This is a genomic window from Ensifer adhaerens (assembly GCF_013283195.1).
Lineage (GTDB): Bacteria > Pseudomonadota > Alphaproteobacteria > Rhizobiales > Rhizobiaceae > Ensifer > Ensifer adhaerens_G.
On sequence record NZ_JABEKT010000001.1, the window covers coordinates 1366875 to 1421778 of the forward strand.

55 protein-coding genes (1 of these 55 running past the window's edge) are annotated in these 54904 nt (G+C 62.2%); 35 read left to right on the top strand and 20 right to left on the bottom strand.

Translation table 11 applies throughout. The features are described from left to right. The first annotated feature begins 179 nt into the window (after positions 1 to 179). From LPJGGPFB_RS06320 to LPJGGPFB_RS06330, 3 genes are all read left to right on the top strand, one after another. Positions 180 to 1238 carry a DnaJ C-terminal domain-containing protein gene (locus LPJGGPFB_RS06320; protein WP_173419216.1) on the top strand — a complete coding sequence of 353 codons (1059 nt, stop codon included), beginning with the start codon at positions 180 to 182 and terminating at the stop codon, positions 1236 to 1238. A 205-nt stretch (positions 1239 to 1443) separates the two neighbouring features. Beyond that, a complete protein-coding gene (gene fabI, locus LPJGGPFB_RS06325; RefSeq protein WP_077498066.1) occupies positions 1444 to 2262 on the top strand; it encodes an enoyl-ACP reductase FabI in 819 nt (272 codons plus the stop codon). Positions 2263 to 2311: 49 nt separating this feature from the next. Beyond that, the gene (locus LPJGGPFB_RS06330) at positions 2312 to 2896 is read left to right on the top strand and encodes a histidine phosphatase family protein (protein WP_173419217.1); all 585 of its coding nucleotides are present in this window, start codon (positions 2312 to 2314) and stop codon (positions 2894 to 2896) included. Positions 2897 to 3032: 136 nt separating this feature from the next. On the opposite strand, the gene LPJGGPFB_RS06335 is transcribed toward LPJGGPFB_RS06330, so the two are convergent. Next, positions 3033 to 3293: a DUF1344 domain-containing protein gene (locus LPJGGPFB_RS06335; RefSeq protein WP_053250645.1), complete on the bottom strand. Its 261-nt coding sequence runs from the start codon at positions 3291 to 3293 to the stop codon at positions 3033 to 3035. Between the two features lie 298 nt (positions 3294 to 3591). On the opposite strand from LPJGGPFB_RS06335, the gene LPJGGPFB_RS06340 reads away from it, so the two are divergent. The 3 genes from LPJGGPFB_RS06340 (at position 3592) to ribB (ending at position 9106) form a co-directional block, all read left to right on the top strand. Beyond that, entirely contained in the window at positions 3592 to 6771 is a 3180-nt protein-coding gene (locus tag LPJGGPFB_RS06340) for a bifunctional diguanylate cyclase/phosphodiesterase (protein ID WP_345790979.1), read from the top strand. A gap of 121 nt (positions 6772 to 6892) precedes the next feature. After that, on the top strand, positions 6893 to 7990 hold the full coding sequence (gene aroC / locus LPJGGPFB_RS06345; protein WP_173419219.1) for a chorismate synthase: 1098 nt from the start codon (positions 6893 to 6895) through the stop codon (positions 7988 to 7990). Positions 7991 to 8005: 15 nt separating this feature from the next. Further along, positions 8006 to 9106 carry a 3,4-dihydroxy-2-butanone-4-phosphate synthase gene (gene ribB / locus LPJGGPFB_RS06350; protein WP_173419220.1) on the top strand — a complete coding sequence of 367 codons (1101 nt, stop codon included), beginning with the start codon at positions 8006 to 8008 and terminating at the stop codon, positions 9104 to 9106. A gap of 138 nt (positions 9107 to 9244) precedes the next feature. Here ribB and LPJGGPFB_RS06355 read toward each other — a convergent pair whose 3' ends face one another. Next, positions 9245 to 9775 carry an invasion associated locus B family protein gene (locus LPJGGPFB_RS06355; protein ID WP_173420964.1) on the bottom strand — a complete coding sequence of 177 codons (531 nt, stop codon included), beginning with the start codon at positions 9773 to 9775 and terminating at the stop codon, positions 9245 to 9247. Between the two features lie 355 nt (positions 9776 to 10130). Here LPJGGPFB_RS06355 and coxB point away from each other — a divergent pair, with 355 nt between their 5' ends. From coxB to rnhA, 13 genes are all read left to right on the top strand, one after another. Next, positions 10131 to 11015: a cytochrome c oxidase subunit II gene (coxB, locus tag LPJGGPFB_RS06360; protein WP_173419221.1), complete on the top strand. Its 885-nt coding sequence runs from the start codon at positions 10131 to 10133 to the stop codon at positions 11013 to 11015. A gap of 21 nt (positions 11016 to 11036) precedes the next feature. Further along, the gene (ctaD, locus tag LPJGGPFB_RS06365; RefSeq protein WP_173419222.1) at positions 11037 to 12725 is read left to right on the top strand and encodes a cytochrome c oxidase subunit I; all 1689 of its coding nucleotides are present in this window, start codon (positions 11037 to 11039) and stop codon (positions 12723 to 12725) included. Positions 12726 to 12823: 98 nt separating this feature from the next. Beyond that, on the top strand, positions 12824 to 13780 hold the full coding sequence (locus tag LPJGGPFB_RS06370) for a heme o synthase (RefSeq protein ID WP_173419223.1): 957 nt from the start codon (positions 12824 to 12826) through the stop codon (positions 13778 to 13780). Then, positions 13780 to 13920, top strand: a complete 141-nt coding sequence (locus tag LPJGGPFB_RS06375) for a hypothetical protein (protein ID WP_053250651.1) — start codon at positions 13780 to 13782, stop codon at positions 13918 to 13920. Before LPJGGPFB_RS06370 ends, LPJGGPFB_RS06375 begins: the two co-directional genes overlap by 1 nt. 11 nt (positions 13921 to 13931) lie before the next feature. Continuing rightward, a complete protein-coding gene (locus LPJGGPFB_RS06380; protein WP_173419224.1) occupies positions 13932 to 14531 on the top strand; it encodes a cytochrome c oxidase assembly protein in 600 nt (199 codons plus the stop codon). Between the two features lie 64 nt (positions 14532 to 14595). Then, positions 14596 to 15474 carry a cytochrome c oxidase subunit 3 gene (locus LPJGGPFB_RS06385; RefSeq protein ID WP_173419225.1) on the top strand — a complete coding sequence of 293 codons (879 nt, stop codon included), beginning with the start codon at positions 14596 to 14598 and terminating at the stop codon, positions 15472 to 15474. A 105-nt stretch (positions 15475 to 15579) separates the two neighbouring features. Then, entirely contained in the window at positions 15580 to 16068 is a 489-nt protein-coding gene (locus LPJGGPFB_RS06390; protein WP_173419226.1) for a L,D-transpeptidase family protein, read from the top strand. After that, positions 16065 to 16448 (top strand): DUF983 domain-containing protein, encoded by a 384-nt coding sequence (locus LPJGGPFB_RS06395; RefSeq protein WP_173419227.1) that lies wholly within the window; start codon positions 16065 to 16067, stop codon positions 16446 to 16448. Before LPJGGPFB_RS06390 ends, LPJGGPFB_RS06395 begins: the two co-directional genes overlap by 4 nt. Before the next feature lie 13 nt (positions 16449 to 16461). Beyond that, a complete protein-coding gene (locus LPJGGPFB_RS06400) occupies positions 16462 to 17184 on the top strand; it encodes an SURF1 family protein (protein WP_173420965.1) in 723 nt (240 codons plus the stop codon). A gap of 54 nt (positions 17185 to 17238) precedes the next feature. After that, on the top strand, positions 17239 to 17604 hold the full coding sequence (locus tag LPJGGPFB_RS06405; RefSeq protein ID WP_173419228.1) for a DUF1304 domain-containing protein: 366 nt from the start codon (positions 17239 to 17241) through the stop codon (positions 17602 to 17604). A 3-nt stretch (positions 17605 to 17607) separates the two neighbouring features. After that, positions 17608 to 18615: a 4-hydroxy-3-methylbut-2-enyl diphosphate reductase gene (ispH, locus tag LPJGGPFB_RS06410; RefSeq protein WP_173419229.1), complete on the top strand. Its 1008-nt coding sequence runs from the start codon at positions 17608 to 17610 to the stop codon at positions 18613 to 18615. A gap of 53 nt (positions 18616 to 18668) precedes the next feature. Further along, complete coding sequence (locus LPJGGPFB_RS06415) at positions 18669 to 19649, top strand: homoserine kinase (protein ID WP_173419230.1); 981 nt, start codon at positions 18669 to 18671, stop codon at positions 19647 to 19649. Continuing rightward, positions 19646 to 20113: a ribonuclease HI gene (rnhA, locus tag LPJGGPFB_RS06420; protein WP_173419231.1), complete on the top strand. Its 468-nt coding sequence runs from the start codon at positions 19646 to 19648 to the stop codon at positions 20111 to 20113. Before LPJGGPFB_RS06415 ends, rnhA begins: the two co-directional genes overlap by 4 nt. A 46-nt stretch (positions 20114 to 20159) precedes the next feature. On the opposite strand, the gene LPJGGPFB_RS06425 is transcribed toward rnhA, so the two are convergent. Both LPJGGPFB_RS06425 and LPJGGPFB_RS06430 read right to left on the bottom strand, forming a co-directional pair. Continuing rightward, positions 20160 to 20645: a peroxiredoxin gene (locus LPJGGPFB_RS06425; RefSeq protein ID WP_112808529.1), complete on the bottom strand. Its 486-nt coding sequence runs from the start codon at positions 20643 to 20645 to the stop codon at positions 20160 to 20162. Between the two features lie 142 nt (positions 20646 to 20787). After that, complete coding sequence (locus tag LPJGGPFB_RS06430) at positions 20788 to 21636, bottom strand: protein-disulfide reductase DsbD domain-containing protein (protein WP_173419232.1); 849 nt, start codon at positions 21634 to 21636, stop codon at positions 20788 to 20790. A gap of 181 nt (positions 21637 to 21817) precedes the next feature. Between LPJGGPFB_RS06430 and LPJGGPFB_RS06435 the strand changes: the two genes are divergently transcribed. After that, positions 21818 to 22411: a YqgE/AlgH family protein gene (locus LPJGGPFB_RS06435; protein WP_412728311.1), complete on the top strand. Its 594-nt coding sequence runs from the start codon at positions 21818 to 21820 to the stop codon at positions 22409 to 22411. A 117-nt stretch (positions 22412 to 22528) separates the two neighbouring features. On the opposite strand, the gene LPJGGPFB_RS06440 is transcribed toward LPJGGPFB_RS06435, so the two are convergent. The 4 genes from LPJGGPFB_RS06440 to thrC form a co-directional block, all read right to left on the bottom strand. Beyond that, a complete protein-coding gene (locus LPJGGPFB_RS06440) occupies positions 22529 to 25438 on the bottom strand; it encodes an EAL domain-containing protein (protein WP_173419233.1) in 2910 nt (969 codons plus the stop codon). Beyond that, positions 25438 to 26049: a GNAT family N-acetyltransferase gene (locus LPJGGPFB_RS06445; RefSeq protein ID WP_173420966.1), complete on the bottom strand. Its 612-nt coding sequence runs from the start codon at positions 26047 to 26049 to the stop codon at positions 25438 to 25440. The genes LPJGGPFB_RS06440 and LPJGGPFB_RS06445 overlap by 1 nt, the downstream gene beginning before the upstream one ends. Before the next feature lie 190 nt (positions 26050 to 26239). Then, entirely contained in the window at positions 26240 to 27541 is a 1302-nt protein-coding gene (locus LPJGGPFB_RS06450) for a M16 family metallopeptidase (RefSeq protein ID WP_173419234.1), read from the bottom strand. Between the two features lie 16 nt (positions 27542 to 27557). Beyond that, the gene (gene thrC, locus LPJGGPFB_RS06455) at positions 27558 to 28958 is read right to left on the bottom strand and encodes a threonine synthase (RefSeq protein WP_173419235.1); all 1401 of its coding nucleotides are present in this window, start codon (positions 28956 to 28958) and stop codon (positions 27558 to 27560) included. A gap of 280 nt (positions 28959 to 29238) precedes the next feature. Between thrC and LPJGGPFB_RS06460 the strand changes: the two genes are divergently transcribed. Further along, a complete protein-coding gene (locus LPJGGPFB_RS06460) occupies positions 29239 to 29787 on the top strand; it encodes a hypothetical protein (protein WP_173419236.1) in 549 nt (182 codons plus the stop codon). Between the two features lie 74 nt (positions 29788 to 29861). Here the strand turns inward: LPJGGPFB_RS06460 and LPJGGPFB_RS06465 are convergent, their stop codons facing one another. Both LPJGGPFB_RS06465 and LPJGGPFB_RS06470 read right to left on the bottom strand, forming a co-directional pair. Next, a complete protein-coding gene (locus tag LPJGGPFB_RS06465) occupies positions 29862 to 30968 on the bottom strand; it encodes an ABC transporter substrate-binding protein (protein WP_173419237.1) in 1107 nt (368 codons plus the stop codon). A 231-nt stretch (positions 30969 to 31199) separates the two neighbouring features. Then, on the bottom strand, positions 31200 to 31895 hold the full coding sequence (locus LPJGGPFB_RS06470; RefSeq protein ID WP_173419238.1) for an HAD family hydrolase: 696 nt from the start codon (positions 31893 to 31895) through the stop codon (positions 31200 to 31202). A gap of 179 nt (positions 31896 to 32074) precedes the next feature. Between LPJGGPFB_RS06470 and LPJGGPFB_RS06475 the strand changes: the two genes are divergently transcribed. The 3 genes from LPJGGPFB_RS06475 to LPJGGPFB_RS06485 all read left to right on the top strand — a co-directional run bounded on the left by LPJGGPFB_RS06475 (position 32075) and on the right by LPJGGPFB_RS06485 (position 34015). Beyond that, positions 32075 to 32743 carry a GntR family transcriptional regulator gene (locus LPJGGPFB_RS06475; protein WP_173419239.1) on the top strand — a complete coding sequence of 223 codons (669 nt, stop codon included), beginning with the start codon at positions 32075 to 32077 and terminating at the stop codon, positions 32741 to 32743. A 226-nt stretch (positions 32744 to 32969) separates the two neighbouring features. Next, positions 32970 to 33563 (top strand): biotin transporter BioY, encoded by a 594-nt coding sequence (locus LPJGGPFB_RS06480; protein WP_173419240.1) that lies wholly within the window; start codon positions 32970 to 32972, stop codon positions 33561 to 33563. Next, positions 33560 to 34015, top strand: a complete 456-nt coding sequence (locus tag LPJGGPFB_RS06485; protein WP_173419241.1) for a DUF1284 domain-containing protein — start codon at positions 33560 to 33562, stop codon at positions 34013 to 34015. The genes LPJGGPFB_RS06480 and LPJGGPFB_RS06485 overlap by 4 nt, the downstream gene beginning before the upstream one ends. Here LPJGGPFB_RS06485 and LPJGGPFB_RS06490 read toward each other — a convergent pair. After that, positions 33995 to 34675: an ArsR/SmtB family transcription factor gene (locus LPJGGPFB_RS06490; protein ID WP_173419242.1), complete on the bottom strand. Its 681-nt coding sequence runs from the start codon at positions 34673 to 34675 to the stop codon at positions 33995 to 33997. The genes LPJGGPFB_RS06485 and LPJGGPFB_RS06490 overlap by 21 nt on opposite strands. Positions 34676 to 34754: 79 nt before the next feature. On the opposite strand from LPJGGPFB_RS06490, the gene LPJGGPFB_RS06495 reads away from it, so the two are divergent. The 3 genes from LPJGGPFB_RS06495 (at position 34755) to LPJGGPFB_RS06505 (ending at position 36695) form a co-directional block, all read left to right on the top strand. Further along, complete coding sequence (locus LPJGGPFB_RS06495) at positions 34755 to 35075, top strand: NIPSNAP family protein (RefSeq protein ID WP_173419243.1); 321 nt, start codon at positions 34755 to 34757, stop codon at positions 35073 to 35075. A gap of 4 nt (positions 35076 to 35079) precedes the next feature. Further along, complete coding sequence (locus LPJGGPFB_RS06500) at positions 35080 to 35427, top strand: antibiotic biosynthesis monooxygenase family protein (RefSeq protein ID WP_173419244.1); 348 nt, start codon at positions 35080 to 35082, stop codon at positions 35425 to 35427. Between the two features lie 137 nt (positions 35428 to 35564). Continuing rightward, a complete protein-coding gene (locus LPJGGPFB_RS06505; RefSeq protein ID WP_173419245.1) occupies positions 35565 to 36695 on the top strand; it encodes a site-specific DNA-methyltransferase in 1131 nt (376 codons plus the stop codon). A gap of 124 nt (positions 36696 to 36819) precedes the next feature. Here the strand turns inward: LPJGGPFB_RS06505 and LPJGGPFB_RS06510 are convergent, their stop codons facing one another. Genes LPJGGPFB_RS06510 through mutY form a run of 3 tightly spaced genes read right to left on the bottom strand, consistent with a single transcriptional unit; the run spans position 36820 to position 38923 of the window. Beyond that, positions 36820 to 37179: a nuclear transport factor 2 family protein gene (locus tag LPJGGPFB_RS06510; protein ID WP_173419246.1), complete on the bottom strand. Its 360-nt coding sequence runs from the start codon at positions 37177 to 37179 to the stop codon at positions 36820 to 36822. Between the two features lie 15 nt (positions 37180 to 37194). After that, on the bottom strand, positions 37195 to 37812 hold the full coding sequence (locus LPJGGPFB_RS06515; RefSeq protein WP_173419247.1) for an HAD family hydrolase: 618 nt from the start codon (positions 37810 to 37812) through the stop codon (positions 37195 to 37197). Between the two features lie 22 nt (positions 37813 to 37834). After that, complete coding sequence (gene mutY / locus LPJGGPFB_RS06520; RefSeq protein WP_173419248.1) at positions 37835 to 38923, bottom strand: A/G-specific adenine glycosylase; 1089 nt, start codon at positions 38921 to 38923, stop codon at positions 37835 to 37837. Positions 38924 to 39016: 93 nt separating this feature from the next. Between mutY and LPJGGPFB_RS06525 the strand changes: the two genes are divergently transcribed. From LPJGGPFB_RS06525 to smc, 3 genes are all read left to right on the top strand, one after another. Continuing rightward, complete coding sequence (locus LPJGGPFB_RS06525) at positions 39017 to 39523, top strand: DUF721 domain-containing protein (protein WP_112808504.1); 507 nt, start codon at positions 39017 to 39019, stop codon at positions 39521 to 39523. Positions 39524 to 39747: 224 nt separating this feature from the next. Next, entirely contained in the window at positions 39748 to 40581 is an 834-nt protein-coding gene (locus tag LPJGGPFB_RS06530) for a DsbA family protein (RefSeq protein ID WP_173419249.1), read from the top strand. A 102-nt stretch (positions 40582 to 40683) separates the two neighbouring features. Further along, entirely contained in the window at positions 40684 to 44145 is a 3462-nt protein-coding gene (gene smc, locus LPJGGPFB_RS06535; protein WP_173419250.1) for a chromosome segregation protein SMC, read from the top strand. Positions 44146 to 44291: 146 nt separating this feature from the next. Here the strand turns inward: smc and LPJGGPFB_RS06540 are convergent, their stop codons facing one another. Then, on the bottom strand, positions 44292 to 45341 hold the full coding sequence (locus LPJGGPFB_RS06540) for a helix-turn-helix domain-containing protein (RefSeq protein WP_173419251.1): 1050 nt from the start codon (positions 45339 to 45341) through the stop codon (positions 44292 to 44294). Positions 45342 to 45500: 159 nt separating this feature from the next. Here LPJGGPFB_RS06540 and LPJGGPFB_RS06545 point away from each other — a divergent pair, with 159 nt between their 5' ends. From LPJGGPFB_RS06545 to prfH, 4 genes are all read left to right on the top strand, one after another. Next, positions 45501 to 46211, top strand: coding sequence for a hypothetical protein (locus LPJGGPFB_RS06545; protein ID WP_173419252.1), 711 nt, complete (start codon positions 45501 to 45503; stop codon positions 46209 to 46211). A 137-nt stretch (positions 46212 to 46348) separates the two neighbouring features. After that, positions 46349 to 49015, top strand: a complete 2667-nt coding sequence (gene ppdK / locus LPJGGPFB_RS06550; RefSeq protein ID WP_173419253.1) for a pyruvate, phosphate dikinase — start codon at positions 46349 to 46351, stop codon at positions 49013 to 49015. 309 nt (positions 49016 to 49324) lie between these two features. After that, on the top strand, positions 49325 to 50533 hold the full coding sequence (locus LPJGGPFB_RS06555; RefSeq protein ID WP_173419254.1) for an RNA ligase RtcB family protein: 1209 nt from the start codon (positions 49325 to 49327) through the stop codon (positions 50531 to 50533). Beyond that, positions 50526 to 51143 carry a peptide chain release factor H gene (prfH, locus tag LPJGGPFB_RS06560; protein WP_173419255.1) on the top strand — a complete coding sequence of 206 codons (618 nt, stop codon included), beginning with the start codon at positions 50526 to 50528 and terminating at the stop codon, positions 51141 to 51143. Before LPJGGPFB_RS06555 ends, prfH begins: the two co-directional genes overlap by 8 nt. A gap of 75 nt (positions 51144 to 51218) precedes the next feature. On the opposite strand, the gene LPJGGPFB_RS06565 is transcribed toward prfH, so the two are convergent. Together LPJGGPFB_RS06565 and LPJGGPFB_RS06570 are read right to left on the bottom strand one after the other, a co-directional pair. Beyond that, positions 51219 to 51500, bottom strand: coding sequence for a hypothetical protein (locus tag LPJGGPFB_RS06565; protein ID WP_173419256.1), 282 nt, complete (start codon positions 51498 to 51500; stop codon positions 51219 to 51221). 358 nt (positions 51501 to 51858) lie between these two features. Continuing rightward, positions 51859 to 52248, bottom strand: coding sequence for a hypothetical protein (locus tag LPJGGPFB_RS06570; RefSeq protein WP_173419257.1), 390 nt, complete (start codon positions 52246 to 52248; stop codon positions 51859 to 51861). A 260-nt stretch (positions 52249 to 52508) separates the two neighbouring features. Between LPJGGPFB_RS06570 and LPJGGPFB_RS06575 the strand changes: the two genes are divergently transcribed. Beyond that, on the top strand, positions 52509 to 53417 hold the full coding sequence (locus LPJGGPFB_RS06575; protein WP_173419258.1) for a DUF1499 domain-containing protein: 909 nt from the start codon (positions 52509 to 52511) through the stop codon (positions 53415 to 53417). A gap of 25 nt (positions 53418 to 53442) precedes the next feature. Here the strand turns inward: LPJGGPFB_RS06575 and LPJGGPFB_RS06580 are convergent, their stop codons facing one another. The 3 genes in view from LPJGGPFB_RS06580 to LPJGGPFB_RS06590 are tightly spaced (at most 2 nt apart) and all read right to left on the bottom strand, a layout consistent with a single transcriptional unit that may run on beyond the window. Next, positions 53443 to 54087, bottom strand: a complete 645-nt coding sequence (locus LPJGGPFB_RS06580) for a DUF4166 domain-containing protein (protein ID WP_173419259.1) — start codon at positions 54085 to 54087, stop codon at positions 53443 to 53445. Beyond that, on the bottom strand, positions 54084 to 54536 hold the full coding sequence (locus LPJGGPFB_RS06585) for a thiol-disulfide oxidoreductase DCC family protein (RefSeq protein ID WP_173419260.1): 453 nt from the start codon (positions 54534 to 54536) through the stop codon (positions 54084 to 54086). Before LPJGGPFB_RS06585 ends, LPJGGPFB_RS06580 begins: the two co-directional genes overlap by 4 nt. A 2-nt stretch (positions 54537 to 54538) precedes the next feature. Next, positions 54539 to 54904, bottom strand: partial view of an MBL fold metallo-hydrolase gene (locus LPJGGPFB_RS06590; protein ID WP_173419261.1) — the 3' portion only. The gene runs 558 nt beyond the window's last position; the window shows 366 of its 924 coding nt (coding positions 559-924); its start codon lies off the right edge, out of view; the stop codon is at positions 54539 to 54541.

Genomic DNA, 54904 nt, shown 5'->3' on the forward strand with positions numbered 1-54904 from the left:
GGAACGTCTCGATCGCGGTCCTGGCCTGCTTCATCGTCGCCGCGGCTAACCGATCTTTAGCAAGTTCTGCCCATCCTCGGCGTCGAACGGGACATGCCACCACTGCGCGTGATCCCCGGTTTGAGGCATAAGGCGGGCATCCGGGAGAAGCCGCCGATCAGAGAAGATGGTAGCAAACCATGCGTGATCCCTATGCAGTCCTCGGCGTCCGGCGCACTGCCGGTCAGGATGAAATCAAGGCGGCGTGGCGTTCGGTCGCCAAGGCTATCCATCCCGATCACAATCAGGACGATCCGACCGCTGCCGAGCGCTTTGCCGAGGCCGGCAAGGCCTATGAGCTGCTTCGCGACCCGAAGCTGAGAAGCCGCTACGACTATGCCCGTCGCGAAGCCGAACTGCGTCGCATGGAGGCGATGAAGGCAAAGATGCGCGGCCCCGAACCGGAAGAGCAGCCGGTCGACGCCGAAACCGCCGAGGAAGCGGTCTCGCAGATTTTTGGTGCGGACACTCGGGCAAGAACCACAAGGCCTGCCGCCAAGCCGGCAGCGGCACGGGCCCCGGAGAGACCCGCCGCGCCCCCCGAACCGAAGCCAGAGCCGGTCAGCGAGCCGAAGCAGGAGGCGGTTGCCAAGACGGAGCCGCCGCTGATGCAGCGCGCCGCCGCACCCGCCGCCGAGCTTGTGGCCGCTATTGTCCGGCGCATTCGCGGCCGGGCGGCCAAGACCGCCGACAAGGTCCCCGATCTTGCTGTCGATCTGACGGTCACCATCCAGGATCTGATCGATCGTCAACGCCTGTCGCTTGAGCTGCCCGATGGCGAAACCATCAAGGTTCAGATACCGCCGGGCGCCGTTGACGGGCAGACGGTCCGGTTGGCAGAGCAGGGGTATCGCGTCACCGGCATGACACGCGGCGATGTCGTCGTGACCTTGCGCGTCGACCAGAGCGGTGCATTCAGAACCAATGGACTGGACCTGCTGACGACATTGCCTGTCGACCTTCAGAGCGCGGTGCTTGGCTGCGAGCATGTCATTTCCACCCCGATCGGCGAGGTGACCGTCGTCGTTCCTGCCTGGTCCGGGTCGGACAAGGTCATCCTCGTCGAAGGTTTCGGGCTGCCAGGTGCCTATGGCGCGCGGGGGAATCTGCTGGTCGAACTGCGGCTCGTCTTGCGTGATACGCCTGATGACAAGGTTACAGACCTGATGAAATCGCTGCGCGATGGCCTCTATTTGTGACGGTTTGCTGACACATTGACCCAATATTACGGGGACTAACAGTTCCTGATCTCGGCCGCGCTTGAACCACCGGAGCGGCTATGCCATAGGCAATTCTCGACAATTTGCCGCACGTGCGCCGATAGCGCCGGCTTGGCGTATTTGAATTTTGTTAAGTCTGGCGTCGGCCGTCATCGATGCCGGCAGATAGTATTGGGGACAATGCATGGCTCAGGCATCGGGTTTGATGAAGGGCAAGCGTGGCGTCATCATGGGCGTCGCGAACAACCGTTCGATCGCGTGGGGGATCGCCAAGGCGATCCATGCCCAGGGTGGCGAAGTTGCGCTGACCTATCAGGGCGATGCACTGAAGAAGCGCGTCGAGCCGCTTTTGGCTGAAATCGACGGTTTCATGGCCGGCCACTGTGACGTCAGCGACGAGGCGTCCATCGACGAGGTTTTCTCCGCGCTTGAAAAGCACTGGGGCAAGATCGACTTCGTCGTGCATGCGATTGGCTTCTCCGACAAGGACGAGTTGACCGGCCGTTATGTCGACACGTCGCCGGAAAACTTCGCCAAGACGATGCAGATCTCGGTCTATTCGTTCACGTCGGTGGCCCGTCGCGCTGAAAAGCTGATGACGGATGGCGGCTCGATGCTGACGCTGACCTATTACGGCGCCGAAAAGGTTATGCCGAACTACAACGTCATGGGTGTCGCCAAGGCTGCCCTCGAAGCGAGCGTCAAGTATCTGGCCGTCGACCTCGGTCCGAAGAACATCCGCGTCAACGCGATCTCTGCCGGCCCGATCAAGACACTGGCCGCTTCCGGCATCGGCGATTTCCGCTACATTCTCAAGTGGAACGAGTACAACGCACCGCTGCGTCGCACCGTCACCATCGAGGAAGTAGGCGATGTCGGCCTCTACATGCTGTCCGACCTGTCGCGCTCGGTTACGGGTGAAGTCCACCATGCCGACAGCGGCTATCATGTCGTCGGCATGAAGGCCGTCGACGCCCCGGATATCTCCGTCATCAAGGATTGATCGGCGCCGCCGACCGGCCCGAACAGCCTCCTGCCCGGAGCGAAATGTTGTGCTGATCTATGTGATCCGTCACGGACAAACCGACTGGAACGCGGAAAGCCGCCTCCAGGGGCAGAAGGACATCCCTCTCAACGATACCGGCCGCCAGCAGGCGACCGGAAACGGGATGGCGCTCGCAGCTATCCTCGGTGGCGACGCAGCGCAGTTCGACTTCGTCGCAAGCCCGCTCGGCCGCACCCGTGAAACCATGGAGCGCCTGCGCCGTGCCATGGGGCTTGACCCCACCCTCTACCGCACCGACGACCGGTTGAAGGAAGTCTCCTTCGGCGATTGGGAAGGCTTTACGCTTCCGGAGCTGAAGCGCTCCGTGCCAGAGCGTATCGCCGAGCGACGCAAGGTGAAATGGGATTTCATCCCGCCCGGTGATGATGCCGAAAGCTACGAGATCCTGTCCTGGCGGATTGCGGCTTGGCTCAAGGACGTCAACAGGCCGACGGTCTGTGTCAGCCATGGCGGCGTCATCCGCGCGCTGTTCAAGCTTTTTGGCGAGATGGACGAAGATGAGGCGGCTTCCGCCGCCATCCCTCAGGATCGTTTGTTGCGGATTGCCGGCAATACCATCGGCTGGATCTGAGGTTTTGGCGCATCGCGCCTGAGCGAAGCTGTGGAAACGGCTCTCTCATTGTCTTCACGCATTTCCTGGAAATGCTTCGGCAACGCCGGATCAGGGCACCCGCCCCCCATGGGGCGGGACGTGGCTCTCAAAAGTCTTACTGGACGATTTCCAGGTCGTTGATCACACGCTTGCCATCGACCTCTGTATAGAACACGAGAACTTTCACGCCGGCGGTGAGGCCTTCGAAGTTGAACTCTTCAGGTGCCTGATAGCTCTTGCCGTCGTCGAGTTGGAGGCTGAGGCGATCGGTATCGACGCCGGTGATGACAGCCTCTACGTCGGCACTTTCGGCAAGGGCCGACAGAGGCGAAAGCAAGCCGGCGGTGGCCATGAGCGCGGCAATGACAAAACGCATCTTTCTTGCCCTCTTCAGTGTATCTGCGATTCTTCTTGTCATCACCATTTGATCCCCGATTGTGGCAAAAATTGCCTTGTACCGTCGCTTTTGACAGGCATTTTCCCTCGTTTGGGGATTGCCCGGCCGGTTGGGGGAGACTGAACGCCAAACGTGCAGTTTTCAAGCGTTCGGCCGAGGGGATCGGCAACGCTTCCCCATTGTATCCCCATGAATTATGGGGTTTTCCAAAGAAATGTCACGAAAGCCAATCTTAAGACTCGCTCGCTACCTTCGGTTGGGGATCGAGGGGAATAGAGTGAAGATTGTTGACGTTCTGCGCCAGCGCATTCGGGCCGCAGCCAGATTTGCGAAACCGTCGCTGATACCGGCTGCGATCGCCGGCATCGTTGTGTTCAGCGGCGGCCACATCTATGAGCGCCAGAACCTTGAAAACTTCCGAAGCGATCTGAGGATCGACGTCGAGAATGAGCTGAACCTCATCGCCAATCGCCTCCAGTCGGAGGTCAATACCAATATTGCCGCACTCAACGGGTTCGCCAACAGCATCGGCGTTCATCCCGAGATGACCGCGGACGATTTCACGGTCATGTCGACCAAGTTGCTGCTGCAGAACCCGCAGATGGTGCGGGCGTCGGCCGCTCCCGGCGGCGTGGTGCGCATCTCTTTTCCCCGCGAAAGCCAGCAATGGTTCGTCGGCACCGATTTCAACAAGTTCGGTGCGACGCGGCGTGCCGTGGAGCGGGCTTCATCCACCGTCAAGCCCGTGATGATCGGCCCCATTCGCCTGCCGAGCGGGCGCAACGGTTTTGAGCTTTTCCTGCCTGTCTTCGCCAAGATCCAGGGGCGTATGGAGCGCTGGGGTTATGTCGAGGCGATCCTTGACGAAAAGGCTCTCTATCGCGCCGCCCGCCTGCTTGAGGACGGTGTTGAAACACCGGAATCGACGGGTGATCATCGCCACGTCGACGTGCATCTCGCGATCCGAGACGTGTCGGAACCGGAACGCATCCAGGATGCCTTCTTCGGTAGCGACAGCGTTTTTCGGGCGGCTCCGGCCATGCGCCAACTCGTCCTGCCCGGCGGCGTGTGGGAGCTCGCGGCGACACCCATCGGTGGCTGGGACCAACTGCCGGAAAACAGCACCGACCTGCGCCTGGCCATTGCCGCGGCGGTCGCGGTTGTCGTCATTCCCATTCTTTTGACCGGCGGTCTGGTCAATGAGCGCCAGCGCAACATCGCCAAGCTCAGGGCGCGCGAAGGTGAGGTGATGACGCTTTCGCATCGTCTCAATCTGGCGCTCGAGGCCTCCAAGATCGGCATATGGGAAATCGATCAGGCAACGCAGGAGCGGTCCTGGGACGACCGCATGTTCCACCTGCATGGGTTGACGGTCCATGACGACGAGCCGACCTACGAGGAATGGCGATCGACCGTCCACCCTGATGATGCCGGCATTGCCGCCAACACTCTGTTTCGCAGCCTCGACGAGGGGCTGGAGTACCGTTCTCAATATCGCGTCGTCCTCTCCGACGGCAGCATACGGCACATCCGCAATGTCGGTTCCGGCCATCAGGGTGTCGACGGTCGCTCGAAGATCACCGGCATCAGCTGGGATGTGACCGATGACGTGTTGAAGAACGAACGTCTTGGCGCCGCCAAGGCTCAGGTCGATCAGCAGAACCTGGAACTCGAGCGGGCCTTGAAGGGGCTTTACGAGCGCGAGCAGGAACTCGAGAAGCTGTCGCGCCGGCTCGACCTCGCGCTCGACAGCTATCGTTGCGGCATGTGGGAGGCGGATCTCGACAACAACGTCGCCTATTGGGACGAGCGCATGCACCAGCTCTACGGGCTGCGCTATACCGATGGCGCTACCAACGAGGAAATCTGGCTCGGTGCCCTTCATCCTGAAGATCGTGGCTCTGCACTTCTGGCCGTCAACACGGCGATCGGAGCGCGCGAAACCTATGTCCACCAGGCGCGCGTGGTTCTGGCCGAGGGCGCCGTTCGACACATTCGCTCAGTCGGCAAGCTGCATGTGTCGCCGGAGGGACGCAGGAAACTGGTCGGCATCGCGCTCGATGTGACCGATGACGTCGTGATGACAGAGCAATTGCGCGCGGCAAAGGCAATGACCGACGCCAAGAACGCCGAGTTGGAGCAGGCGCGAATCCGCATCGAGCACAATTCGCTGCACGATCCGCTGACGGGGCTCGGCAATCGCCGGATGCTCGACAAGGCGCTGGAGCGCCTGACCGGTGCGGGGGCCGACAAGCCGCAAAACATTGCCATCCTTCATATCGACCTCGATCGTTTCAAGCAGATCAACGATACGCTCGGCCATGCGGCCGGCGACGCGATGCTGGTCCATGCGTCGCAGATCCTGCGCTCCAACATTGGGCCGGGTGACCTCGTGGCGCGCATCGGCGGCGACGAGTTTGTCGTCGTCGTAACCGGTGCGCCGGGCGATGTGGCGCTTGCGGCACTGTGCGACCGGATCATCGCGGAGATGCGCCAGCCCGTCGATTACAACGGATTTCCCTGCCGCTTCGGCGTCAGCATCGGCGTCGCCGTGGCGCGCCAGGCGCATGGCGACGCGCGCAAGCTGCTCGTCAATGCCGACATGGCGCTCTACCGGGCGAAGGAGAATGGCCGAAACCGCTATCAGTTCTTCACGCAGATCCTCCAGGCCGAAGTCGTCACCGCCAAACGCGTCGCCGACGAGATCCTCGAGGGCATCGAGCGCGACGAGTTCGTTCCCTGGTACCAGCCGCAATTCGACGCCTCGACATTGGCGCTTTCCGGTGTGGAGGCGCTCATACGCTGGCGCCATCCGCGCCACGGCATTCTGACGCCGGACAGGTTCCTGGCGATCGCCGATGACCTGAACGTCACCGCGGCGCTCGACCGGCTCGTGCTTGAAAAATCGCTGGCCGACCAGATGCGCTGGGCAGCGGCCGGCCTGAGAGTCCCGAAGATCTCCGTCAACGTGTCGGCCAAGCGCCTGCAGGACGAACGGCTGCTCGCCTCGCTCGAGGGCCTGAGCATCGCGCCGGGGCAGCTTTCCTTCGAACTGGTGGAATCGATCTTCCTCGACGAAAGCGACGATATCGTCACGGCCAATATCGAGGGCATTAAAAGGCTCGGTATCGACATCGAAATCGACGATTTTGGCACGGGTCATACCTCGATCGTCAGCCTGTTGAAGATCAAGCCGAAGCGGCTGAAGATCGACCGGCAGCTCGTGATTCCGGTTCTCAGCGCCCGCACGGAGCAGGCGCTGATCCGGTCGATCATCGATATCGCCCGCTCGCTCGGCATCGAGACGGTGGCAGAAGGCGTGGAGACCATGGCACACGCCGAAATGCTCGGCATTCTCGGCTGCGATCTGCTGCAGGGTTACGCCTTCTCGAAACCGCTAAGCGCGGAGAACTTCCTGGCATTCGCGACGGAGCGCGGATTGAGGCTCGCCTCCTGACGCGATTGCAAATCTCGCCTGCCTATCGGAAACACTTTCCCCTTTCCCGGCTTTCCACTAAGAGAGTGGCGCCCGTACATGAAACATGTACGTCCGTTGCTTCTCAGAGTTCGGTTGCCTCATGTCGCACAATACCTTCGGTCATCTTTTCCGCGTCACCACCTGGGGCGAAAGCCATGGGCCAGCACTTGGCTGCGTGGTGGATGGGTGCCCACCCGGCATTCGTTTCACGCTCGCCGAATTGCAAGCCTGGCTCGACAAGCGCAAGCCCGGTCAGTCGCGTTTCGTCACGCAGCGCCGTGAGGACGATCTCGTCAAGGTTCTCTCCGGCGTGATGCCGGATGAGGACGGCGAGACGATGATCTCGACCGGCACGCCGATTTCGATGCTGATCGAAAACACCGACCAGCGCTCGAAGGATTATTCGGAAATCTCCAAGCGTTATCGCCCGGGGCACGCCGACTACACCTATGACGTCAAATACGGCATTCGCGACTACCGCGGTGGTGGCCGTTCGTCGGCGCGCGAAACGGCAGCACGCGTTGCCGCCGGTGGTATCGCCCGCAAGGTTGTCCCGGGGCTGGTCGTGCGCGCAGCGCTCGTGCAGATCGGCAAGCACAAGATCGACCGGGCCAACTGGGATTGGGCCGAGGTCAACAACAACCCGTTCTTCGCGCCGGATCTGGCGATCGTGCCCGTCTGGGAGGAATACCTGGACGGCATCCGCAAATCGGGTTCGTCCATCGGCGCCGTGGTCGAAGTGGTGGCGGAAGGCGTGCCGGCCGGCATCGGTGCGCCTGTTTATGCCAAACTCGACCAAGACATCGCTTCGAACCTGATGTCGATCAACGCCGTCAAGGGCGTGGAAATCGGCAACGGCTTTGGTGCAGCCGAAATCACTGGCGAGGAAAATGCCGACGAGATGCGTATCGGCGCTGACGGTCAGCCCGTCTTCCTCTCCAACAACGCCGGCGGCATTCTTGGCGGCATTTCGACCGGCCAGCCGGTCATCGCCCGCTTTGCGATCAAGCCGACCTCTTCTATCCTGACCGAGCGTCGTTCGATCGACAGCGACGGCAACGAAGTGGATGTGCGCACCAAGGGGCGTCATGATCCTTGCGTCGGCATCCGCGCCGTGCCGATCGGCGAAGCGATGGTTGCCTGCACCATTGCAGATCACTACCTGCGTGACCGCGGCCAGACCGGCCGGCTCAAATAGTTCGGGAAGAACAAGATGTCCTATGACCAGAAGCGTGTCGTTGATGCCATCCGTGCCTTCGAAGCGGGCGAGATCGTCGTCGTCACCGACGACGACGGCCGCGAGAACGAAGGCGACCTGATCGTCGCCGCCGTGCATTGCACGCCGGAGAAGATGGCCTTCATCGTGCGCCATACTTCGGGCATCGTCTGTACGCCGATGCCGCGCGAAGAGGCAAAGCGCCTCAATCTCAATGCCATGGTGGCGGAAAACGATTCAGCGCACACCACGGCCTTTACCGTCTCGGTCGATTTCAAGCACGGAACCACCACCGGCATCTCGGCTGACGATCGCACACTGACGGTGCGCAACCTCGCCAACCCCAATGTCGGGCCGACCGATTTCGTGCGGCCCGGCCATATCTTCCCCCTGGTCGCCCGCGAAGGCGGCGTCCTGATGCGTTCCGGCCATACGGAAGCTGCCGTCGATCTCTGCAAGCTCGCAAGCCTGCCGCCGATCGGCGTCATCTGCGAGCTGGTCAACGATGACGGCACCGTCACACGCGGCCCGCAGGTCAGCGCCTTTGCTGAAAAGCACGGTTTGAAGCAGGTCTCCGTCGCCGACCTGATCGCCTATCGTCAGCGCAAGGAAACGTTGATCGAGCAGGGCGGCTCCTTCGACATCGAGACGCCCTACGGCAAGGCCAAGGGGCATTCCTATTCCTTGCCCTGGGATCCGATGCAGCATCTTGCCGTCGTCTTCGGCGACATCCGTGACGGCGTTGACATCCCGGTTCGCCTGCACCTCGAAAATGTCGGAGCCGACGTCTTCGGCAAGGACTGCCAAATCGACCGGATCATGAAGCGTATCGCCGAAGAGGGCAGGGGCGTCATCGTCTATCTGCGTGAAGGCTCGGTCGGCGTTGGCGTGTCGCACACGGCGCGCAAGGGCAAGCATGATCGCGAAGCCCATGACGAGGCGCAGGCCCGCGAAAGCGAATGGCTGGAGATCGGCCTCGGCGCGCAGATCCTCAAGGATCTCGGCATCAGTTCGATCCGGCTGCTCGCCTCGCGCGAACGCCACTATGTCGGTCTCGAAGGCTTCGGCATCAAGATCGCCGCGACTGACATTATCTGACGCTGAACCGCGAGAACGCCTTCGAAGCTTGGAAGCCCGGACGAATATCCGGGCTTTTTGCTGCCTGCCGCTTGATGGTTGAAACGAAAAAGCCGCGCACGAGGCGCGGCTTTGGGAAACACGCAGTGGCAAGTGCCATCAGGGCAGGGCGTCGTAGCCTTCGCCGAAACCCTTGAGATCAACAGGAATGCCGATGCCTTCTTCCGGCGACTGGAAGACGATGAAGGTCGCCGTCGCGCCAGAGCGGAAGGTCTTCAACAGTTCGTCCTCGAGCACGACCTCGGCATAGCAGCCGTCCGAGAAGCAGCGCACGAAATAGGCGCGGCCGATATCCTTGCCGTCGACATTGAGACCGAGGCCGTTCGGCAAAAGCACGCCCAGCGGCGCCAGAACGCGCAGGATCTTCGCCTTGCGGTCGGCGGTCTTCAGCACGACCACGGAGAGGCCGACTTCCGGTCGGTCTTCGGCGATGACGTTCTGCATCAGGGCGCACTGGTCGGTCGATGCACCTGCCGGCTGATCGCAGACGATCGACCAGGCGCCGTGGTTGGACTTGACCGTTCCGGGCGCGCCAGCAGGTTGTTGGGCAGCGCTCGCCACAGGAAGGGCGAGAACGGCAAGTCCGAGAGCGGCAAGAGCCGACAGTCGGGAGAAGAGGGGCAGGCCCATGTAAACCTCAAAACGTCGAATCATCAGGGCTATTCTTGAAGCGCGCGGGGAGAAATGAAAAGCCCTGCGGGGTACATTCCAGCGCCATATGGCGGAAATTGGGCTTGCGGAACACCATTGTCGCGCTGACGTGGCGTGAGAGCGCCAACAGTGGCGCAGATCGAGGCATATAAGTCGATTCGTTGAGGCTTCCGAGGGGTGCCTGTGAGAAAAGTCGCATTTGTGCAAAAATGCCGCATGGGGTTGATTGCACAGATGTTGCGGCGTTGGGCAAACTGTGGTTTGAAGCGCAGCAGTATCGCAGGGATTCTGCGTTTCGGTTTGATCCTGATCAAGCGCATTGGGGAGACATATTGTGAAAAACAAGGCCTATGCAGTTATGGCAGCGCTTGCCTGTCTGCTTTTTGCTTCGAGCGCCTACGCTGACAAGCCTGTCGATTGGCAGACGAACTTTCAGGCAGCGGCGACGGGCATTATGGAAGAAATCACGTGGTTTGAACACTACACCCTGTGGTTCATCATTCCGATCACTCTCTTTGTCCTCCTGCTGCTGATTGTCGTGGTGGTCAAATTCCGTGAGAGCGTCAATCCGGTGCCCTCCAAGACCAGCCACAACACCGCTATCGAGGTTGTCTGGACCGTCGGTCCGGTCATCATCCTGCTGTTCCTGGCCATTCCGTCTTTCCAGCTTTTGACCGCGCAGCTGACGCCGCCGGCCAATCCGGATCTGACGGTCAAGGCGACGGGCAACCAGTGGTACTGGTCCTATGAATATGAAGTCGGTGAAAGCCCGCTCTCCTTCGACAGCCTGCTGATGAAGGAAGAAGATCGTGCGAGCCTCGGCAAGGAAGACAAGGTCGAATATCCGCGCCTTCTCGCTGTCGACAACGAAGTCGTCGTTCCGGTCGGCAAGACCGTTCGTCTGCTCGTTACGGCTGCCGACGTCATTCACGCTTTCGCGATGCCCGCCTTCGGCGTTAAGATCGATGCCGTTCCCGGCCGCCTGAACGAAACCTGGTTCAAGGCTGACCGTGAAGGCCTCTACTATGGCCAGTGTTCCGAGCTCTGCGGCAAGGACCACGCCTATATGCCGATCGCCGTCCGCGTTGTTTCGCAGGAAAAATACGACGCCTGGCTCGCTGCCGCCGCAACCAATATCGGCGATGCGAACAAGGCGCTCATGGCGTCCATCGACGGCGCGGCGAAGGCCGTTGACGTCGCTGCCAACGCCGCACAGTAATCGGTAAGGGGAGCTCGACCCATGGCTGGAACAGCCGCTCATCACGACCAACGCCATGATCATTCCGATCATGGTCACGCAGACCACGCGCACAAGCCTTTGAGCTTTTTTCAGCGCTGGTTTCTGTCGACCAACCACAAGGACATCGGCACGCTCTACCTGATCTTCGCGATCTTCGCGGGCATCATCGGCGGCACGCTGTCGATCTTCATGCGCGCCGAGCTGCAGGAACCGGGCATTCAGATCTTCCACGGTCTGGCGCAGATGGTTTACGGCTTCGAGGGCGACGCTGCCATCGACGGCGGCAAGCACATGTTCAACGTATTCACGACCGCGCACGCGCTCATCATGATCTTCTTCATGGTCATGCCGGCGCTGATCGGCGGCTTCGCCAACTGGATGGTTCCGATCATGATCGGCGCGCCGGACATGGCGTTCCCGCGCATGAACAACATCTCGTTCTGGTTGATCATTCCGGCCTTCCTGCTGGTGCTGCTTTCGATGTTCGTCGAAGGTCCGGCTGGCGCCTATGGTGCAGGGGGCGGGTGGACGATCTATCCACCATTCTCGACGTCAGGAATGCCCGGGCCGGCGATGGATCTCGTGATCCTCGGCCTGCACATTGCCGGTGCTTCGTCGATCCTCGGTGCGATCAACTTCATCACCACGATCCTGAACATGCGCGCTCCAGGCATGACGCTGCACAAGATGCCGCTGTTTGCCTGGTCGGTTCTGATCACCGCCTTCCTGCTGCTGCTCTCGCTGCCGGTTCTGGCAGGTGGCATCACCATGCTGCTGACGGACCGCAACTTCGGCACGGCCTTCTTCGCGCCTGAAGGCGGCGGCGACCCGATCCTGTTCCAGCACCTGTTCTGGTTCTTCGGTCACCCGGAAGTGTACATCCTGATCCTGCCGGGCTTCGGCATCGTCAGCCACATCGTTTCCACCTTCTCGCGCAAGCCGATCTTCGGCTACCTCGGCATGGCCTACGCCATGGTCGCGATCGGCGCCGTCGGCTTCATCGTGTGGGCACACCACATGTACACCGTCGGCATGTCGCTCGACACGCAGCGCTACTTCGTCTTCGCGACGATGGTTATCGCGGTTCCGACCGGCGTGAAGATCTTCTCGTGGATCGCGACGATGTGGGGTGGTTCGATCCGCTTCACGACCCCGATGGTCTGGGCGATCGGCTTCATCTTCCTGTTCACCGTCGGTGGCGTCACGGGCGTTCAGCTCGCCAACGCCGGCCTCGACCGTTCGCTGCACGACACCTACTACGTGGTTGCTCACTTCCACTACGTTCTGTCGCTCGGCGCCGTGTTCGCGATCTTCGCTGCCTGGTACTACTGGTTCCCGAAGATGACCGGCTACATGTACTCCGAGTTCCTCGGCAAGCTGCACTTCTGGGTCATGTTCATCGGTGTGAACCTGATCTTCTTCCCGCAGCACTTCCTGGGTCTCGCCGGCATGCCGCGCCGCTACATCGACTATCCGGATGCCTATGCCGGCTGGAACATGGTGTCGTCCTACGGCTCGTACATCGCAGCCGTCGGCGTGCTGATCTTCCTCTTCTGTGTCGCCGAAGCCTTCGCCAAGAAGCGCGTCGCTGGCGACAATCCGTGGGGCGAGGGTGCGAACACGCTCGAATGGCAGCTGTCTTCGCCGCCGCCGTTCCACCAGTGGGAACAGCTCCCGCGCATCAAGTGATGGGAAAGAAACAGAAGCCGCCGGTTCCGGCGGCTTCACCCCGCCGGAGAACCGGCAAAAGACGGCCCCTATGGGCAAAAGACGATCAAGGACGAGACATGACGGTCATCGACAATCACGAAGCAATGGGCATGGATGGCGCGCCGCGCCTGTCCGAGGCCTCTGCGCGCGATTATTTCGAGCTTCTGAAGCCCCGCGTCATGTCGCTCGTTGTCTTCACCGCGCTTGCGGGCCTCGTGCTTGCGCCCGGACACATCAATCCCTTCATCGGTTTCATCGCCATCCTGTGCATCGCCGTCGGTGCTGGCGCCTCCGGCGCGCTCAACATGTGGTATGACGCCGACATCGACGCGGTCATGACCCGCACGGCCAAGCGCCCGATCCCGGCAGGCAAGATCCTGCCCGAGGAAGCGCTCGCCTTCGGCCTGACACTGTCAGCCTTTTCCGTGATCATCCTTGGGCTCGCCGTCAATTGGCTCGCAGCCGGGTTGCTCGCCTTCACCATCTTCTTCTACGCCGTCATCTATACGATGTGGCTCAAGCGCTCGACGCCGCAGAACATCGTCATCGGCGGTGCTGCCGGCGCCTTCCCGCCGATGATCGGCTGGGCCTGTGTGACCGGCGGCGTGTCGGTGGAGAGCATCGTGCTTTTCCTCATCACCTTCCTGTGGACGCCTGCGCATTTCTGGGCGCTCGCACTGTTCAAGATGGGTGACTATGGCGCCGTCGGCGTGCCGATGCTGCCCAACGTCTGCGGCCAGGCGACTACCAAGAAACAGATCGTCATCTATGCGGTTCTGACGGCGCTGATCGGCATCTGTCCCACCTTGCTCGGTTTTGCGAGCATCGGTTACGGCGCGGTCGCAGCGGCACTTGGTCTTGGCTTCGTCTGGTATTCGATCGGCGTGCTGCGCATGCCCGAAACCGACGAGCGCATGCTGCCCGCCAAGAAGCTTTTCGCCTTCTCGATCATGTATCTGTTCGTGATCTTCTCCGCCCTGATGGCGGATCACCTGATCGTCAATATCTGGCTGAATGCCGGGAGTGTTGCCTGATGGAAACCGTCAAGCTCAACGAAGCCCAGAAGAAGTCCCGCCGCGGCCGCAACATCGCGCTCGGTGTCGTCCTGGCTGGTCTGGTCGTCCTCTTCTACGTCGTCACGCTGATCAAGTTCGGCAACGGCATGGTCAACTGAGGAGCCGCAGCATGACGACTTCTCAGAACTCAGAGCAGAAGCAGCGCTCCAACGGCGTCATCGTCGGCACCTGCGTCGCCTTCGTCGTCGGTATGACCGGCATGGCCTATGCGGCCGTGCCGCTCTATGACATGTTCTGCCGCGTCACCGGCTATAACGGCACGACACAGCGCGTCGAGCAGGCATCGGACGTCATCCTCGACGAAAAGGTCAAGGTTACCTTCGACGCCAACACCTCGGGCGGCCTGCCCTGGGAATTCAAGCCGGTGCAGCGCGACATCGACGTCCGTATCGGCGAGACCGTGCAGGTCATGTACCGCGCCAAGAACCTTTCGTCGAAGCCGACGACGGGCCAGGCGACGTTCAACGTCACGCCGATGCAGGCCGGTGCCTACTTCAACAAGGTCCAATGCTTCTGCTTTACCGAGACGACCCTGCAGCCGGGAGAGGAGATGGAGATGCCGGTGGTATTCTTCGTCGATCCGGACATGGTCAACGCGGTCGAGACCAAGGACATCAAGACACTGACGCTTTCCTACACCTTCTACCCGCGCGAGCCGTCAAAGCCGGTCGCACAGGTGAAGACGGGCGAAACTGAGAACAAACTTTGACTGGAGGCCCGTTTCGGCTAAGCCGGAAGGGCGACAAGAGAAAGACCTATCGGGGATTACTGACATGGCCGATGCGCATCAGAAGAATCACGACTACCACATCATCGACCCGAGCCCCTGGCCGTTGCTTGCCTCGATCGGCGCATTCGTCATGGCGTTCGGCGGTGTCGGCTACATGCGCTATCTCTCGGGCGGCTCCTTCAAGCTGTTCGGCGCCGAGCTCGCAAATCCGTGGGTCTTCTTCATCGGCCTCGCCGTCGTTCTCTATACCATGTACGGCTGGTGGTCGGACACGGTGAAGGAAGCCCACGAGGGTCACCACACCCGCGTCGTCTCGCTGCACCTGCGCTACGGTATGATCATGTTCATCGCTTCGGAAGTGATGTTCTTCGTTGCTTGGTTCTGGGCCTATTTCGACGCCAGCCTGTTCCCGGGCGAAGCCATCCAGGCAACCCGCACCGCCTTTACCGGTGGTGTCTGGCCGCCGAAGGGTATCGAGGTTCTCGACCCCTGGCACCTGCCGCTCTACAACACCGTCATCCTGCTGCTTTCCGGCACGACGGTCACCTGGGCGCACCACGCACTGCTCCACAATGACCGCAAGGGCCTGGTCTACGGCCTGTCGCTGACCGTCGTTCTCGGCGTGCTGTTCTCCTACGTTCAGGCTTACGAATACGCTCACGCTCCGTTCGCCTTCAAGGACTCGATCTACGGCGCGACCTTCTTCATGGCGACCGGTTTCCACGGCTTCCACGTTCTCGTCGGCACGATCTTCCTGCTCGTCTGCCTGCTGCGCGCGCTGCGTGGCGACTTTACGCCGAAGCAGCACTTCGGCTTCGAAGCGGCCGCCTGGTACTGGCACTTCGTTGACGTCGTCTGGCTCTTCCTCTTCTTCTCCATCTACATCTGGGGTGGTTGGGGCGCGCCTGTCGCTCATATGTAATCGGACGAGAGCCAACGCTCTTCTCGATAAGGCGGCTGCGACCATGCAGCCGCCTTATTTTTTGTTTGTGTTGCGGTTGTATCGAGGGGGCGGGGAGGCATGAACATGCGCGTGATCGCGGTGACAATGGCGTTGCTTCTTGCGGGCTGTGCTTCAGCCTTGGCGGGCGACGTGGCCGACCGCGTGGTCGTGCACAAGGAGAAGCGTCTCCTGCAGCTTTACCGTGACGGCCAGATGCTGCGCGAGTATTCGATCGCTCTTGGTGGCAATCCGATCGGTCATAAGGAACGGGAAGGCGATCGGCGAACGCCGGAGGGCCTTTATGTGCTGGACTGGCGCAATGACAAGAGCGGGTATCACCTGTCGATGCACGTCTCCTATCCCCGACCCGAAGACATCGCGGCAGCCGCAGTCAAAGGCGTCGATCCCGGCGGCATGATCATGATCCACGGCCAGCGCAATTATTTCGGCTGGCTGGCGTTTATGACGCAGATGTTCGATTGGACGGATGGCTGCATTGCGGTTACCAATGCCGAAATGGACGAAATCTGGGACATGGTTCCCAACAGCACCCCGATCGAGATCAATCCGTGAGTGACGACAAAGCCCTCTATCCGCCGGTCGAGCCGGTCATGGCAGGCATCAAGGGCCTGTGTCCACGCTGCGGCCAGGGAAAGCTGTTCGATGGCTTTCTGACGGTCAAGCCGGCCTGCACGAACTGCGAACTTGATTATCGTTTCGCCGATTCCGGTGATGGTCCTGTTGTCTTCGTCATTCTGATTGTCGGCTTCATCGTCGTCGGCGCCGCGCTCTGGACGGAGGTCAATCTCAATCCTCCGCTGTGGCTGCATTTTCTGCTCTGGATACCGCTGGCAATCGCCTTCAGCCTCGGCCTGACGCGCATGCTGAAGGGTATCCTCATCAACCTGCAATATCGCAACAACGCGCGGCCTGGCGAGATCGATCGTGGCTGAAGTCTTGACCAAAATGAAGGGCAGCCTCGTCGGGCGAGTCGGCGCATTCGTCCTGCTTGCGACGACCTTCGCGATCCTCATCTCGCTCGGCACCTGGCAGATGCAGCGGCTGCATTGGAAAGAGGGCCTGCTCGCCGCGATCGCCGAGCGCCGGTCGGCGCCGCCGGTGACAATTGCCGACATCGAAAAGATTTTGGCTGAAGGCGGGGATATCGATTACCGCACGGTTTCGGTCCCCGGCGGATTCGACCACAGCCGCGAGCGGCATTTCTTCGCGACCTATAACGGCCGCACTGGCTATTACATCTTCACGCCATTGAGGCTCGATGACGGTCGTTTTCTGTTCGTCAATCGCGGGTTCGTCCCGTTCGAGCAGAAGGAGTCTTCGACCCGGCTCGCCGGGGAGCTCCCGGCCTCCGTTGCCATCAACGGCCTCGCCCGGCCGAAGCTCAGCGAAAAGCCGTCATCGATCGTTCCGGACAATGATCTCGCCAAGAACATCTTCTACTGGAAGGACCTCGACGCGATGGCGTCGTCGGTCGGGCTTCCCGCGGACAAGGTCCTGCCGTTCTTCGTGGACGCCGATGCGTCGCCCAATCCGGGCGGTCTGCCGATCGGCGGCGTCACGCAGTTCGATCTGCCCAACAGCCATCTGCAATATGCTCTGACCTGGTATGGCCTTGCCGCAGCGCTGGTGGTTGTCAGCGGTGTCTTCGTCTTCAGGCGCAAGCCATAGGCGGTCCGTCGACGCCATGTTATCCCTGACCGACGCAGTTGGGGGATATGGGGAATGGCTTTGATTTCAACGATCCTGATCGTGCTGACAGCGCTGTTGCATCTCGGCTTTCTTGTGCTGGAAATGTTTCTCTGGACAAAGCCGCAGGGGCGCTCGGTGTTCCGCATGACCGCGGAGCAGGCGGAGGCGACCCGGGTGCTCGCCGCGAACCAGGGGCTCTACAACGGCTTCCTCGCAGCTGGACTTTTGTGGTCTCTCATACAGCCGGATGCGGCATTTGCCTTCGAGTTGAAGGTGTTCTTCCTTGTGTGCGTGATCGTTGCCGCTATATATGGCGCTTGGTCGGTCAAGCCGCGCATCCTGCTGATCCAGGGCGGTCCGGCCATTGCAGCCCTTGTTTTCGTTCTACTGGCATCCTGATCCATGGCATCATCCGCGGCAAAATCTCCGATCACCATTCGCCTCTGCGGGCCGCGCGGTTTCTGCGCCGGTGTCGACCGGGCGATCCAGATCGTCGTCCTGGCGTTGAAGGAATTCGGCGCGCCGGTCTATGTTCGCCACGAGATCGTGCACAACCGTTATGTTGTTGAGGGGCTTGAGGCCAAGGGTGCGATCTTCGTCGAGGAACTCGACGAGATCCCGCCGGAACATCGCAAGCAACCGGTGGTATTCTCCGCCCATGGCGTGCCGAAATCGGTGCCCGCGGATGCCGACACACGCAATCTCTTCTATCTCGACGCCACATGTCCGCTGGTCTCGAAAGTCCACAAGCAGGCCATGCGTCATAATCGGCTCGGCCGCCACGTGGTGCTGATCGGCCATGCCGGCCATCCCGAAGTCATCGGCACGATGGGCCAGCTGCCGGAAGGTGCCGTCTCCCTGGTCGAGACCATCGAGGATGCCGACGTCTACATGCCGCCCGACCCCGACAATCTCGGTTTCGTCACCCAGACGACGCTTTCCGTCGACGACACGGCAGGCGTCATCAAGCGGCTACACGAACGCTTCCCCAACCTGACAGCGCCCGCTGCGGATTCGATCTGCTACGCTACCACCAACCGCCAGGAGGCGGTCAAGCAGGCGGCACCCGGCTGCGATCTGTTTCTGGTGGTCGGCGCGCCGAACTCGTCGAACTCCAAGCGCCTGGTCGAAGTGGCGCTGAAGGCCGGCGCGAAGAAGTCGGTCCTCGTTCAGCGGGCGGCCGAAATCGATTGGGAGACGATCGGCGACATCTCGACCGTCGGTCTTTCCGCCGGAGCATCGGCACCTGAGGTGATCGTCAACGAGATCATCGAGGCGTTCCGCGAGCGCTACGATGCCGTCGTCGAGCTTGCCGACACGGTCGAGGAAAACGAGAACTTCCTCGTCAACCGCGAAATCCGCCATGTGCCGCTGACCGCGGCGGATATGGCCTTCGTCAACGGCGAATAACCCACCTATCTTGCCAGCCTATCTTGCCCGCCCATCTTTGAAAGTGAACAGCCGTGGCAGTGTACACCGATATCACGGAAGACGACCTGAGCGCCTTTCTGGAGGCCTATGACGTCGGTCAGCTGACGTCCTACAAGGGCATTGCCGAGGGCGTCGAAAACTCCAACTTCCTGCTGCACACGACGAAGGGCGCCTATATCCTGACGCTCTACGAAAAGCGCGTGAATGCCGGTGATCTGCCATTCTTCCTCGGGCTGATGCATCACCTGGCCGATCGTGGGCTTTCCTGCCCGCTGCCCTTGCCGCGCGCCGATGGCGAGCTTCTGGGCGAATTGTCCGGTCGTCCGGCCGCCGTGATCTCGTTCCTTGAAGGCATGTGGCTGCGCAAGCCCGAGGCCAAGCATTGCCGCGAGGTCGGCAAGGCACTGGCCGAGATGCATCTGGCAGGCCAAGGCTTTGACCTGAAGCGCCCCAACGCGCTCTCGGTCGGTGGCTGGCGGCCGCTCTGGCTCAATTCCGAGGCGCGCGCCGATGAGGTGCAGGTTGGTCTGAAGGACGAGATTTCCGCCGAACTCGCGCATCTCGAAAACCACTGGCCGAAGAGCTTGCCGGACGGTGTCATCCACGCCGATCTGTTTCCCGACAATGTCTTCTTCCTCGGCGACCAGCTGTCCGGCCTGATCGACTTCTATTTCGCCTGCAACGACCACCTCGCTTACGACGTTGCTGTCTGCCTTAACTCGTGGTGCTTCGAGAAGAACGGTTCCTACAATATCACCAAGGGCATGGCGCTGCTTTCGGGCTACGAGAGCGTGCGCAAGCTGACGGCCGAGGAAGTTGAAGCCCTGCCGCTGCTCTGCCGCGGTTCGGCGCTGCGCTTCTTCCTGACGCGCCTGTACGACTGGCTGATGACGCCGGCCGGCGCACTGGTCGTCAAGAAGGATCCGCTCGAATACCTGACGAAGATCCGTTTTCACCGAGCGATCGTTTCCAGCGCCGAATATGGTCTGCGGATCGAAGAGGCCTCCGTATGAAACACGTGGATATCTTCACCGACGGTGCCTGCTCGGGCAATCCGGGGCCGGGCGGCTGGGGCGCGGTGCTGCGCTATGGCGATGTGGAAAAGGATCTGTGCGGCGGCGAGGCGGAAACCACCAACAACCGCATGGAGCTTCTGGCAGCTATCTCGGCGCTCGACGCGCTGAAGAGCGAGTGCGAGGTCGATCTGCACACCGACAGCAAATATGTGATGGATGGCATCTCCAAGTGGATCCACGGCTGGAAGAAGAACGGCTGGAAGACGGCAGACAAGAAGCCGGTGAAAAATGGCGAACTCTGGCAGGCGCTGGACGCCGCCAACCGTCGTCACAAGGTGACCTGGCACTGGGTCAAGGGCCATGCCGGCCATCCTGAAAACGAACGTGCCGACGAACTCGCCCGCAAGGGCATGGAGCCCTTCAAGAAAGGGCGTCGTTCGGATTCTCTTCTCGTAAAATAAAAAAAACGGGCCGTCAGGGCCCGTTTCCATTTGCTAGTATCTGCTCTCAGAGCTGTTCCAGGATCGCCGCGGCCCCCGATACGGTCGCCTGGCCCGGGCTCTCTTCGAGGTTGAGCTTTGTGACCACGCCATCTTCGACCAGCATGGAGTAACGCTTCGAGCGGATGCCGAGCGTGCCGGCCGAGAGGTCGATGTCCATGCCCAGCGCCTTGGTGAAGGCAGCATTCCAGTCCGAGAGGAAGTGGATCTTGCCCATGCCGCCCGACGTCGTCGCCCAGGCGCCCATGACATGCAGATCGTTGACGGCGACCACGGCGATATCGTCGATACCGCGTGCGAGGATCGCGTCGCGGTTTTCCAGATAGCCGGGGAGATGGTTGAGTGAGCAGGTGGGCGTGAACGCGCCCGGAACGGCAAAGAGCACGACGCGCTTGCCCTTGAAGAGCTGTTCGGTCGTCACTTCCACCGGACCATCGGCGGTCTTTTCCTTGAAGGTTGCGGTGGGCAGCTTGTCTCCGACGGCAATGGTCACGGCATTCTCCTTGCGTTGCGCGCATGGCCAGACCTTCATTGCGGAAAGGCGTTGTCGCGGCTTCGAGTTGTCTTGCGTCCGGCTATCTCCGGCGGTCGTCGTTCGACGCAACCACCTGAAACGCCTGGACTATAGAGCTGCATCAATCAAAGGCAAGGGTCGTTTCCATGCTGCGCTCGCCGGCGCGAACCGTGAGAATGACCGGCTTTCCCTTGAGTGTCTTGTCCTTGGTCGAGAGCCGCACGGGGATCTCGGCGCGAAGCTCGGCGCCACTCGTCTGGGTGACGACGGGCTTGCCGAAGGCGACGCCGGAAGGGCCAGCCAGAAACAGCTCGCGATGATCGCTGCCCCTATCCGGTGGCAGTTGCAACGTCAGCTCCACCGCTGCCTTCTGCTCGTCATAGACGGCTGTTGTCACCTTGAAATCCTCGGACGGGGCCTCGGGCAGGGCAGCGACCGCGCCATCGATGCGGGCGGCATCGAGCGGATTGTCGAAGTCGCCCTGCTTGAGTGTCAGCTCCAGTTTGCCTTGCACCGGAATGCAGATGTCCTCGCAGATCCCAAGAAACACCGAGGCGCGGATGTTCACGTCCCCGTCACCGTGCACGCGCTTCAGCGTCAGCGGAAAGGCAACGGATTTGTCATAGCCGACATAGTGCACGACACCATCGTCGAATGTCTTGGGAACGGGAAAGCCGATCTTGTCCAGGACGACGCCCTCGGTTGGATCAAGGGTGATCTGCGGAGGAATACCGCTGGCGCCGGGCTCGCGCCAATAGGTCTTCCAGCCGGGGTTCAGCTTGACCTCGAGCGTTGCCGGGATCGTGCCATCCTGTTGCGGCGGAGCGGCGACGAGACGGACCATGCCGCCTGTCGATGTCATCCATTCGCTTGTCGCAGCCTGGGCGCCGACGGGCAGAAAAAATGCAACAAGAAGGCTTGCCCTGCCGATGCGCTGGACCATGTTCTCATATGTGGGGCGTTTGATCATGGCCAAAGCAATATCGCTTTTACCGGCAGCGCTCCAGACGCCCCTTTGGGCGCGGAGATCATAAATGTTTGATCAGGCAGGGCACGGTAAACGCGCTACGTGCATTATTTGGCGGTCGCGACGTTGAAGCGCTTTTCATTTCGCGGCGAATTGGTAGGCTATCTGCATTATGGCAATAACCATGGCACAGAAGAAACGGGAACGCGGTTTCCTTGACGGTCAGTTCCTGATCGCCATGCCTGGGATGTTTGACACGAATTTTGCCCGCACCGTCATTTTCATCTGCGCCCATTCGGACGACGGCGCCATGGGCTTCATCCTCAATCGGCCGCAGCAACTGACCTTCCCGGATGTGCTGATGCACCTCGACATCCTTGACGAGGATGAGGCTATCCGCCTGCCGGCGATGACGCGTGACTTCCAGATCCAGGCCGGTGGGCCGGTCGAGACCGGACGTGGTTTCGTCCTGCACTCCGACGACTATTTGAGTGATTCAAGCATCCCTGTCAGCGACGATATCTGCCTGACCGCCACACTCGACATCGTCCGCGCAATCTCGCGCGGAGAGGGGCCGCATCGCGCCACGATGATGCTGGGCTATGCGGGCTGGGGGCCGGGCCAGCTCGAAGCGGAAATCACCCAGAACGGTTGGCTGACTTGCCCCGCGCGCGACGAGTTGATCTTCGACAAGGCGCTTGGCGATAAATACGATCGCGCTCTCGCTTTGATGGGCGTCAGCCCGGCGATGCTGTCGATCGAAGCCGGCCACGCCTGAAGCCAGGCGCTGAGATACCGACAATCAATGTAGGTGTTGCACGTCGACCAGATTGGCCCGTGTGGCCATCGGGCTGCGTCATATCCGCAGCCCGCGGTTGGTCCGCCCTTTGCGGGCCTAAGCCCGCTTCATCAGAGGAAACCGCTCTTTCAACAATCGCTGGATGGACTCCGAGCCGATCGGCGGGCCAAACAGGAAGCTCTGGCCATAGTCGCAACCCATCTGCGCGAGCTGGATCGCGTCTTCCTCGGACTCGATGCCTTCGGCCACCACCTGCATTTCAAGTTCGCGCGCCATTGTGATCACCGAGCGCAACAGAATGCCGCGTTTGTCGCTCGGGTCTCGCACCAGCGCCTTGTCTATCTTGATCGTGTCGAAGGGGAACCGGGTGAGATAGGACAGCGACGAGTGGCCCGTGCCGAAGTCGTCGAGCGCCAGCTTCAGCCCGGCCTCCTTCAACTTCTCGAGCACCAGCCGCGCCTGTTCCGGGTTCTCCATCACGAGAGATTCCGTCAGTTCCATCTTCACCTTGGTCGGGTCGCAACGGTTCTTGTTGAGAACGGCTCGAATGTCGTCATAGAGCTCGTTGTTGAGCAGCTGCGCGCTGGAAAGGTTGATCGACACGAAGATCGGCAGGTCGCCGGTTTGGATCTGCCATTCCGTGAGGTCGCTGGTTGCTTTGTCGAAGGCGAACATTCCGAGCTGGTTGATCAGGTCGGAATTCTCGGCGATCGGGATGAACTCGGTCGGCGAGACGTTGCCGCGCTTGGGGTGGTCCCAGCGCATCAGCGCCTCGAAGCCGGCGATCTCGGCGTCGCTGAGCCGCACGATCGGCTGATAGACCAGCGACAGTTCCTTACGTTCGATCGCGCGCTTGAGATCAGCCTCAAGCTGCATGCGATCCGAGCCGGAAGTCCTGAAGGCCGGGCGGAAGGGCTCGACACGGTTGCCGCCTTCCTTCTTGGCGCGGAACATCGCCAGCTCCGCATCGTCGATCAGGCCGGCAGCGCTCTGTTCCTGGTCGAGCCACGAGACGAGGCCGATCGAGGCGGTGAGATTGATTTCCCGGTTGCCGTAGTTGAGCGGCACCATGATCGCCTTGCTGACTGCGTCGGCGAAATCGGCGACCTTCGCCGGATCCCGTTCCGACATCAGGATCAGCCCGAACTGGTCGCCGCCGAGGCGCGCGAGCGTATCCTGCGGACGCAGCAACCGGCGCAACCGGCGCGTCAGTGCGATCAGGATGTTGTCGCCGGCGGCAATGCCGAGCAGGTCGTTGACCTGCTTGTAGCGGTCGATGTCGATGGCAAGCACGGTCGGACGTGCCGTCGTCGTGCTGTCGGCCATCAAGAGGATCGATTGCAGGCGGTCGAGGAAGACCTGCCGATTGGGAAGGCCGGTCAGATTGTCATGCAATGCGTTGTGCAGCAGGCGTTCGACCGAATTGCGCTGCTCTGTGATGTCGATGATCGTGCCGACGCAGCGGATGATTTCGCCATTGGCGCCCAGCACCGGGCGAGCGCGGATCGACAGCCAGTGATAATGGCCGTCCTCGGCACGCACGCGGAATTCGTGGTTGAGCTTGCCGCGGCGATGTTCAAGCAGGACATCGAGGGTGGCGCGGAAGCGATCGCGATCGTCAGGGTGCAGCCGCGGCAGCCAGTTGCGAAGCGGCCCGTGCATCGAACCCATCGACAGGCCGAGCTGCAGCGAGATGTCGGGAATGGTGACCACCCGGTCGCGTGCCACGTCCCAGTCCCAGACCGTGTCGCCGGAGCCTGTAAGCGCCAGCGACTGGCGCTCGAGATCGGAAAACAGGCCCTGTTGATAGGCGCCGCCGGCAAAGGCGTGCTGCATGACGGTAAAGCCGATCAGGAGCACGATGAGAACCAGGCCGCCGCCAAGCGCCGGCTGAACGATGTCGTTGGCCAGCTGGCCGGTGACAGTCAGCCACGCGCCGAACAGCCAGACAAGAATGAGCAGCCAGGCGGGTACCAGCAGGATGGCGCGGTCGTAGCGGTTGAAGCCGAGATAGGCGATCAGCACGATGCCGACGGTTGCCGTCAATGCAAAGGAGAGGCGGGCGATGCCCGATGCAATGGCCGGATCATAGACGGCAACGCCGAAGAGCAGGCCGAGGCCGAGGATCCACGCGAGCGTCGCGTAACCCAGATGCTGGTGCCAGCGATTGAGGTTGAGATAGGTAAACAGGAAGATCACGAGGCCCGCCGCCAGGAAGACTTCGGTGCCCGCGCGCCATATTCGCTCGTCGCCGGCCGTCACGCTGATGAGCTTGGAGAGGAACCCGAAATCGACGCAGATATAGGCAAGCACTGCCCAGGCAAGTGCTGCCGTTGCCGGCAGCATTGACGTTCCCTTAACCACAAACAGGATTGTCAGGAACACGGCGAGGAGGCCGGCGATGCCAAGCACGATGCCGCGATAAAGCGTAAACGCGTTGACTGTGTCCTTGTAGGCGTCCGGCTGCCAGAGATAGATCTGCGGCAGTTCCGGCGTCGCCAGTTCCGCGACGAAGGTGATGACGGCGCCCGGGTTGAGGGTGATCTGGAACACGTCCGAATCGTCGCTCGGCAGCCGTTCGAGTGCGAAGCCCTCGCTCGGCGTGATCGACAGGATGCGCTGCGACCCCAGGTCGGGCCAGAAGAGTTTGGAATTCACCAGCCGGAAATGCGGCGCGACGATCACCCGGTCGAGCTGCTCGCCGGAAACATTGGCGAGCGCGAACACGGCCCAGTCGCCCTGGTGGTTCTCGGTGCTGGAGCGCACCTCGATGCGACGGACAATGCCGTCGGCACCCGGCGCCGTCGAAACCTGGAAGGCTTCGCTGCGACCGCTATAGATCTCGGTCGTCGCGGTCAGGTCGAGTGCGGTGTCTTCGCGCGAAATCTTGACGGGCTCAAGTGCATGGGCAACGCCACCAAAGGCGCCGAAAAGTGTCGTGAGAGCGATCAGAAACGCTGCCAGCTTCGAGGCTGACCATGCGAAGGGCGAGCGGGTTAGAGGCATCAAAGGGGCAATTTCCTGTTCGGTACGGCATCATCGGACAGGAGGGAGAAAAGCACATGGTCACGCCATTGCCCGTTTATCCTCAAGTACTGTCTTAAGTAGCCTTCACGCTCAAAACCGGCCTTTTCAAGGAGCCGGATGCTTCTTGAGTTCTCCGGAATACAGGCTGCTTCAATACGGTGCAACTCAAGGCTCGAAAAGATGTAGGGAATTGCAAGCTTGAGGGCGGCAAACATGTGACCGTGGCCGGCGTGGCGCTCGCCCATCCAGTAGCCGATCATGCAGTTTTGCCCGGCGCCGCGGCGGATGTGGCCGATGGTGAGCCCGCCGAGCAGGGCTTCGGCAGGCTTGTGGAAAAGAAAGAGCGGCACGGCCTGACCGGAGGCGAATTCCTGCTCGTTGCGGATGACGCGGCTGCGAAAGGCGCTTTCCGTCATCTCATCGGCGCGCCAGCTCGGTTCCCACGGCTCGAGAAAGCTGCGGCTCTCGCTTCTCAGCTGGTACCATTGGCGATAGTCGGCGTAACGGGGGAGGCGGAGCAGGTAATCCTGATTGGCGATCTCGACCGTCTCGGGCTGCCGCGACAGGAACCGAAAAACCGATCGTGTCATATGTGCCTCCGAGGCCTTCCAGTTGAACGCGCGGAGTTTCTTGACCGCCCGGCGCACAGTGCCCCTCGCGCTGTCGCAAATCCAAGCGTTGCACAACTTTGCGCACAAATCGAATCCGATTTTACGAAAAGTCGCAAACACTTCGCCGACCGGGCGCTATCGTTCGCCCGGTCGAAACCCGGTGGCCGGTTCAGCTTGCGACGGCGTGTGCGACCGCGGGCTTTCCTGTCAGTGACGACAGGATATCGTTGATCGGCGCCAGCTGTTCGAGCGGCCCGATCGCCGACAGCGTCGGGGTGGTGTCGAAGAACAATCGACCTGCCAAGTCGGTCAGGCGTTCGATGGTGATGCCGGAGAGGCGTTCCATCAGCTCGTCGTTCGGGATCGGACGGCCGTAGAGCATCATCTGGCGGGCGATCTGGCCTGCGCGTGCGGCCGGGCTTTCCTGGCCCATCAGCAGCTGGGCGCGGATCTGGGCGCGGGCGCGCTCGATTTCCTGCTGCTCGATGTTCATCGACGACTTGCGCAGCTCGTCGACGATGACAGGCATCAGTTCCGGCAGGTTTTCTCCGCCGGTCGCCGCATGCACACCGAAGATGCCGGTATCGGAGAAGCCCCAGTGGAAGGCATAGACCGAATAGCAGAGGCCGCGGTGCTCGCGCACTTCCTGGAACAGGCGCGAAGACATGCCGCCGCCCAGAATGTTGGCGAGAATCTGCGAACAGTAGAAGTCACGGGCGTGATAGGCCTTGCCTTCGAAGCCGAGCAGGATCTGCGCGTCCATCAGGTCGCGGGTTTCGCGGCTTTCGCCGCCGGTATAGATCGCCGTCTCGAGAACCGGCGTTGCCAGCGGTGTGCGCGGCAGGGTCGAAAAGCGTTCCTCGACCTGGCGCACAAAAGCCTCGTGCTCGACGGCCCCGGCGGCAACGACGAACATCCGGTCGGTGGTGTAGTTGCGGCCGAGATACTGGCGGATCTGGTCTGCCGAGAACGACATCACCGTGTCGGGCGTGCCGAGGATCGGGCGTCCGACCGTCTGGTTGCGATAGGCGGTTTCGGCGAAACGGTCGAAGACGACGTCATCGGGCGTGTCGTCGGCAGCACCGATCTCCTGCAGGATCACCTGCTTTTCGCGGCGCAGTTCTTCCTCGTCGAAGCTCGATTCGGTGAGGATGTCGGCAAGAATATCGACCGCCAGCGGCACATGGTCCTTGAGAACACGCGCATAATAGGAGGTCGTTTCGGTCGAGGTCGCGGCGTTGACTTCGCCGCCGACATTCTCGATTTCCTCGGCGATCTGGCGCGCGGTGCGCCGGCCGGTGCCTTTGAAAGCCATGTGCTCAAGCAGATGGGCGATGCCATGTTCGCCCACGGTTTCGTTGCGTGAACCCGATTTGATCCACACGCCGAGCGCCACGCTTTCGAGATGCGGCATATGCTCGGTTACCACCGTCAACCCGGAAGGGAGCCGGGTGCACTCAACTTTCATCATACGTTTCTTCTCGTTCTTACCCCTGGAGGCGGGTGCGCTCGCCGATAAAGGTCTCGACGCTCTTCAGATCCGCTTCCAGGATATCGAAACGCTCCTCCCTGTTCATTAGGTCAGCAAGCCACGTCGGAAGCGCCGGGTCAATACCACTTGCCGATTTTACGGCGTCGGGGAATTTGGCGGGATGGGCGGTCGCGAGCGTCACCATCGGGGCCGAAGCCTTCTCGTGCTTGGCCGCCACGAAGACGCCGATGGCGCTGTGCGGATCGAGCAGGTAGCCGGTCTCTTCCAAGGTCTTGGCGATGGTCTTGGCGACCTCTTTCTCGGAGGCGCGGCCGGCGCGGAACTCTTTGCGGATCGCCTTCAGCGCCTTTTCGCGGATGGCAAAGGAGCCGGACTGCTTGAGGCTGTCCATGGCGGAGCGGACTTCGGCCGGGTCGCGATCGTTGGCTTCGAACAGTAGCCGCTCGAAGTTCGACGAGATCTGGATGTCCATCGACGGCGACGTGGTCGCCCTGACGCCACGCATTTCGTAGCGGCCGGTCTTCAGCGTGCGGGCGAGGATGTCGTTTTCGTTGGTGGCGACGACAAGCTTGTCGATCGGCAGGCCCATGCGCTTGGCGACGTAGCCGGCGAAGATATCGCCGAAGTTGCCGGTCGGCACGGTGAAGGAGATCTTGCGGTCCGGCCCTCCGAGCGCAATGGCGGTGGTGAAATAATAGACGATCTGGGCCATGATCCGCGCCCAGTTGATCGAGTTGACGCCTGAAAGCTTGACGCGGTCGCGGAAGGCGACATCGTTGAACATGCCTTTGACGAGGTCCTGGCAGTCGTCGAAATTGCCTTTGACGGCGATGGCGTGGACGTTGCCGGCCTTCGAGGTCGTCATCTGCCGCTGCTGGACCGGCGAAACCTTGCCATGCGGGAAGAGGATGAAGATATCGGTGCGCTCGCGCCCGGCAAAGGCGTCGATGGCCGCACCACCGGTATCGCCCGAGGTTGCGCCGACGATGGTTGCCCGTTCGCCGCGCTCGGCAAGCACATAGTCCATCAGGCGGGCGAGCAGTTGCATCGCCACGTCCTTGAAGGCGAGCGTCGAGCCGTGAAACAGTTCCATGACGAAGGCATTGGGACCGGTCTGGACGAGGGGGGCGATCGCCGGATGACGGAACGTGGCATAGGCCTCGTCGATCATCTCGCGAAATTTGGCCGAGGGGATTTCACCGTGGATGAAAGGCTCGAGGACGGCGAAGGCGATGTCCTGATAGGATTTGCCGCGCAGCGCCCGGATCTCTTTCTTGGACAGGGTCGGCCATTCCTTGGGAAGGTAGAGGCCGCCATCGCGCGCAAGGCCCGCAAGCAGTGCATCGCAAAAGCCGAGGGGGGCGGCCTCGCCGCGCGTCGAGATATACTTCACCATCCTAGTCCTTCGTCTTGCCTTCGGATCGCGGCGACCCTATGCGAACCGGCCGCGGTGCGTCTGTCTTATTGCGTCAGTCCTTGACAAAGTCCCCACGCATTCTTGTCACCCGTGCAATTTCCGGTCTCAAGCGTCGTTTCGGAAAATTCCGATCGAGGCGTTTGACCCAATCGATTTTTCAATTCGCCGCTGCTATAGACGATGCCCGAAGGCCATGAAAGGCCTTCCGGCCGAGATTTCGGTCAAGGAGTTTCAACCGGTTCAGTAGAGGTTGTTCAACGTGTTTGGCAAAGTATCCCGGCCTGTCCTCGCAATATCATTTCTCGCGATCCTCGCCGGCTGTAACAAGACGCAATCCGGTGGAGCAATCGATGCGGGCGGCAGCGCCGCCGCCCCGACACCGGCCGTTGTCCAGGCCGCATGCCCGCAGGTAATCCTGAGAGACGGCACCTCGTCGTTCCGGACCTACGCAAAGGGCGGTAAGGACGACCCAACCAAGGTCATCTATCAGGTGTCGCTTGCCGATACGACGCGGCAATGCGTGCTGAGTGAGACTGCGATGACGGTCACCGTTGTGGTTCAAGGCCGTGTCGTCAGCGGTCCGGCCGGCGGCCCCGGCAAGGTCACCATGCCGATCCGCGTAGCGGCAACGGATGAAGAAAAGACGCTCTATTCCGAGTTGGTCCAGCACGTGGTCGAGGTCCCCGCAAGCGGTTCGACTCAATTCGTCTTCACCAAGGCGGACGTCACACTGCCGGCTGGTTCCGGTTCCAATGCCAAGGTCTACGTCGGCTTCGATGAAGGTCCGCCGGCCAAGCGCAAGAAGTAAGCGGCTGTATCCACTGCCTGAAACGAAAAACGCCGGGGCATGCCCCGGCGTTTTCATGTCTTGATGCTAAGCGATCACTCGGCCGCGACGCTCTTGCCGCCTTCCCACTTGTAGAGGGAGAAGGCCTGCGAGGTCAGGTCACCGGCTTCGCCGTAGGTGAGCTTGCCCAGCACCGTGTCAATCGCCTCGCCGGACTTGATCGCGGTCGCAACCGCAGTCGCATCCTCGGCGGAACCAGCCTTCTCGATGCCGGCCTTCAGCACCTGCACGGCGGCATAGGCGTTGAGGGTAAACGCTTCGGCCGGAATGTTCTTGACCTTCAGCGCCTCGACGGCCGGAGCCGACGCCGGGTTGCGGGTGGCGTCGCTGGCATTGGTGTAGATCGTGCCTGCAGCAGCTTCGCCGCCGATTGCCCAGAACTCGGTGTTCGACAGGCCGTCGCCGCCGAAGATCTGTGCGGTCACGCCCTGGTCGCGCATCTGGCGTGCGAGCAAGCCGCCTTCCGGATGGTAGCCGCCGAAATAGACGACATCGACCTTTTCGGCCTTCAGGCGGGTGACGATGGCGCTGAAGTCCTTGTCACCAGGGTTGAGGCCTTCATAGACGACTTCGGTGATGCCACCGGCGTTGATGCCCTTCTTGAAGCCGTCGGCCAGCCCCTTGCCATAGGGCGCCTTGTCGTGCAGTACGGCGACCTTCTTGTCCTTGAGGTTCTTGACCACATAAGCGGCTGCGACCTCGGCCTGCTGGTCGTCGCGACCGCAGGTGCGCAGCACGTTCCAGAGACCGCGGGTGGTCAGGTCAGGTGTGGTGGCCGTCGGCGTCACCATCAGGATGCCGTTTTCGGCGAGAACGTCGGAAGCTGCCATCGACGTGCCCGAAAGCACCGGGCCGACAACGAAGCGGATGCCTTCACCCGCTGCCTGGTTTGCCACCGACACGGCCTGCTTGGGGTCGCCAGCGTCGTCCATCATCTTCAGGACGATCTTTTCGCCGTTGATGCCACCGGCCTTGTTGATCTCTTCTGCGGCCGCTTCCGCGCCGTTCTTGACCTGCTCGCCATAGGCCGCGACCGGGCCGGTCAGCGGCGTGATGACGCCAACGGTGATATCGGCAAAGGCGAGCGGCCCGAAGGCAACGCTGGCTGCCAGGGTCAGGCCCGTCAACAGTGAAAGACGCATGGTGTTTCCTCCTAGAAATACCCCTTGTGGGGCTTGGCTGATATGGCCCTCGTGCGCGGTGCGAAAACCGGGGAGATCTTCGGAGGGACAGTGATCACACATCAATGTGACATCGTGTCCCTCGGCGCCCAATCCGACGCCCGCCGTGATGGCCGAGAGCTTTTTCCCGCCCCGGTGAAATAGTCCGGGGCGAAAGGGATCTGCAGGCGGCTTGCGCCCGCGTGTGCCGGTTCAGGCCGTCATCGATTCCGACCATTCGGAAAGAGCGGCGATCACGCCCGGCAGTGCCGACATGCGCGAAATCACCGTTTCGGCGCCTGCTTCAGTCAGCTGGTCGGCATGCGATGGGTGGGTGTGCGAGCCGCCGGTAAAGCCGACGACCCGCATGCCGGCCGCGCGCGCACCATGAATGCCGTGCACCGAATCCTCGATGACCAGGACCCGGGAAGGGGCGACGCCCATCTGCTTGGCGCCGTGCAGGAAGATATCCGGCTTCGGCTTGACCCGGTCCGCTCCCAGATCGCGGGCGGAGTAGATGTGGCGGCCGAAGTGGTCCTTGATGCCGACCTTGCCGAGCATCATGGCAAGCCGCGCCGAGGTCGAGTTGGAGCAGATGCAGTGCGGCAGCTTGAGCTGCGCCAGCATCGGCTTGACGCCGTCGATGATGTTGAGGTCGCGCGCAAGACGCTCGTCGAGGATGGCGTCAACCTTGCTGATGAGCTGGGCCGAAAGCGGGACGCTCGCTTCCTTTTCGATCTGCAGCAGCGTGTTCTGCCAGGTCATGCCGGCGAAGCGCTCTGCCATTTCCTCGACGCTGATCGGATAACCGGCTTCGGTCAAGAGGGCCGCTTCGACTTCCGAGGCGATGATTTCCGAATCGACGAGAACGCCGTCGCAATCGAAGATGATGAGATCGATACCGTTCATTTAAGTCAGTTCCCTGGGAGAAGGAGGCGCCGCAGGCAGGGGGAGGGTCTCTTTCGCGGCGCGTGCTTTTGTACGCCGAAGGTTTATACGATGGCGGCCGAAATCTCAACCTTTGGAAATCGTCGAAAGGCCGCTGTCGCTTGCTCGACAGGCCCTGCCGGCCCCTCTAGATGTAGCCGATGGACAAGCAACGGGACGATACGATCGCAAGCCGCATCAGCCGGGCACTGGCCGAGAGGATCATCTCGGGTGCGCTGACGCCGGGCGAGCGTTTGCGCCAGGACCACATCGCTGAGGAATTCGGCGCAAGCCACGTGCCGGTACGTGAAGCGTTCAGGCTGCTGGAGGCCCAAGGGCTTGCCGTCAGCGAACCGCGTCGCGGTTTTCGAGTGGCAGCGTTCGATCTGAAGGAGGTCCGCGAGGTCGCCGAAATGCGGGCGGTTCTCGAAGTGCTGGCGCTGCGCCATGCGATCCCGCATCTGACGGCCGCCATCCTCGATCGGGCGGAGGCGGCCACGGTCGCGGCCGATACGTCGCGCGACGTCCGCTCCTGGGAGGCTGCCAATCGCGCTTTCCATCGGTTGCTCCTTACGCCCTGCGGCATGCCGCGGCTGCTGGCCTCGATCGACGATCTGCATGCGGCGAGCGCCCGCTTTCTGTTTTCGGCCTGGCGGAGCAGCTGGGAAGCGCGCACCGATCACGATCATCGCGCGATCCTTGCCGCCTTGCGCGAAGGGCGAGGCGACGAGGCGGCGAAAATCCTCGAGCGCCATGTCGGCTGGATCGGCAAAACGCCGGTCAAGACCGCTACGGGCGAGACGCGAGAGGCGTTTTCCATCGTCGGATAGGCTTCCAGCGCAGCCGTTACGTTCCGGCTGCGGTCTCCTTCGGAAAATTATCTATAATTTTGTTTTTCTCTATTCTGCGGTCTGTTGCGAGCTTGCTGGTGCGAGTTCGTGCGCCGTTTTCGCATGGCCTGCGGATTGACCGCCCCGCCTTCTGACGCTAGTGGGAGTCGTATTATAGATAGAATCAAAAATTATCTATAATTTGAAAACAACCACGGAGACCCAGATGTCCAATCTCGCTTCCGCCCACGCGCCCCTCTTTGATCCGCTCCGCCTCGATGGCAAAACCTGGCCTGTAAAGGCCCTCTTTGTGCTGCTTGGAACCGGTTTTCTTGCTCTGTCCTCGCAGATCAGCGTGCCGATGGTCCCGGTGCCGGTGACCATGCAGACTTTTGCTGTGACGATGATCGGCGTCGTCTATGGTTGGCGGCTCGGCGTAGCCACGATCCTTGCCTGGCTCGCCGAAGGTGTGATGGGCCTGCCGGTTCTTGCCAACGGCGCTGGCGGTCTTGCGCATTTCGCCGGACCGACGGCCGGCTATCTTGCGGCCTTCCCTCTGGTTGGTGGACTTGCGGGATGGCTGGCACAGCGTGGCTGGACCGGTGATCGTGTCATTCTGAGCTTCTCCGCCCATTTCGCCGCCAACATGCTGTGCCTTGTTCTTGGCGCTGCCTGGCTTGCGACGTTGATCGGTTTCGAGCAGGCAATCGCCCTCGGTGCCGCACCCTTCGTGCTCGGCGCTGCGCTGAAGTCGGCGCTTGCTGCAGCTGTGCTGAAGGCCGTCCAGCGCTATGCGCAGAAGCCGAAGGACCTCATTTGACCGTCCGGCTGCGCGGGCACCATCTGCTGTGTCTGCTGACGTTCGTGGGCGAGGGCTATACGCCCTCGTTCACCCGCAACTATGTCGGTATTGCCAAGCGCCTGTCCGCCGGTGAAAGCATAACCGTCGTCGATGGCCCGGACGATATTTGTGCGCCAATGCTGTGCGAAGCCGGCGCCCATTGCCGGGAAGACAGCATCACGCGACGGGACAGTCTTGCGCTCGCGGCGGTCGCGGACGTCCTCGACAGGTCCATCGGGTCTGGCTCGGTGCTGGTGCTCGATGCCGACAGACTGCGGCGGTTGCGATCGGCCTTCGCCGAGGGGAGAACTGCGGCGGCCTGTGCCGAATGCGAATGGGCCGGCCTCTGCCGTAGCATTGCCGATGGTGGTTTCGGGAATGCCCTCGTGCATGCAGCCGAGGACCCGTCTTTACTGCGGGAAGAGCTCTGAAAAGGCTTTCTCGCCGCTATCGGTGAAGCGGATGGCACGACTGTTGTTTTCGCGCTTTGCCCAGCCCTTGTCGATGAGCAGCGTCAACAGTGCCTCGCCGAGGGAGCCCGCGAGATGCGAGCGCCGCTCGCTCCAGTCGAGGCAGGTCCGGCAGATCGGCCGGCGGGATTTCTTCAACGACGCGTAGTTGATGCCGAGCGCCTCGATGCGGATCTGGCCGGCATCGGTCAAGGCGAGATCGTCGCCTGTAACTTCGATCTGCCTGGCCGTAATCAGGCTGTCGAGCATGCGCACGCCGTAGTCACCGGCGAGGTGATTGTAGCAGACACGGGCCTTGCGCAGAGCCGGGTCCTTGGGCCCGGGGCGATGCCGGTTCATGCCGAGGCTCGCGGCAAATCCCATGAGGTTTTCGAGCATCAGCCCGACCTCGTCTTCAGCCAATTGGTAGTAACGGTGACGGCCCTGCTTGCGCTGGGTCAAAAGCCCGCCGCTCTCGAGCTTGGAAAGATGGGAACTCGCCGTCTGCAGCGTGATGCCCGCATGTCCGGCAAGCTCGGTCGGCGTCAATGCCCGCCCGCCCATCAGGGCGGTCAGCATGTTGGCGCGCGCGGGATCGCCGATCAGCGAACCGATGAGAGCGATGTCTGGACCTTCTTTCATACTTCGATGGTAGTCGAAGCATTGAGGGTCGGCAAGCGGGCATAGTGGCTCATCGAAACGCGTCAACGAGGAGCCCCAAATGATCACCTGTTTCATCCGTTACGAAATCGACCCCTTCAAAAAAGAGGAGTTCGCTGCCTATTCCCGCACTTGGGGCGAGGTCATCCCACGCTGTGGCGCCGATCTCATCGGCTACTTCGGCCCGCACGAAGGATCGGCTACAACGGCCTACGGCGTCTACAATGTCGAAAGCCTTGCGGCCTACGAGGCCTATCGCGCCCGGCTCCTTGCCGACCCCTTGGGCCGCGAAAACTATGCCTTCGCGCACAAGGAACGGTTTATCCTCAATGAGAACCGCATTTTTCTGAAGAACGTTTCGTCGCCCGTTGGAGGGGAATGAGCTTATGATCGCCGTTATTTTCGAAGTGCTGCCGGCCGAAGGCTGTCGCGAGACCTATCTCGGCATCGCCGCCGACCTGCGCCCGCTGCTCGATGGCATCGACGGATTCATCTCGATCGAGCGCTTTCAAAGCCTCGCCAATCCCGACAAGGTGCTGTCGCTGTCGTTTTGGCGCGATGAGGACGCTGTTAAGGAATGGCGCAACGGCGCCGAGCATCGCGCCGCCCAGGAGGCGGGTCGCAATGGCGTCTTTGCCGACTACCGCCTGCGCATCGCATCGGTCGTGCGCGACTACGGCCTAAACGAGCGGCATCAGGCGCCGAGCGACAGTCGCGCCTTCCACGCCGCTTGACGGCCCTCGGCAGGCGAAGCGATTGGCACCGCATCGTTAATTCGGATTTTTTCTGGCGGCCTTCAGGCTTTGGTAACCATCTTCGGTAACCATAAGCTCCATAGTCCGTCCCGAGTAAGCGTATTTGCGAGTTGTCCATGTCATCAGTTGTTTCGCTTGCCGAAGTCTCCCGTGCCGCCCGCCCGCTGGGCTGGCTCGATTCCATCATCAAGGGTGACTGCGTGGCCGCGCTCAATGCGCTTCCCGACAATTCGGTCGATGTCGTTTTCGCCGACCCGCCCTACAACCTCCAGCTCGGCGGCATGCTGACCCGCCCAGACCAGTCGGTCGTCGACGCCGTCGATGACGAATGGGACCAGTTCGCTTCCTTCGAAGCCTACGATGCCTTCACCCGCGCCTGGCTCTTGGCCTGCCGCCGCGTGCTGAAGCCGACCGGAACGCTCTGGGTCATCGGCTCCTACCACAACATCTTCCGCGTTGGCGCCATCCTGCAGGACCTGCATTTCTGGATCCTCAACGATATCATCTGGCGCAAGACCAACCCGATGCCGAACTTCAAGGGCCGCCGGTTCCAGAACGCCCATGAAACGCTGATCTGGGCGACGCCGAACGCCAACGCCAAGGGCTACACCTTCAACTACGATGCCATGAAGGCGGCCAATGACGATGTGCAGATGCGCTCCGACTGGCTGTTCCCGATCTGCTCGGGCCACGAGCGCCTGAAAGGCGACGACGGCAAGAAGGTGCATCCGACCCAGAAGCCGGAAGCGCTGCTTGCCCGCATCATGATGGCGTCCACCAAGCCGGGCGACGTCGTCCTCGATCCCTTCTTCGGCTCCGGCACGACAGGCGCCGTTGCCAAGCGTCTCGGCCGTCACTTCGTCGGTATCGAGCGCGAACAGGATTACATCGACGCGGCATCGGCGCGCATCGACGCCGTCGAGCCGCTCGGCAAGGCCATGCTGTCGGTCCTGACCGGCAAGAAGGCCGAACCGCGTGTGGCCTTCAATACGCTGATCGAAAGCGGATTGATCAAGCCCGGCACCGTGCTCACCGACGCCAAGCGGCGTCACAGCGCCATCGTGCGCGCCGACGGCACGCTCGCTTCCGGCGGCGAGGCCGGCTCCATTCATCGCCTGGGCGCCAAGGTCCAGGGTCTCGATGCCTGCAACGGATGGACATTCTGGCATTTCGAAGAAGGGAACACCCTGAAGCCCATCGACGAACTCAGAACCGTCATTCGAAATGACCTGGCAAAACTGAACTGATCAACCAGTTCCGCCAGGTCCTTCGAAAGCGCTCTGACCGGTTTTTGTACCTTCAGTCCCGGAAGGAACGCTTTAAAACGCCCGGAAGCCGAAAGGTTTCCGGGCGTTTGTATTTTTGGATTTGTCAGTCGTCGTCGAAAACCTCGATCGCGACGATCCGTCCTTCACTGTCGAAATGAAGAAGCTCGACACCTGAACGCTCTACCTTCTCGCCGGTCTTGGCGCTCGTTGCCGTCAGATGCCACTTGGCCCGCGCCGACGAGGGCGAAAGCGTTTCGATCACGCTGTCTTCAGCCACCTGATCCGGATAAACCAGAAAATAGTCGCGAAAGGCGGAGACGATTGCGGCTCGTCCGGAAAGGGCGCCGACGCCGTTTGAGACATAACGCGCATTCGCGGCGAAAGCGTCGCCTATCGACTGAAAGTCGAGCGCGTTGATCGCCGCATGGTAGCGTGCGGTCAACGCGGAGGGATCGAGGGACATTGCGACGACCAGGGATCAGCGCTGAATGCCATAGGCGGCGAGATCGGCTTTCAGCTTTTCCGGGTCGGTGAAATGCACTGCATGCCAGCCGGCCAGACGCGCGCCCTCGACATTGGGCATACTGTCGTCGATGAACAACGTCGCCGGCGGATCGAGATCGAAGGCGCGGGCGTGGGTCTCGTAGATCGCCACATCCGGCTTGATCAGGCCGACGTCGCCCGACACGGTGACGCCGCGCGGCATCGTCAGGAACGGATAGAGCTGCTGCGCCTCGCGGAACGTGTCGGATGCGAAGTTGGTCAGCATCGTCACGTCGCGCCCTTCGGCAATCAGGTTTTCCATCAGGGAAACCGTTTCGACATAGGCGTGCGGCACCATCTCCTGCCAATGCTTGCGGAAGGCGCGGATATGCTCTTCGCGTTCGGGATGGTCCTTGATCAGCAGCGCTTCCGCTTCCTCCCAGGAACGGCCGCGGTCCTGCTCGATGTTCCAGTCGTGGGTGCAGACATTGGCGAAGAACCACTGCCGCTCTGCCTCGTCGGGAATGATGCGGCTGAAGGGCAGGTTCGGGTCGTAGTGGATCAGCACCTTGCCGATGTCGAAGACGATGTGGCGGATTTCGATGCTGCTCATGACCTGTTCCTCTTTAAACGTCTCAGCGCTCGGCTTTGAAGGCATCCGGGATCGCCTGGGCGATCGCTTTTTTCATAACCGTCGGCAATGCCTGGGCTTTCAGCGACGAGACCGGCTCCCACCAGCCGTCGTTTCCGGTTTCGGCGCGCGCGACATTGGCCCGGTAAACCGACAGGCGCAACTCGAAATGCGTGAAGACATGGGTGATCGTGCCGCAGTCTTCCCAGGTAGCCGCAAAGGGCTGCGCTGCGACCGACGTGTCGCCGTCCTGCCGCGCGGTCCAGGCGGTGCCGGGCACTTCGGTCATGCCGCCGAGAAGGCCGGTTTCGCCGCGCTTGCGCAGATAGACCGTGTCGCGGGCATCGATCGCCACGAAGGCGGCGCCGAGCCGGAGCGGCTTGTCCTTCTTCTTCGCCTTGCGTGGAAAGGTCTCGGGATCGGCAACAGAAAGCGCCAGACAGTGTGGCCGGAACGGACAGAGCGAACAGGCCGGGCGCTTCGGCGTGCAGATCGTTGCGCCGAGATCCATCATCGCCTGGGCAAAGTCGCCGGGCCGGTCGGCAGGCGTCAGGGCGGCGACGAGACCGCGCATTTCCGGCTTTGCCGCTGGCAGCGGCGTCTCGATCGCATAGAGCCGCGAGATCACCCGTTCAACATTGCCGTCGAGCACAGCGCTCTGGCGGTTGAAGGCGATGGCGGCAACGGCTGCGGCGGTATAGTCGCCGATGCCGGGCAGGGCCTTCAGCCCTTCCTCCGTTTCGGGGAAGCGACCGCCATGATCGCGCGCCACGGCCTCGGCGCATTTCTTGAGGTTGCGGGCGCGGGCGTAATAGCCGAGCCCCGCCCAGGCCTTCATCACGTCCTCATTGTCGGCGGCGGCGAGATGTTCGACCGTCGGCCACAGGGTGAGGAACTTTTCGAAATAAGCCTTCACCGCCTGCACAGTCGTCTGCTGCAGCATGACCTCCGACATCCAGATATGGTAGGGATTGGCAACCACGCCGTGTCGCGCCATCGACGGCGAAACCCGCCACGGAAGCTCGCGGTGGTGCCGGTCGTACCATTCAAGAATGAGCGGGGCGGCCTTCGCCGCCGTGATCGTATTGTCCATGATTTGCCGGAGGTTCCTTTTCCAGCGTATACTTGGCGAAGGCGAGCCGGCGCATCAAGGCTCAATCGACATTGCATACAGAAAGTCGCGTTCGTGAGTGAACAGAAGTCCCGCCGGGGTGTGATCCAGATCGCAGAGGTGGCAAATGGGCTGATCGATCCGGTGCTCGCCAAGCGCGCCGGCATCAACACCATGTTGCTCGGCTCCTGGGACGAGATCGCCGGCGCTGATTTCGCTGACTGCACCCGGCCGGAAAAGATCGCTTGGCCGCGCCGCGCATCGGAAATTGCCGGCGAGGGCGGGCACCAGCCCGGCGTCCTCACGGTCGCTTGCGAGGGCGCTCGGGCGCTGTTCCTGACCCATGCCCAAGGCGAGCTGATCCAGCGCATCAACGGCTTCTTCGGCTTTTATGCGATTGGCCAGCTGCGGATCGTGCAAAAGCCGGTCTCGCCGCCGCCCAAACGCAATCGCACGCCGCGCCCGCTGACCGGCGAGCCGGCCCGCAAACTCGAAACCATGGTCGAGGGCATCGAAAGCGAGGAACTGAAGGCGGCACTGCGGCGGCTGGGGACTGCGGTGATGTCGCCGCGACGGCGCTGACGTGCGTCGTCATCTCCGGGATTCGTTCCCTGCTCCTTGGGCTCTTGTCATTCAGCATGGCGTCATCGCAACAGCGCCCCATGCCATTGCGCGACATGCTTTGAGCTCGCACCATCAGCCGGTCACAATTCTTTGAATTCTGTTGAGAAGCTGCCCCTTGCCGCCCTGCGCGCGGCAAGATATCGAATCCGCACTGCAATTCCCTCCGAACACGGGTAAAATTCATGTCCGCTTCCGCAATGAACCTCTCCAAGCGCCTGCTCAGCGGCGTTGCCATCGCGACTGTCGCTCTCGTGCTTGCTGCCTGCAGCGACGAGAAGAAGGAGCAGGCTTCGGCGACCCCGACCGAAACCACGGAAACGGCCGCCAAGACCGACGCCAAGCCAGCCGACGCCATGACCACTGCTTCGACGACAGCTGCTGCGACCACGGAAGCCAAGCCGGCCGCAACCGAAGTCGCCCAGTCGACGGCCGCGCCGGCAGCCAAGGTCGAGCTTCCCTCGTCGGAAGGTTCCGTCGACACGGCCAAGCTGATGGAGCCAGGCGCCTTGCCGGAAATGGCGATCGGCGAAGCCAACGCGCCGGTCACGATCGTCGAATACATGTCGATGACCTGCCCGCATTGTGCCGCTTTCCACAACAACACCTTCGAAGCGATCAAGACGAAGTATGTCGACAGCGGCAAGGTTCGCTTCGTTCTGCGCGAATTCCCGTTCGATCCGCGCGCGGCTGCCGCCTTCATGCTGGCGCGTTGCGCGCCCGAGGGCCAGTATTTCCCGATGATCTCGATGCTGTTCAAGCAGCAGCAACAGTGGGCAGCCGCCCAGAACGGCCGCGATGCATTGCTGCAGATGTCCAAGCTTGCCGGTTTTACACAGGAGAGCTTCGAGTCCTGCTTGACGAACCAGAAACTTCTGGATGATGTGAACGCAGTTATGCAGAAGGGCGCAAAGGACTTTGGCGTACAATCGACGCCGACCTTCTTCGTCAATGGAGAGCACTATTCTGGGGATATGTCGGTTGACGTCATGTCGGCCCTCATCGACAGCAAGCTCTGATCCTTCGCTTTTCCTGAAAACGGGCGACGGCAGCAGCCGTGCGCCCGTTTTTTATGCCCGATGGTCGGGTGACGAGGGGCGTTTCGCGCCAGCGTCTACCGCATGAAGTTCAACAAGCTTCGCCTGCTCGGCTTCAAATCCTTCGTCGAACCCAGCGAATTCATCATCGAGCGCGGTCTGACCGGCATCGTCGGCCCGAACGGCTGCGGCAAGTCGAACCTCGTCGAGGCCCTGCGCTGGGTGATGGGGGAAAACTCCTACAAGAACATGCGCGCGTCCGGCATGGACGACGTGATCTTTTCTGGCTCGGGCAATCGCCCGGCGCGCAACACCGCCGAAGTCGGCCTCTATCTCGACAACAGCGATCGCACCGCACCTGCCGCTTTCAACGACAGCGACGAAATCCAGGTGACGCGCCGCATCGAGCGCGAGCAGGGATCGGTCTACAGGATCAACGGCAAGGAAGCGCGCGCCAAGGATGTGCAGCTGCTGTTTGCCGACGCCTCCACCGGCGCCCGTTCGCCGTCGATGGTCGGCCAGGGCCGTATCGGCGAATTGATTTCCGCAAAGCCGCAGGCACGCCGCCAGCTTCTCGAAGAAGCGGCCGGCATTTCCGGTCTGCATTCGCGCCGGCACGAGGCCGAGCTGCGGCTGAAGGCTGCCGAGACCAATCTCGAGCGCCTCGATGATGTCACCTCGCAGCTCGAAAGCCAGATCGAAAGCCTGAAACGCCAGGCCCGCCAGGCCAACCGCTTCAAGATGTTGTCTGCCGACATCCGCAAGCATGAGGCGATCCTGTTCCATATCCGCTGGGTCCAGGCCAAGGAGGCCGAGGCCGAGGCGACCAGCCAGCTCAACCAGGTGACGGCGCTGGTTGCCGAAAAGGCGCAGGCGCAGATGCAGGCGGCCAAGGATCAGGCGATCTCCAGCCTGAAGCTGCCGGAACTGCGCGAGAACGAGGCGAAGCTTGCCGCCGCTTTGCAGCGTCTGCAGATCGCCCGGTCGCAGCTGGAGGAGGATGCCGGCCGCATCCTGCGCCGCCGCGACGAGCTGCAGCGCCGTCTGGCGCAACTGGCCGAAGATATCGCCCGCGAGGAGCGCCTGGTCGCCGACAATGCCGGCATCATCGCCCGCCTCGACGAAGAGGACGAGGAACTGCGCGAACTCTTGGCCGAGGCGGACGACCGGGCAAGCGAAGCCAGGGAGCGGCTGGAAGAGGCGAATGAAAAGCTGTCCGCAAGTGAAGCCGACCTCAGTCGGCTGACGGCGGAGCGTGCAGAGGCGCAGGCCGGCCGCAACCAGCTCGAGCGTGCGCTGCGCGATCTCTCGGAGCGGCAGGCGCGGCTGGCGCGCCAGCTTTCCGACCAGGCCCGCGATCTCGACGAACTCGACCGGCAGATGTCGACGCTGCCCGACCCGCACGAAAAGCAGGGTCAGGTGGAAGTGGCCGAGGCTGCGCTTGAAGAGGCCGAGGCGAATGTCGCCGATATCGAAGAGGCGCTTGCCGAAACCCGTCGCGCCGAGGCGGAAGCCCGCCCGCCGGTCGATCGGGCAAGGGCCGTTCTCAACGGTATCGAGACCGAGGCGCGCACCATCCGCCGCATGCTCGAAGCGGCCGGCGGTGGCGACTACCCTGGTGTCGTCGAGGAGATGAAGGTCGATCGCGGTTTCGAGACGGCGCTGGGAGCAGCCCTTGGCGACGATCTCGATTCGCCGCTCGATAGCGCCGCTCCCGCCCATTGGCGCACCCCGGGCGACCAATCCGATGACGCCGCATTGCCGCCGGGCGTACGCTTGCTGATCGAGCACGTTCGCGCGCCGCAGGCACTGACACGCGCCCTGAGCCAGATCGGCCTCGTCGACAGCGAGGCCGAGGCCGAGCGGCTGATGCCGCTGTTGAAGCCCGGCCAGAGCCTGGTGACGAAGCAAGGTTCGGTCTGGCGGTGGGACGGCCATGTGACCGGATCCGAGGCGCCGAGCGCTGCGGCGCTCAGACTCGCCCAGAAGAACCGCCTCGCCGAACTTGATGCCGAAGCGGACGACGCCGGCGAGGCGCTGCGCCGTGCCGAGGCTGATCTTGCCGCAGCCGGCTCGCGCATCCGCGCCGAGGACGAACGGTTGCGGCTTGCCCGCGACGCCCAGCGCATGATCACCCGCCAGCTGGGCGAAGCCCGCGATGCGCTGGCCGCCGCCGAGCGCGCATCCGGCGATCTCTCGCGCCGCCGCGCCGTTGTTGCTGAAACTAAGAGCCAGCTCGAAAACCAGCTCGAAGAAGTTGCCGAACAGATTGAGACGGCCAACGACGCGCTTGCCGATGCGCCCGATCTCTCCGAACTCGAACTGAAACTGCGCACGCAGACGGCAGATGTCGCAACCGACCGCGCAGCGGTTGCCGAAAGGCGCGCCGCTCACGATGGTCTTGCGCGCGAGAATGAGGCGCGCCAGCGCCGGATCGCGGCGATTGCAGGTGAGCGCCAGACCTGGAAGGCGAGAGCCGCCAGCGCCGACGAACATATCGCCACACTCAGGGACCGTGAGGCCGAAGCCCGCGAAGAGGTCGAAGACCTGATGGACGCGCCCGACGAGTTCGAGGACAAGCGGCGCGCGCTGATGAGCGAACTGCAGAAGGCCGAGGCTTCACGCCGCGAGGCGGCCGACATCCTGGCCGAGGCAGAGGGCCGCCAGCGCGAGGCCGACCGCATGGCCGCAACCGCACTTTCGGAGCTGGCGGAATCGCGCGAAAAGCGCGGCCGCGCCGAGGAGCGACTGGTGTCGGCTCGCGAGCGTCGCGTCGAGATCGAGGCCCGCATCCAGGAGGCGCTGTCCTGCGCCCCGCACGAGGTGATGCGCCTGACCGGACTTGCCGTCGACGAGGCGTTGCCGGACATGCGCAATGTCGAGCGTGAACTGGAACGGCTGAAGATCGAACGCGAGCGCCTCGGCGCCGTCAACCTGCGCGCGGAGGAGGAGCAGAAGGAGCTTTCCGAGCGGCTGGCCCTGCTCCTGAAGGAGCGCGACGACGTCATCGAGGCGATCCGCAAGCTGCGCAGCGCCATCCAGAACCTCAACCGCGAGGGGCGCGAGCGGCTGATCGTTGCCTTCGACGTGGTCAACGCCCAGTTCCAGAGGCTTTTCACCCATCTCTTCGGCGGCGGCACGGCCGAACTGCAATTGATCGAGAGCGACGACCCGCTCGAAGCGGGTCTCGAAATCCTCGCTCGCCCGCCGGGCAAGAAGCCGCAGACGATGACGCTGCTGTCGGGTGGCGAGCAGGCGCTGACGGCGATGGCGCTGATCTTCGCCGTCTTCCTCACCAATCCGGCGCCAATCTGCGTGCTCGACGAAGTCGATGCGCCGCTCGACGACCACAATGTCGAGCGCTATTGCAACCTGATGGACGAGATGGCGGCTTCGACCGAAACCCGCTTCGTCATCATCACCCACAACCCGATCACCATGGCCCGCATGAACCGCCTGTTCGGCGTCACCATGGCGGAGCAGGGCGTATCCCAACTCGTGTCCGTCGACCTGCAGACGGCAGAGCGGCTGAGGGAAGTGGTTTAGGCGGTCGCTCGAATTCGAGAATGAGGCCGCCCGTTCCGTCGGTTGCCCCCGTGTCATTCCAAGTGTCGACGTAAACGGACTTGGTGTCGACTTTCCCTCGGCGATGCGCGATGGGCTCAGCTTTCAACGCAAGCATACATTCCACTTCATGCCGCTTTTCTAAGCTCGATGCCGCGGTGTTCTTCGCGCCAGGAGGAGGGGCTCTTGCCGGTGACGCGCAGGAACTCGCGGTTGAAGTTGGATTTCGTCAGGAAGCCCGCCTCGAAGGCGATCTGCGTGATCGCCTCATTTGTCTTCTGAAGCAGCCGGCAGGCTTCCTCGACCCGATAGTTGTTGACGTATTGCGAGACGCTGATGCCGTGGATGCGGTTGATGGCGTTGGAAATACGCCGCGCCGGTACGCCGAGCTTGCGCGCGATCCGCGAGAGGTTGAGTTCGAGATCCTTGTAGAGCGCCTTCTTGTGCATCAACGCGTCGATGCTCTGCACGATTTGTGCGTCCTCTTCGCTTGCACCGCGCTCTTCGGGCAACGGCTCTTCATCCTGCCGTTCGCTGTCTGTGGATGTGTCGAAGCTGGCGATCGAGGCGGCGGATCCAAGAATGAGCAGGGCGAGCACGTTGCCGGCCGCAACGATCGCGCCGGAATAGGCGCCGCCGTTGCGTGTCTGGTCAAAACCGATAGCGACGTCGCTGAGGGCAGACGCGACGAGCGCCCATCCGGTGATCTGCAGCGAGCGGTATGATCGAAGCACACCGTCGAGGCGGGACGTGACCAATGCGTTCGGCCCAAGCCGCGCAAGCCACAGCAAAGCAGTGCCGTAACCGAGAAAGAACAGGATAATCGCGGTGCCGACTGCATCTCGCCAGGCAAACATCATCACCCCGACGATGAACGCCGGCAGGAGATGCCAGCCGATGTGCCTCAGGCGTGGCTGGCTGTCGCTTGCAAGGCTGCTGAAACAGACCCAGGCGAGCGCCGCGTTGAACGTCGCAAGCATCGCCTGAGCCGGCAGGATGGCGCGGATGTCGTAGCCCCACCGGATGCCGATCAGCACGGATTGCAGCGCATAGGCGCAGACGAGCAGGAGGAACAGGCGTTGCTCGAACGTCATGGTCTCGTCCCGTTGCGACAGCATGCGGACGATCACGATCGTCAACAGGAGGGAGACGACGAAGGGTAGCGGTACAAACAGCATGGGCGGATGAATTCTTCGGAGGAGGTGTTGACGCTGCGATGATGCCCTCGATTGCGTTCGTGGTCGACCCGAAACGCGATCAAGGTCGCGGCTGGGGTCGATTTCAGGCGAGCTGTTCCCGTCCGGCGATGGTGCCGGATCCAACGAACGGAGCGTCACATGTCGATCGCACTGCCTGCAATGGTCCTTGCCCCCATCTTTCTCGTCGCCATGGCGAGCACCGCCGAGACGTCGGCGACCGACATCGATATCACCGGTGTCACGGCAATTGTTGCGAGCGGCGAGGCAAGCGCAATCGAACTCACCAGCGACGAGAGCTTGCCCTACAGTGCGTCGGTCGAGAGCCGTCGTTCCGGCTGGTTTGCGCCCTTCTATTCCAGCTGGTTTTACAGCGACTGCGTATCGCAAACACGGATGCGTGTCGAAGGCACCACCCTCTACGTCGACGTGGCGGCCCCGTCCTGGCCGGAACTGGAGGAGTGCAAGACCCAGTTTCGGGCTAACCTCAAACAGGGAGCATCGGTCTCTATCGAGCAACCGGCGTTTCAAGCCAAGCTCAAGGGGGAGTTTTCGCGTGTCGCGCTCAAGGGCAAGGCGGCGGATGTTTCGATCGACGGGCACGTCGGACAGGTCAGGCTCGACGTAGAGGCCCTGCGGGCGCGGCTCATCTACGGGAAGACCCTGAAATCAGAGACAGTCGAGATCTCCGGAAAGGCGCTCGATATTCATCTTGGCTTCGATGCGGCAAGTTTGATCGATTATCAGGTGACGGCGACGGCGTCCTGGGTCGACAGTTCGCGAACGGCCATCCCCGGCGCCAAGCCACAGGTTCGCATCAAGGGGGAGATGGTACGAGCGACGATCCGCTGAGCCGCGGCTCGCGACGCCTTGCACTCGATTGTCGCAAAAATGATGCGCTGCAGCATAAATCTTCGGCGGGTGCATTTCCAGGCCGAAGCATATACTGTAAATCGTCACAAAAGACTGTTTCTGGGTGGAGAGCAGGCATGACGAAATGGGTTTACACCTTCGGTGGAGGCAAGGCCGAAGGGCGGGCGGGCGATCGTGATCGGCTGGGTGGCAAGGGTGCGAACCTTGCCGAGATGTGCAGCCTCGGCCTGCCGGTGCCGCCGGGGCTGACCATTATCACCGATGCCTGCAACAGCTATTTCGACAATGGCCGCGAAATACCCGCGGGCTTGCACGATCAGGTCCGCGAAGGCATTCGCCGGATGGAGGAAGTGACCGGGCGGATCTTCGGCGATACCAACCGTCCGCTGCTGCTTTCGGTGCGTTCCGGCGCTCGCGCCTCGATGCCGGGCATGATGGATACTGTTCTCAATCTTGGCCTCAACGACCAGTCCGTGCACGCGCTCGGTCACGACGCCGGCGACGCGCGTTTTGCCTGGGACAGCTACCGTCGCTTCATCCAGATGTATGGCGACGTCGTCATGGGCGTCGACCACGATGTTTTCGAAGAGATCCTCGAAGACGAGAAGGCGCGCCTCGGCCACGAGCAGGATACCGAGCTATCGGCGGTCGAATGGCAGCATGTCATTGCCCGCTACAAGGAAGCGATCGAGGAAGCCCTCGGTGAGCCGTTTCCGCAGGACCCGGAAATTCAGCTCTGGGGCGCCATCGGTGCCGTCTTCTCCAGCTGGATGAACCCGCGCGCCATCACCTACCGCCACCTGCACTCGATCCCGGCGGCTTGGGGAACAGCGGTCAACGTTCAGGCGATGGTTTTCGGCAATCTCGGCAATTCGTCGGCAACCGGTGTCGCCTTTACCCGCAACCCGTCGACCGGCGAGAACGAGCTCTACGGCGAGTTCCTCGTCAATGCCCAGGGCGAGGATGTCGTTGCCGGTATCCGCACGCCGCAAAACATCACCGAGGCTGCCCGCATTGCCTCCGGCTCCGACAAACCGTCGCTGGAAAAACTGATGCCGGAGGCCTTCGTCGAGTTCCGGGCCATCTGCGACAAGCTCGAGCGCCACTATCGCGACATGCAGGACCTCGAATTCACCATCGAGCGCGGTACGCTCTGGATGCTGCAGACGCGCTCCGGCAAGCGCACGGCCAAGGCTGCGCTGAAGATTGCCGTCGATATGGCCGAGGAGGGGATGATCTCGAAGAACGAAGCGGTTGCGCGCATCGATCCCGCCTCGCTCGACCAGTTGCTGCACCCGACGATCGACCCGCACGCGCGCCGCGATATCATCGGCTCCGGCCTGCCGGCGTCGCCGGGCGCTGCGACAGGCGAGATGGTCTTCACCTCGGAGGAGGCCGTTCAGGCCGACAAGGAAGGCCGCAAGGTCATCCTCGTGCGCATCGAGACCAGCCCGGAAGACATTCACGGCATGCACGCCGCCGAAGGCATCTTGACCACCCGTGGCGGCATGACCAGCCATGCCGCGGTCGTGGCACGCGGCATGGGCACGCCTTGCGTTTCCGGTGCCGGCGGCATCCGCGTCGATCTGCGCAACGAATTGCTGATCACGCCGAGCGTGACCCTGAAGAAGGGCGACATCATCACCATCGACGGCTCTTCCGGCCAGGTGCTCAAAGGCGCGATCGCCATGCTCCAGCCGGAGCTTTCGGGTGACTTTGGAAAGATCATGGCCTGGGCCGATGCCAGCCGCCGCATGACGGTGCGCACCAATGCCGAAACGCCGGCCGATGCGCGCGCTGCCCGCTCCTTCGGCGCCGAGGGCATCGGCCTTTGCCGCACCGAGCACATGTTCTTCGAGGACGGCCGCATCAATGTCATGCGTGAGATGATCCTGGCGGAAGACGAGGCCGGCCGACGCCTCGCGCTTGCCAAGCTCTTACCGATGCAGCGATCGGACTTCGTCGAGCTGTTTTCCATCATGCACGGCCTGCCGGTGACGATCCGCCTGCTCGACCCGCCGCTGCACGAATTCCTGCCGAAGACGGATGAAGAGATCGCCGACGTCGCCGGCGTCCTGTCGCTCGATCCGTCAGCCCTGCGCGAGCGTGTCGACCAGCTGCATGAGTTCAATCCGATGCTCGGCCATCGTGGCTGCCGGCTTGCCATCTCCTATCCGGAGATCGCCGAGATGCAGGCCCGCGCCATCTTCGAGGCGGCGGTCGAAGCCGCACGCGAAACCGGTGCTCCGGTCGTGCCTGAAATCATGGTGCCGCTCGTCGGCCTGCGTGCCGAGCTCGACTACGTCAAGGCGCGCATCGATGCGGTGGCAAAGGCGGTGATCGGCGAAGCCGGCATCGAGATCGACTATCTCGTCGGCACGATGATCGAGCTGCCGCGCGCGGCCCTTCGCGCCCATGTGATTGCGGAAGCGGCAGACTTCTTCTCGTTCGGCACCAACGACCTGACCCAGACGACGTTCGGCATTTCGCGCGACGACGCCTCGCAGTTCCTGGCGACCTATCAGCAGAAAGGCATCATCGAGCAGGACCCCTTCGTCTCGCTCGATTTCGATGGTGTCGGTGAACTGATCCAGATCGCGGCCGAGCGTGGACGCCGGACCAAGAATGGCCTGAAACTCGGGATCTGCGGCGAGCACGGCGGCGACCCGGCCTCGATCCGCTTCTGCGAGGATGCCGGCCTCGATTACGTTTCCTGTTCGCCCTTCCGCGTGCCGATCGCCCGGCTGGCGGCGGCGCAGGCAGCGATCAACGGCAAGGCGTGAGGCGCGGCAACGGCTCACGCTGTTGCCGTCGTGCAACGGAAGGGCGTCTTCAGTATCGCCTTGACATTTCCTGGTTGCAAAGTGCGGGCCAACGGTTCATGACGCACACCGTTCGCACGGCATATTGTCGGGCGGGCAGGTGTCGGCCATGCATGACATGGCCATTTGTTCAGAACGGGAGCGGAAAATGACGCAGAGCATTTCCTTACGCCCCTTGGGGCTTCGTGGCTGATCAGCGTTGATGCGCTGGTGAGACCCGTCCTGCCGGCCATCGCGCCGGTTGCTTGACCCTGTTCTGGAATTATTTTCATGGGCACTCATCTTGGGGACTCCGTCCCCGAAGGCGGCGCGCGCAATGCGACCGTCACACACTATTTCACCGCCGGCTGCTGGATAGAAGGCGCGGCAATTCATCAACTGCGAGAAGTCTCGGCGCTCGCCGGTATGATTTCCGTCGCCGGCTTTCCGGATCTTCATCCTGGAAAATACGGGCCGGTCGGCATGGTCGCTCTTTGTGAGCGGCTTTACCCGCAATTGATCGGCAACGATATCGGTTGCGGCATGTCGTTCTTTGAGCTTTCCCTGCCGCTGCGCAAGTTCAAGGTCGAGAGGGCGGCCGAAGAGTTGCGCGGAATGGAGCAGATCGATCCGGGCGACCTGGCCGGACGGCTCGCGGAACATGATCTCTCGTCAGATATGTGCCCGCATTCACTCGGCACGATCGGCGGAGGCAACCATTTCTGCGAGATACAGGCCGTCGACGAAATGCTGAATGACGATACCGGAGGCCTCATCGATCGCCAGAAGCTCTATCTCCTGGTTCATTCCGGCTCGCGTTCGGCGGGAGCGGATCTCTTCGGCCAAACGCTTGATGCAGCCACAACGCTGCGCGACGGCATGGCTGCAGATTCGCTTGCTGCCAGGCAGTGGCTGGCACGAAGCGCCGACTGCGTGCGATGGGCGTCGCTCAACAGGCAGATGGTCGCCGAGCGTGCGGCCCAGGCGTTGCGTGCCGACGTGACGCTTGTTGCCGACGTGCCGCACAATCTGGTGCGAAGCACATCGGCCGGCTTTCTGCACTACAAGGGTGCGGCGGCCATCGGCGAAGGCACCGTTGCTCCGATCGCCGGCTCGCGCGCCACGAGAAGTTATCTCGTGCGGGCGCTGGCCGGCGCAGTGGCCTCCCATTGGGGAATTTCGCACGGCGCCGGGCGCAAGTATGACCGGAAGGCCATGCATGGCCGCGCCGGCGCGAACCGATCCGAGCGTGATGCCCTTCGTCTCAACGGCTGGGGCGGCGTTGCCATCTGTGACGATCGCGACCTGCTGATCGAGGAAGCCGCGAGTGCCTACAAGGATGCGGCGAAAGTCGTCGGCGATCTCCAGGCATTCGGGCTCGTAGAACCGCTCGCCGCCATGAAGCCGCTGGTGACCTACAAGAACGTCCAGCGGCAGGCGGTCGACTGGGACAAGGCAAAACGGGAGCGGATGACGATGAGGAGGATGCGCCGTGGGTGAGGTGATGCTCTTTCTGACTGCGGGCAACGGTCCAGTCGAGTGCCGCATCGCCCTTGCCGCGCTCATCGATATCCTTTCCAGGGAAGCAAAGACGAGCGGCTGCAGCTTCGAGGAGACCCGTGGCGGTCAACCCGATGCGTTCGGTCCGAAGTCGGCCGTGGTGACGGTGTCCGGCAAGATGGCGGAGCAAATGGCCGAGACCTATTGCGGTACGGTCCGGTTTGTCTTCAAGAGCCCGGTGCGCAAGGGCCACCAACGTCAGAACTGGTTTGTCGGCGTTCGGCGCCTCGATCCTTGCGTCGATGCGGCCGTGGTGCCGACGATCGAGCACAAGGACTTGCGCTTCGAGACATTGCGGGCCGGTGGACCTGGTGGCCAGCATCAAAACACCACCGACAGCGCGGTGCGGGCGACGCATGTGCCAAGCGGTATCACCGTTGTCTGCCGGGAGGAGCGATCGCAGCATCGCAACAAGGCAACCGCAATCCGCAGGCTTCAGAGCATTCTGGAGCTCATAGCGGCCGATCATGAAGAGCAGGAAAAAGCAGCCTTGTTCGTAGCCAGCAAGCAGTTGGAGCGTGGCAATGCGGTGAAGACGTTCCGGCTCTAGCTATGCGACTGTGCAGCCCGGGCGCCGAGCGTCCGGGTCGCGCGTCTGCAGCTATCGAGATGCGGCCGCCGCGGTTCAATTCGCCTGCACGACAACCGGGCGCGCGATGACAACAGGGCGGTTCCAGCCCCACATCATCGCATCGTTGTTGTAGCGGAAGGCGCGCGACTCGGCGCGGCGGTCAAGCTCGATGCGCTGCAGGCAGGTGGCAAATGCGTCGGTTCCTCGACGGAAGCCGTAGGAGGCGCAAGTATTGCCATCGGCGGCACGCCGCTCTTCCGGGGTCATCGTCTGGCAGGCCGCAAGCAAAAGCCCGACGGCGCAAAGGGTCAGCAGTTTGGTCTTCATTATATTCATGCCTCCTGAGCGGATGCAGATCGGCTCGGCGAAAAACCGTCTTTGATTGTGCCCCAACCGCATCCTTGTCAGGAGGTCGGACACACCAAGTCGCTCAGCTCTTTACCGCCGCCTGCAGAACAGAGCTCTGCCGCATGGCGGGCTGTCGTGTCCACCCTGATTTTTTCGGGTATTGCCATGAAGACCAGCAGGGCGGTTCGTGCGATCGCCGGCCGAGGCGTCGGCGCAACGCTAGGCCAAACGCCGGAGTTCAGGCGTGCGCGCCCCACAAGGATCTTGCATTCACGATTCAATCGCATGGAAACATGATGAGCCTGTCGGCGGCCAGCCGTCAATCCGTTTCCGTACACCTCGATGTTTACATTCGCTCGAGCACGCCGACAAAGGATTCGGCAAAGCTTTTCAGGTCCTGGGTGCTTTCGCCGGGATGCTCAAGCCGGATCGTCGAGCCTTCTTCCTCAAGGCAGACGAACAGGATCGGCGAGGTATCGCCCTCAGTCTCGCCGAGGCGCAGGACGGCGATGCTCAGGCAGTCCTCGATCAGGCCGGAAGCCGGCAAGGCAAAGAGAAACTCGCCGCCGACATTGTCGGCGACCGTCCGAATGAAAGCGGTGAAATCATCCTTGCTGCCGGAGAAACCGTCGAGGGAAAGCTCAAGCTCCAGCAACGCCATCGGTATGCCGGCGTCAGCCGGTGAGGGCGGTGCGGCGTGGGTGGCAGTTGCCACGGCTGCTTGCGATGCGACCATGATGTCTCTCCGTCCTGCCGTGCTGGATCACTTCCCAGACGTCGGCCATTGCCTCCGGTTGACTGTTCCCTGCGGCCTTTGCCGCCGTGCGGGCATATTCGTAATGTCTGATAGGTGGTTAACGAGAATGGCGATTTTGCGGCAATGCTCCTGACGCGCCCACCCCATGCCTCCTTCTCGATTCTATTGCCTGTTTTCACGGCCCCGGCCATGGTCTAAGAATGCGGATCTGTTTCGATGCAGGGGATTGATTCCGTTACATGATGGTCCGGTACGAGCGCCCCTATTCCCATGCCGCCCATTGGGCGCGCCGCTTTGCCCGCATCGCCTTTGCGATCTTCGCCCTGTCCCTGGCTGCGCATCGGTTCGGCCCGTTGACGACACCGCACTTCCTCGGCCTGGTCGGCCTTTCCGGTGCTTTCGCCCTACTTGGCGTCCTGCTTGCCATCGTCGGGCTCGCGCGGCTTTGGCAGGTCGCCGCGATCGGCGGGCTCGCCTCGGCTTCGGCGCTTGTCTATGCCGCGCCGCCCCTCGGTTTTATCGGCTTCGGTGCCGCGCAATACCTGACCCGTCCAGCGATCTATGATGTCAGCACCGATACGGTGACGCCGCCACCCTGGCTGAAAGTACCGCAGACGGAGGAAAGCTGGTTGAAGCGTAAGCCGACCGTCACTCTCGAAGATCGTGAAGCGCAGATCGTCGCCTATCCCGGCCTGACCGGACGACGTTACGACGGCGCACTCGACCGTGTTTTCCAGGGCGTGCGCAACGTCGTCGAGAAAACGCGCGTCGGGATTACGCAGGAACTCGGCGTCGAAAATACCCGCGCCGATCTCGAGGATCTGGCGGTCCGGCCGAATGCCGGGGCGGACGCCACTGCCGAACCGGAGAATGTACCCGTGCCGGAATCGCGGCCGGAAATCGCGCTCGAAGGCGCCATTCCGGGACGGCGTTCCAGCGATGTCGTGCTTCAGGGTGAATGGCGTACTCTGATCGCCGGTTTTCGTTTTGACGTGCTGATCCGCCTGCGCGAAGAAGCGGAAACGACCTTCGTCGACCTGCGTGTTGCCTCCCGCTACGGCCAGCACGACCTCGGCATCGGCGCCGCCTTCGCAGACCAGTTCCTGCGCGCTCTCGATGCCGAGCTGCTCGGCATTGCCGGCGACTGATCAGGACAAGACCGGCCCGAACGCCTCAGCCGTGCATGAGGGCGCCGAGATCGTCGGACTTGGGAAGCATTTCCCTCATGATCGGCGCTGTCGGCTGGTCCGCTGGCTTGAGCCAGCCGCGATAACGTACGATCAACCCGGTCATTGGACTTTCGACCTCCACATGGAAGTGAAACAGGCCGTCGCGATCCTCCTCGAAGGTCCGCCCGCACGGTGCAAGAAGTGCGGGAAGCGGGAGGCCGAGGAAGGACCAGCCTCGAACCCCCAGGTGCAGGCGGTTTTCTTCGGGCTCCAGGGCGCAGAGGATGCGAAATGGCCCGAAATGCTCGGCGAGCAATCGTTCCTCGCGGCCTTCCACTGGCCGCTGTGAGCTGCGCAGAACCTTGTCGCCGAAGCGCCGGGTCCACACCTCGCGACCATCGGCGCATGCGAAGCGGATCTCCACTGGGACATCCTCCCCGGCCGCGGGAAAACCGGCGATAGAGGCTGCGAGACGGGCAAATGGCCCCCGGCCGCGTTCGACGACCGCACGTCCCCTGAATGTGGCGTTTCCCTCCGACATCTCGTGCAAGCAGCGGATCGCTGAGGGCAGGCGATCCCAATCCTTGCCGAGAATCTGTCGGTAGAGGCTTTGCCGATGAACCAGACGTTCCGCCGCTTTGCTCTTCATGCGATGAAGCGCCCGCGCTCTTCCGCTGATGGTACCATGCAGGTCTGGCGGCGCCCGGCGATCCGGTAACGGTTTCTCGCAACGAGATCGTAAAGCGGATCGCGAAGGGCGGCAGGCAGGATACGGCAGATGTTTACCAGCGACCACGGCAGGCCAAGACCTGCAAGCGTGCGGATCGATCCGTCGGACTTGAAGCGCGCGATGCCGTTCTCGATCAGGATGTTGCTCTCATAGTTGCGGTCATCAAGGCCGTAATGCCGATAGAGCGCCCGGCCGAGCGGCGACTGCGCCGTCAGGTAGCGATAGCGCGCCTGCCGGTCGTGGCGTAGCATGAAGCGCACCCAGCCCGAGCAGAAGATGCATTCGCCGTCAAAGACGATCACCGGGCGATCGTCGGGAAAGTCCGGCACCGACGCATCGTTGCGGTAGCCATGGGGTTGCTGTCGCATGGTCAGCCGGCACCTCCGGGCGCCAGCCGGTAGTCGCCAAACAGGGAAGGCGGCCCGTCGGTCTCGACACGCCCCTGTTCGACCAGGTCTTCGAGGTGCGCCAGCACGGAAAGGGCGGCCGCGCCATGCAGTCGGACGTCGGTCGTGGCGTAGATCACCTTGACCATGTCGGGGATCTTGCCGTCGCCTGCACGCACGCGCTCAAGCACCGCACGTTCGCGCATCCGGCGGTGGGCGCGCAGCCCCCTGAGGAATGAGGCCGGTTCGACGACGGGGCCACCGTGCCCGGGCAGATAGAGCCGGTCGTCGCGCCCAAGCAGCTTTTCCAGCGAGGCCATGTAGTCCGCCATGGCGCCATCCGGCGGCGC

Excerpts from the sequence above, each read along its gene's own strand:
- LPJGGPFB_RS06320 (WP_173419216.1), top strand. The coding sequence starts at position 180 with ATGCGTGATCCCTATGCAGTCCTCGGCGTCCGGCGCACTGCCGGTCAG.
- fabI (WP_077498066.1), top strand. The coding sequence starts at position 1,444 with ATGGCTCAGGCATCGGGTTTGATGAAGGGCAAGCGTGGCGTCATCATG.
- LPJGGPFB_RS06335 (WP_053250645.1), bottom strand. The coding sequence starts at position 3,293 with ATGCGTTTTGTCATTGCCGCGCTCATGGCCACCGCCGGCTTGCTTTCG.
- aroC (WP_173419219.1), top strand. The coding sequence starts at position 6,893 with ATGTCGCACAATACCTTCGGTCATCTTTTCCGCGTCACCACCTGGGGC.
- ribB (WP_173419220.1), top strand. The coding sequence starts at position 8,006 with ATGTCCTATGACCAGAAGCGTGTCGTTGATGCCATCCGTGCCTTCGAA.
- LPJGGPFB_RS06355 (WP_173420964.1), bottom strand. The coding sequence starts at position 9,775 with ATGGGCCTGCCCCTCTTCTCCCGACTGTCGGCTCTTGCCGCTCTCGGA.
- ctaD (WP_173419222.1), top strand. The coding sequence starts at position 11,037 with ATGGCTGGAACAGCCGCTCATCACGACCAACGCCATGATCATTCCGAT.
- LPJGGPFB_RS06370 (WP_173419223.1), top strand. The coding sequence starts at position 12,824 with ATGACGGTCATCGACAATCACGAAGCAATGGGCATGGATGGCGCGCCG.
- LPJGGPFB_RS06375 (WP_053250651.1), top strand. The coding sequence starts at position 13,780 with ATGGAAACCGTCAAGCTCAACGAAGCCCAGAAGAAGTCCCGCCGCGGC.
- LPJGGPFB_RS06380 (WP_173419224.1), top strand. The coding sequence starts at position 13,932 with ATGACGACTTCTCAGAACTCAGAGCAGAAGCAGCGCTCCAACGGCGTC.
- LPJGGPFB_RS06385 (WP_173419225.1), top strand. The coding sequence starts at position 14,596 with ATGGCCGATGCGCATCAGAAGAATCACGACTACCACATCATCGACCCG.
- LPJGGPFB_RS06390 (WP_173419226.1), top strand. The coding sequence starts at position 15,580 with ATGCGCGTGATCGCGGTGACAATGGCGTTGCTTCTTGCGGGCTGTGCT.
- LPJGGPFB_RS06400 (WP_173420965.1), top strand. The coding sequence starts at position 16,462 with ATGAAGGGCAGCCTCGTCGGGCGAGTCGGCGCATTCGTCCTGCTTGCG.
- LPJGGPFB_RS06405 (WP_173419228.1), top strand. The coding sequence starts at position 17,239 with ATGGCTTTGATTTCAACGATCCTGATCGTGCTGACAGCGCTGTTGCAT.
- ispH (WP_173419229.1), top strand. The coding sequence starts at position 17,608 with ATGGCATCATCCGCGGCAAAATCTCCGATCACCATTCGCCTCTGCGGG.
- rnhA (WP_173419231.1), top strand. The coding sequence starts at position 19,646 with ATGAAACACGTGGATATCTTCACCGACGGTGCCTGCTCGGGCAATCCG.
- LPJGGPFB_RS06430 (WP_173419232.1), bottom strand. The coding sequence starts at position 21,636 with ATGATCAAACGCCCCACATATGAGAACATGGTCCAGCGCATCGGCAGG.
- LPJGGPFB_RS06435 (WP_412728311.1), top strand. The coding sequence starts at position 21,818 with ATGGCACAGAAGAAACGGGAACGCGGTTTCCTTGACGGTCAGTTCCTG.
- LPJGGPFB_RS06440 (WP_173419233.1), bottom strand. The coding sequence starts at position 25,438 with ATGCCTCTAACCCGCTCGCCCTTCGCATGGTCAGCCTCGAAGCTGGCA.
- LPJGGPFB_RS06445 (WP_173420966.1), bottom strand. The coding sequence starts at position 26,049 with ATGACACGATCGGTTTTTCGGTTCCTGTCGCGGCAGCCCGAGACGGTC.
- LPJGGPFB_RS06450 (WP_173419234.1), bottom strand. The coding sequence starts at position 27,541 with ATGATGAAAGTTGAGTGCACCCGGCTCCCTTCCGGGTTGACGGTGGTA.
- thrC (WP_173419235.1), bottom strand. The coding sequence starts at position 28,958 with ATGGTGAAGTATATCTCGACGCGCGGCGAGGCCGCCCCCCTCGGCTTT.
- LPJGGPFB_RS06465 (WP_173419237.1), bottom strand. The coding sequence starts at position 30,968 with ATGCGTCTTTCACTGTTGACGGGCCTGACCCTGGCAGCCAGCGTTGCC.
- LPJGGPFB_RS06470 (WP_173419238.1), bottom strand. The coding sequence starts at position 31,895 with ATGAACGGTATCGATCTCATCATCTTCGATTGCGACGGCGTTCTCGTC.
- LPJGGPFB_RS06475 (WP_173419239.1), top strand. The coding sequence starts at position 32,075 with ATGGACAAGCAACGGGACGATACGATCGCAAGCCGCATCAGCCGGGCA.
- LPJGGPFB_RS06480 (WP_173419240.1), top strand. The coding sequence starts at position 32,970 with ATGTCCAATCTCGCTTCCGCCCACGCGCCCCTCTTTGATCCGCTCCGC.
- LPJGGPFB_RS06490 (WP_173419242.1), bottom strand. The coding sequence starts at position 34,675 with ATGAAAGAAGGTCCAGACATCGCTCTCATCGGTTCGCTGATCGGCGAT.
- LPJGGPFB_RS06495 (WP_173419243.1), top strand. The coding sequence starts at position 34,755 with ATGATCACCTGTTTCATCCGTTACGAAATCGACCCCTTCAAAAAAGAG.
- LPJGGPFB_RS06500 (WP_173419244.1), top strand. The coding sequence starts at position 35,080 with ATGATCGCCGTTATTTTCGAAGTGCTGCCGGCCGAAGGCTGTCGCGAG.
- LPJGGPFB_RS06505 (WP_173419245.1), top strand. The coding sequence starts at position 35,565 with ATGTCATCAGTTGTTTCGCTTGCCGAAGTCTCCCGTGCCGCCCGCCCG.
- LPJGGPFB_RS06510 (WP_173419246.1), bottom strand. The coding sequence starts at position 37,179 with ATGTCCCTCGATCCCTCCGCGTTGACCGCACGCTACCATGCGGCGATC.
- LPJGGPFB_RS06515 (WP_173419247.1), bottom strand. The coding sequence starts at position 37,812 with ATGAGCAGCATCGAAATCCGCCACATCGTCTTCGACATCGGCAAGGTG.
- mutY (WP_173419248.1), bottom strand. The coding sequence starts at position 38,923 with ATGGACAATACGATCACGGCGGCGAAGGCCGCCCCGCTCATTCTTGAA.
- LPJGGPFB_RS06530 (WP_173419249.1), top strand. The coding sequence starts at position 39,748 with ATGTCCGCTTCCGCAATGAACCTCTCCAAGCGCCTGCTCAGCGGCGTT.
- smc (WP_173419250.1), top strand. The coding sequence starts at position 40,684 with ATGAAGTTCAACAAGCTTCGCCTGCTCGGCTTCAAATCCTTCGTCGAA.
- LPJGGPFB_RS06540 (WP_173419251.1), bottom strand. The coding sequence starts at position 45,341 with ATGCTGTTTGTACCGCTACCCTTCGTCGTCTCCCTCCTGTTGACGATC.
- LPJGGPFB_RS06545 (WP_173419252.1), top strand. The coding sequence starts at position 45,501 with ATGTCGATCGCACTGCCTGCAATGGTCCTTGCCCCCATCTTTCTCGTC.
- ppdK (WP_173419253.1), top strand. The coding sequence starts at position 46,349 with ATGACGAAATGGGTTTACACCTTCGGTGGAGGCAAGGCCGAAGGGCGG.
- LPJGGPFB_RS06555 (WP_173419254.1), top strand. The coding sequence starts at position 49,325 with ATGGGCACTCATCTTGGGGACTCCGTCCCCGAAGGCGGCGCGCGCAAT.
- LPJGGPFB_RS06565 (WP_173419256.1), bottom strand. The coding sequence starts at position 51,500 with ATGAATATAATGAAGACCAAACTGCTGACCCTTTGCGCCGTCGGGCTT.
- LPJGGPFB_RS06570 (WP_173419257.1), bottom strand. The coding sequence starts at position 52,248 with ATGGTCGCATCGCAAGCAGCCGTGGCAACTGCCACCCACGCCGCACCG.
- LPJGGPFB_RS06575 (WP_173419258.1), top strand. The coding sequence starts at position 52,509 with ATGATGGTCCGGTACGAGCGCCCCTATTCCCATGCCGCCCATTGGGCG.
- LPJGGPFB_RS06580 (WP_173419259.1), bottom strand. The coding sequence starts at position 54,087 with ATGAAGAGCAAAGCGGCGGAACGTCTGGTTCATCGGCAAAGCCTCTAC.
- LPJGGPFB_RS06585 (WP_173419260.1), bottom strand. The coding sequence starts at position 54,536 with ATGCGACAGCAACCCCATGGCTACCGCAACGATGCGTCGGTGCCGGAC.